40 protein-coding genes, 1 pseudogene and 1 riboswitch (1 of these 42 running past the window's edge) are annotated in these 57,671 nt (G+C 38.8%); of the genes and pseudogenes, 13 read left to right on the top strand and 28 right to left on the bottom strand.

The window, feature by feature from the left end; translation table 11 throughout:
- From N3I35_15260 to N3I35_15230, 7 genes and pseudogenes are all read right to left on the bottom strand, one after another.
- A protein-coding gene (locus N3I35_15260) for an SDR family NAD(P)-dependent oxidoreductase (protein MCX8131437.1) crosses the window boundary here: on the bottom strand, positions 1-3,611 show its 5' portion. It extends 12,064 nt beyond the left edge of the window; the window shows 3,611 of its 15,675 coding nt (coding positions 1-3,611); it begins with the start codon at positions 3,609-3,611; its stop codon lies beyond the left edge, outside the window.
- A 57-nt stretch (positions 3,612-3,668) separates the two neighbouring features.
- Positions 3,669-4,406, bottom strand: coding sequence for an SDR family oxidoreductase (locus N3I35_15255; GenBank protein ID MCX8131436.1), 738 nt, complete (start codon positions 4,404-4,406; stop codon positions 3,669-3,671).
- A gap of 15 nt (positions 4,407-4,421) precedes the next feature.
- The gene (locus N3I35_15250) at positions 4,422-5,771 is read right to left on the bottom strand and encodes a long-chain fatty acid--CoA ligase (protein ID MCX8131435.1); all 1,350 of its coding nucleotides are present in this window, start codon (positions 5,769-5,771) and stop codon (positions 4,422-4,424) included.
- Positions 5,772-5,776: 5 nt separating this feature from the next.
- A complete protein-coding gene (locus tag N3I35_15245; protein MCX8131434.1) occupies positions 5,777-6,046 on the bottom strand; it encodes an acyl carrier protein in 270 nt (89 codons plus the stop codon).
- Positions 6,047-6,073: 27 nt separating this feature from the next.
- A complete protein-coding gene (locus N3I35_15240) occupies positions 6,074-7,063 on the bottom strand; it encodes a D-fructose-6-phosphate amidotransferase (protein MCX8131433.1) in 990 nt (329 codons plus the stop codon).
- An 18-nt stretch (positions 7,064-7,081) separates the two neighbouring features.
- Positions 7,082-10,379 (bottom strand): annotated as a pseudogene (fabD, locus tag N3I35_15235) (ACP S-malonyltransferase).
- Between the two features lie 369 nt (positions 10,380-10,748).
- On the bottom strand, positions 10,749-11,255 hold the full coding sequence (locus N3I35_15230) for an antitermination protein NusG (GenBank protein ID MCX8131432.1): 507 nt from the start codon (positions 11,253-11,255) through the stop codon (positions 10,749-10,751).
- Between the two features lie 990 nt (positions 11,256-12,245).
- Here N3I35_15230 and N3I35_15225 point away from each other — a divergent pair.
- Positions 12,246-13,535 (top strand): Spi family protease inhibitor, encoded by a 1,290-nt coding sequence (locus N3I35_15225; GenBank protein ID MCX8131431.1) that lies wholly within the window; start codon positions 12,246-12,248, stop codon positions 13,533-13,535.
- A gap of 118 nt (positions 13,536-13,653) precedes the next feature.
- Complete coding sequence (locus tag N3I35_15220; protein MCX8131430.1) at positions 13,654-14,226, top strand: hypothetical protein; 573 nt, start codon at positions 13,654-13,656, stop codon at positions 14,224-14,226.
- 380 nt (positions 14,227-14,606) lie between these two features.
- Here the strand turns inward: N3I35_15220 and N3I35_15215 are convergent, their stop codons facing one another.
- Together N3I35_15215 and corA are read right to left on the bottom strand one after the other, a co-directional pair.
- The gene (locus N3I35_15215; GenBank protein ID MCX8131429.1) at positions 14,607-15,407 is read right to left on the bottom strand and encodes an FRG domain-containing protein; all 801 of its coding nucleotides are present in this window, start codon (positions 15,405-15,407) and stop codon (positions 14,607-14,609) included.
- Positions 15,408-15,925: 518 nt separating this feature from the next.
- A complete protein-coding gene (gene corA, locus N3I35_15210; protein ID MCX8131428.1) occupies positions 15,926-16,885 on the bottom strand; it encodes a magnesium/cobalt transporter CorA in 960 nt (319 codons plus the stop codon).
- 246 nt (positions 16,886-17,131) lie between these two features.
- On the opposite strand from corA, the gene N3I35_15205 reads away from it, so the two are divergent.
- From N3I35_15205 to N3I35_15190, 4 genes are all read left to right on the top strand, one after another.
- Complete coding sequence (locus N3I35_15205; protein ID MCX8131427.1) at positions 17,132-18,949, top strand: B12-binding domain-containing radical SAM protein; 1,818 nt, start codon at positions 17,132-17,134, stop codon at positions 18,947-18,949.
- A 17-nt stretch (positions 18,950-18,966) separates the two neighbouring features.
- A complete protein-coding gene (locus tag N3I35_15200; GenBank protein MCX8131426.1) occupies positions 18,967-20,082 on the top strand; it encodes a hypothetical protein in 1,116 nt (371 codons plus the stop codon).
- A gap of 49 nt (positions 20,083-20,131) precedes the next feature.
- Positions 20,132-21,892 (top strand): radical SAM protein, encoded by a 1,761-nt coding sequence (locus N3I35_15195; GenBank protein MCX8131425.1) that lies wholly within the window; start codon positions 20,132-20,134, stop codon positions 21,890-21,892.
- A gap of 61 nt (positions 21,893-21,953) precedes the next feature.
- Positions 21,954-23,717, top strand: coding sequence for a B12-binding domain-containing radical SAM protein (locus tag N3I35_15190; protein ID MCX8131424.1), 1,764 nt, complete (start codon positions 21,954-21,956; stop codon positions 23,715-23,717).
- Between the two features lie 68 nt (positions 23,718-23,785).
- Here N3I35_15190 and N3I35_15185 read toward each other — a convergent pair whose 3' ends face one another.
- Genes N3I35_15185 through N3I35_15170 form a run of 4 tightly spaced genes read right to left on the bottom strand, consistent with a single transcriptional unit; the run spans position 23,786 to position 29,548 of the window.
- Complete coding sequence (locus tag N3I35_15185) at positions 23,786-24,097, bottom strand: Nif11-like leader peptide family natural product precursor (GenBank protein MCX8131423.1); 312 nt, start codon at positions 24,095-24,097, stop codon at positions 23,786-23,788.
- Between the two features lie 46 nt (positions 24,098-24,143).
- Complete coding sequence (locus N3I35_15180; protein ID MCX8131422.1) at positions 24,144-25,904, bottom strand: B12-binding domain-containing radical SAM protein; 1,761 nt, start codon at positions 25,902-25,904, stop codon at positions 24,144-24,146.
- Between the two features lie 52 nt (positions 25,905-25,956).
- Entirely contained in the window at positions 25,957-27,717 is a 1,761-nt protein-coding gene (locus N3I35_15175; protein ID MCX8131421.1) for a B12-binding domain-containing radical SAM protein, read from the bottom strand.
- Between the two features lie 40 nt (positions 27,718-27,757).
- A complete protein-coding gene (locus tag N3I35_15170; protein ID MCX8131420.1) occupies positions 27,758-29,548 on the bottom strand; it encodes a B12-binding domain-containing radical SAM protein in 1,791 nt (596 codons plus the stop codon).
- A 291-nt stretch (positions 29,549-29,839) separates the two neighbouring features.
- On the opposite strand from N3I35_15170, the gene N3I35_15165 reads away from it, so the two are divergent.
- Positions 29,840-30,001 (top strand): hypothetical protein, encoded by a 162-nt coding sequence (locus N3I35_15165; protein MCX8131419.1) that lies wholly within the window; start codon positions 29,840-29,842, stop codon positions 29,999-30,001.
- Positions 30,002-30,022: 21 nt separating this feature from the next.
- Here the strand turns inward: N3I35_15165 and N3I35_15160 are convergent, their stop codons facing one another.
- From N3I35_15160 to N3I35_15140, 5 genes are all read right to left on the bottom strand, one after another.
- Positions 30,023-30,517, bottom strand: a complete 495-nt coding sequence (locus tag N3I35_15160) for a C39 family peptidase (GenBank protein MCX8131418.1) — start codon at positions 30,515-30,517, stop codon at positions 30,023-30,025.
- A gap of 30 nt (positions 30,518-30,547) precedes the next feature.
- Positions 30,548-31,018, bottom strand: coding sequence for a hypothetical protein (locus N3I35_15155; GenBank protein MCX8131417.1), 471 nt, complete (start codon positions 31,016-31,018; stop codon positions 30,548-30,550).
- A 386-nt stretch (positions 31,019-31,404) separates the two neighbouring features.
- Positions 31,405-32,403: a GGGtGRT protein gene (locus tag N3I35_15150; protein MCX8131416.1), complete on the bottom strand. Its 999-nt coding sequence runs from the start codon at positions 32,401-32,403 to the stop codon at positions 31,405-31,407.
- Positions 32,404-32,424: 21 nt separating this feature from the next.
- On the bottom strand, positions 32,425-33,117 hold the full coding sequence (locus tag N3I35_15145) for an iron-sulfur cluster assembly scaffold protein (GenBank protein MCX8131415.1): 693 nt from the start codon (positions 33,115-33,117) through the stop codon (positions 32,425-32,427).
- 90 nt (positions 33,118-33,207) lie between these two features.
- A riboswitch (Fluoride riboswitch) is annotated at positions 33,208-33,268 on the bottom strand.
- Positions 33,269-33,380: 112 nt separating this feature from the next.
- Positions 33,381-33,956, bottom strand: a complete 576-nt coding sequence (locus N3I35_15140) for a TetR/AcrR family transcriptional regulator C-terminal domain-containing protein (GenBank protein ID MCX8131414.1) — start codon at positions 33,954-33,956, stop codon at positions 33,381-33,383.
- Positions 33,957-34,169: 213 nt separating this feature from the next.
- On the opposite strand from N3I35_15140, the gene N3I35_15135 reads away from it, so the two are divergent.
- The gene (locus tag N3I35_15135; GenBank protein MCX8131413.1) at positions 34,170-37,232 is read left to right on the top strand and encodes an MMPL family transporter; all 3,063 of its coding nucleotides are present in this window, start codon (positions 34,170-34,172) and stop codon (positions 37,230-37,232) included.
- Between the two features lie 215 nt (positions 37,233-37,447).
- On the opposite strand, the gene N3I35_15130 is transcribed toward N3I35_15135, so the two are convergent.
- From N3I35_15130 to N3I35_15120, 3 genes are all read right to left on the bottom strand, one after another.
- Positions 37,448-43,273, bottom strand: coding sequence for a hypothetical protein (locus N3I35_15130; GenBank protein ID MCX8131412.1), 5,826 nt, complete (start codon positions 43,271-43,273; stop codon positions 37,448-37,450).
- A gap of 223 nt (positions 43,274-43,496) precedes the next feature.
- The gene (locus tag N3I35_15125; protein ID MCX8131411.1) at positions 43,497-44,201 is read right to left on the bottom strand and encodes a DUF4386 domain-containing protein; all 705 of its coding nucleotides are present in this window, start codon (positions 44,199-44,201) and stop codon (positions 43,497-43,499) included.
- A 30-nt stretch (positions 44,202-44,231) separates the two neighbouring features.
- Complete coding sequence (locus N3I35_15120) at positions 44,232-45,131, bottom strand: helix-turn-helix domain-containing protein (protein MCX8131410.1); 900 nt, start codon at positions 45,129-45,131, stop codon at positions 44,232-44,234.
- A 362-nt stretch (positions 45,132-45,493) separates the two neighbouring features.
- On the opposite strand from N3I35_15120, the gene N3I35_15115 reads away from it, so the two are divergent.
- The 4 genes from N3I35_15115 to N3I35_15100 all read left to right on the top strand — a co-directional run bounded on the left by N3I35_15115 (position 45,494) and on the right by N3I35_15100 (position 48,124).
- A complete protein-coding gene (locus N3I35_15115; GenBank protein MCX8131409.1) occupies positions 45,494-45,814 on the top strand; it encodes a PadR family transcriptional regulator in 321 nt (106 codons plus the stop codon).
- Positions 45,815-45,839: 25 nt separating this feature from the next.
- Entirely contained in the window at positions 45,840-47,195 is a 1,356-nt protein-coding gene (locus N3I35_15110) for a permease prefix domain 1-containing protein (GenBank protein ID MCX8131408.1), read from the top strand.
- Between the two features lie 193 nt (positions 47,196-47,388).
- Positions 47,389-47,901, top strand: a complete 513-nt coding sequence (locus N3I35_15105) for a DUF2975 domain-containing protein (protein MCX8131407.1) — start codon at positions 47,389-47,391, stop codon at positions 47,899-47,901.
- Between the two features lie 10 nt (positions 47,902-47,911).
- A complete protein-coding gene (locus N3I35_15100; protein MCX8131406.1) occupies positions 47,912-48,124 on the top strand; it encodes a helix-turn-helix transcriptional regulator in 213 nt (70 codons plus the stop codon).
- Between the two features lie 85 nt (positions 48,125-48,209).
- Here the strand turns inward: N3I35_15100 and N3I35_15095 are convergent, their stop codons facing one another.
- Together N3I35_15095 and N3I35_15090 are read right to left on the bottom strand one after the other, a co-directional pair.
- Entirely contained in the window at positions 48,210-49,535 is a 1,326-nt protein-coding gene (locus tag N3I35_15095) for a condensation domain-containing protein (protein MCX8131405.1), read from the bottom strand.
- Between the two features lie 449 nt (positions 49,536-49,984).
- Positions 49,985-50,590 carry an NAD(P)H-dependent oxidoreductase gene (locus N3I35_15090; protein MCX8131404.1) on the bottom strand — a complete coding sequence of 202 codons (606 nt, stop codon included), beginning with the start codon at positions 50,588-50,590 and terminating at the stop codon, positions 49,985-49,987.
- 490 nt (positions 50,591-51,080) lie between these two features.
- On the opposite strand from N3I35_15090, the gene N3I35_15085 reads away from it, so the two are divergent.
- Positions 51,081-53,582, top strand: coding sequence for a DUF4962 domain-containing protein (locus N3I35_15085; GenBank protein MCX8131403.1), 2,502 nt, complete (start codon positions 51,081-51,083; stop codon positions 53,580-53,582).
- 174 nt (positions 53,583-53,756) lie between these two features.
- Here the strand turns inward: N3I35_15085 and N3I35_15080 are convergent, their stop codons facing one another.
- The 5 genes from N3I35_15080 to N3I35_15060 form a co-directional block, all read right to left on the bottom strand.
- Positions 53,757-54,878 carry a metallophosphoesterase gene (locus N3I35_15080; protein ID MCX8131402.1) on the bottom strand — a complete coding sequence of 374 codons (1,122 nt, stop codon included), beginning with the start codon at positions 54,876-54,878 and terminating at the stop codon, positions 53,757-53,759.
- Positions 54,879-55,530: 652 nt separating this feature from the next.
- The gene (locus N3I35_15075) at positions 55,531-56,286 is read right to left on the bottom strand and encodes an ABC transporter permease (protein MCX8131401.1); all 756 of its coding nucleotides are present in this window, start codon (positions 56,284-56,286) and stop codon (positions 55,531-55,533) included.
- On the bottom strand, positions 56,283-57,044 hold the full coding sequence (locus tag N3I35_15070) for an ATP-binding cassette domain-containing protein (protein MCX8131400.1): 762 nt from the start codon (positions 57,042-57,044) through the stop codon (positions 56,283-56,285). The genes N3I35_15075 and N3I35_15070 overlap by 4 nt, the downstream gene beginning before the upstream one ends.
- Positions 57,045-57,059: 15 nt before the next feature.
- Positions 57,060-57,410, bottom strand: coding sequence for a DUF1048 domain-containing protein (locus N3I35_15065; protein MCX8131399.1), 351 nt, complete (start codon positions 57,408-57,410; stop codon positions 57,060-57,062).
- Positions 57,411-57,419: 9 nt separating this feature from the next.
- The coding region (locus N3I35_15060; protein ID MCX8131398.1) for a DUF1048 domain-containing protein at positions 57,420-57,671 on the bottom strand (252 nt) is incomplete at its 5' end.

Raw genomic sequence — 57,671 nt, 5'->3', positions numbered from 1 at the left:
ACCAAACGGACTTTCCAGTTTGAATACTCCTTAGTCATGGAGCCTATCAAACCGTGAATACTGGCATGAGTGGGATTTACCGCATCGCTTCCGGATATAGGCTGAGACTGGGTGGTAATTACGGTCCAAAGTAAGTCTTTTGTACCATAACCTGATTGAAGGAGGGCTTTAACCATTCTGAAAATCTGGACAACCCCTCTTTTCTGATCTTTCACCACCATATCATCGGCTATAGATTTCAAAGGCTTAAAAGGAGCCACCCAAATAATATGACGTATATTGCCGAGGGATTCCAGTTTATTCAGGATCACCCCGATGGTGTCATTTGATAGTATCTTCAAAGATTGAACATTTGAATAGTATTGTCTTATAGCTTTGAGGTTTTCAGCCGTCCCCCCCACAACAACGACATTATCGTCTTGAGGAAAAACTGTAGAATTTTTCACGACAGGAACTACGTCCCAGGCAGGAACCAACAGATTGCAGTTATTGGCCTGAAGAATTTGCTCCCGCAAGACCGTGCTAGAATCTGTGAAGTTTTTGTTTTCCTTTACTGACTTGACAATGAATTGTTTTATGTCTATAGAAAGTTCACCCTGATCGTTAAAAATCTTGATCTTATACTGGTTTACCGCCGGGTTTTCCAGAACAGCGTGAACAAAGATTGTTGAAGTTAGAGGTTTTACAATTTCTATTTCCTCAAAATGGAACGGCACAATAAGCGACGGTGTACTTTCACTGGTCAGTATATGAGCCATAGCTGTCTGGACTACACCATCCATCAATGCAGGATGTAACAAATAATCTGAAAAGTCCCTTTCCAAATCTGATGGAAGTTTTATCTTTGAGAAAGCCTCATTTTCCTTAAAAAAGAACTCCCTGATAACCTGGAAGCTAGCCTTTTGAGTGATACCAATTTTAGCAAACAACTGATAAAACTCCGGTATTGTCAGGGTTTTATTAAGTCCGGCCTTTAGTTTTGCCAAATCTGCTGAATATGTTTCTTTTGAAGTTAAAAAGCCTTCCCGGCAATCTATAGTTCCTTGAGAAAATAATGAACCTCCTTTTTCAGGAGGTTTCTTAATTTCGAAATGTATACAGTCCTCTTTGGAGGAAAGCTCAAGCTCGACGTTCTCCAGTTCATCGCCAACGGTTATCGGACTGACAAACCATACATCTTTTATATTTCTAACCTTCCCTTTACCCCATAAAGTAGCCCCAACACCTGCCATCTCCAAATGACATACTCCCGGTAGTACATAACGGTTATTAACAAGGTGGTCCTTAAGGAAGTATTCCTTTTTTGAAAATACTTTTTTGAAACAACCTTTTTCACATGTTGAAATGTTGGAATCTAATAAAGGATGAAGATATTCAATACTTTGCAGCATTTCTTTTTCATAGAGTACTTCACTGTCTGTAAGCCAGGACTTTTCCTTTAAAAACGGATAGGTAGGAAGAGGTAATTTTAGAAATTCTTCATCTGCTTCCATCAAGTTATTATCCAATCCGCCTTTTACCCATAAGGAGGCGATTTCCTCTGCTTTCAATGAATTTATTATTAACGGAATTTTTTCACTGTTGTTTTCTGATTTACCAGATTCAGAAGCCTCTCCAAGAAAGACATTTTTATTATCAATTATGCCACTGATAAAATTCTGAAGGTTTTTCTGAAGCTCTGTTATAGAAGCGGCTATAATTGCCATCCGGTAACGGAAACATTCCCGCCCGGCCTGCAATGTCCTTGCTATATTATGCAAGCTGTATTGTTCTGTAAGGGAAGAATAGCCCTGTACTTCGGCAATATATATATTCAGTTTTTTTGCATAGTCCAGCAATTGCTCTTGTGTCTGAGCCGACAAAGTAATAATCTCATGGTCAGTTCTGCAGTTGATTTGACATAACCGGTGGCTATTATCATAAGATTCCAGGATTACATGTGCATTGGACCCACCGGCTCCAAAGGAACTAACTGCAGCTAAACGGCAATTTGCGCCTTCTGCAGCCCATTTCTGATTATTCCGTATAACATAAAAGGGAGAGTTATCGAAGTCGATTTTGCTGTTTAGCTCCTTAGAATGTATACTTGCAGGTAAAGTTCCATATCTCATGCTAAGTAATACCTTGATTAGTCCTGCCACTCCTGCTGCTGCCTCCAAGTGGCCTATATTGGATTTTACCGAACCAATGCCGCAAAAATGTTTTTTATTAGTATGTTCTTGGAAAGCCATCGTAAGTCCCCTGATTTCAATGGGGTCGCCCAGAGCCGTTCCGGTTCCGTGACATTCGATATAGCTTAATTCCTCAGGATGTATCTGTGCCCTGTCAATAGCGGTAAGTATCAGATTACGGTGGGATTCCGGATTTGGCACTGTATAGCCGGTAGTTTTACCGCCATGATTTGTGGCTGAACCCCGGATTAATCCATAAACATAGTCTCCATCCTCAACTGCTTTGTCTAGCGGCTTAAGCAAAATAACTCCCAAGCCCTCTCCCGGAACATAACCATTTCCACCTTCCCCGAAACTACGGCATTTACCGTCGGTAGAAAGAAAGTGCGACTGACTCAAATAAATATATTTGCTGGGGTGCAGGCTGAGATTAACACCTCCTGCCAATGCCATTTCACAATCACCTGATAAAATAGACTGACATGCCTGATGAATAGCCACCAGAGAGGATGAACACGCAGTATCAATGGCTAAACTGGGACCTGTAAGGTTTAAGAAATAAGACACCCGGTTCGGAATACTCCAGTATAAAGATCCAGGGCCTTTATGCTGTCCCTTTAAATATCCTTCTTCATGAGCGATCAATGAAAACTCATTCCAGGTAACTCCTGCATAAACACCGATATTATTAGTCTTTCTATACCTGGTTTTACCATAACCTGCATCCTCCATTGCCTCCCAGCAGCAAGTCAGAAACAGCTTCTGTTGTAAATCCATTAATTCTGCTTCCAGAGGGGAGATGGAAAAAAACAATGGGTCAAATTTATCCACATCATCAATAAACCCGCCCCATTTGCTATAAGATTTATTTTCTTTATTTTTTTCCTCGGAATAGACAGTATCATATCTCCATCTGTCTTCAGGTATTTCCTCAACGCAATCCCTGTTTCCGACCAGATTTCTCCAGTACTCAAGCTGGTCGCCGGCCTTGGGAAACTTTCCGCTGATTCCGATAATTGCTATATCATATCCTCTTTTTTTTGCAGAGTCATCAGCTTTTAGTACCTTAGCAACCTTTTGTGCTTTATCCGACTTATTAACAATACGATCATCCGGATTTTTGATATCGTTTTGAGTCAGGTAAGCCTCTACTCCTGCCACATTTTCATCAACTGCCTCAGGCTCAATTTTTCTTTCATCTAACTTCTTGACTATTGATTGACGCTCTTGGGTGGCAAGAAAATTACTAAGTCTGTTAATATTAGGATACTCAAACAATAATGTTGAAGACAGGTTTTTATACTCTTGGCGCAATATAGCCAAGATTTCTTCACTTATTATTGAGGTCACTCCAAGGCTGAAAAATGCTGCATCTGAACCAACTGCACACTTTTCAATACCTAGTTTTTCCCCGATAATTTCTCTTAAATATTCTTTCATGCGCTCCACTGGCATAACCTTCCTTTTATAAAAGATAATCTATGGCATTACAATAGTTTAACAGGTCAAACCACCATCGACCACAAATGTATGACCGGTTATAAATTTAGCTTCAGATGATAATAAAAACCTTACCACCCCTACTATATCTTCTACATCACCTAAGCGACCCAAAGGTGTTCTTCTGATAATTTGAGCTTTCTTTGTTTCTGTCATTTCCTTTGTCATATCGGTATCTAAAAAGCCCGGTGCTATTGAGTTGATCCGTATTCCTTTGCTTCCCAATTCCCGTGCAAGACTCCGTGTAAAACCATCCAGGGCCGCTTTAGAAGCACCATAAACAGATGTTCCCTTAAAGCCTCTCAAACCTACTATGGAGCTTATGTTTATTACTACACCTTCATTTTTCAGAAGCATTACACGGGATACGTATCTGGTTAAGTTAATAACGGAGCCCAGATTCAAGCTAAGTATTTCGTCAATATTATCCTCGTTAGTAAGGGGAAGCAATTGTTCAAGACTTGCACCCGCATTATTTACAAGCCCTGCTATTCCCCCGTATTTTTTATAAAGGTTGGATACAAAGACTTTCAAGGAATTATAATCCTTCGCATCTATAGGCTCCCAGTAAAAATTATCTTTATGTTCTTCATTTTCTTTTAGCTGCTTAATGAAATCAGTTTCACTCCGACTGAATGCAGCAACAATAAAGTTATGGTTTAAAAGGCTTTGAACAATAGCTTTACCCAATCCACGGCTTCCCCCGCTTACTATAACTACCCTACCATTATTCATATTTGGCCCCCATTCTTAAATACATCTCATTTTCTTAAATCTCTCGCTTACCAGTTCTTTATCGGATATGGTTATTATTGTGGGTATCTTATAAGGTAAAAGACGTATTTTACAATATTCAATGATCCGTTTTTTTAAGTCCTTTATTTCTTCCGGCTGTTCAAGAACAACAGCAGCTGTTACGATTTGCCCGGTAATCGGGCTCCTTTTTCCTGTTACCAGAACATCTTTTATATTGGGAATTTCCAGCAAAACACTTTCCACTTCTGCCGGATAGACCTTTTCTCCTCCAACATTGATAATTTCGCTTTTTCTACCTAATATACGGATATATTCTCCATCAACTTCAACTTCATCGCCTGTATTGTACCAACCGTTTTCATCAAAGGGGGATGGGGCATTAAGATAGCCTAGCATTGCCGAGCTGGCTTTTATCCAAAGCGTATTATCAACAATTTTTGTTTCTATACCCTTACCTCCCACCTTCAGCCAATTAGAATGGTTATCCTTTGATTTCGTTGAAAATATACCCAACTCAGTTAAGCCATAGGTTTGCTTTAGCGTTACCAATGGAAACAATCTGTTCACTGAATTAAGAGTAGACTGTGGCATTGGCTCTGTGCCGTAAGTTATGATTTTTAGCGAGGATATGTCATAACTCTCATAGGACCTTGCCATCAGTAACATATTTAGAAAGGTTGGAGTTGTAGGCAGCAGCTCGACCCTTTGATTTTGTATTACTTCGCAGACTGCTTGGGGAGTTCTGCCTTCAGAGGTTATGATTGTTCCGCCGTTGAACATTATGGAGAAAAGCGTATTTATCCCTCCAATATGATCCAGCTTCAAAAAGATCAGTGTACGGAACGGTTTTCGTTTAGATATCTGATATTTCTCAATAAGCTTTGACGTGTTTAGTACTGCCGCTTTGCTTTTTCCGGAAGTTCCGGATGTAAAAATAATTATGCCCGATTCCCTTTCCCTTCTTAAGACATCCAATAAAGGTGAATCGGAAATCTCAGCTGCTATAGTGAATTCCCAATTATCTTCCGTGTCAAATTGAAAACATTTGTTAACCTTTGCAACTGAAAGCATCTCATCTAGTTTATCCTGTGATTCTCTTCCAATGGGAACAATTATGTTTTTATTTAAAACCAGAGCTAGAAACAAAAAGATAATGTTAGGCGAATAATCCCCTATTAAGGCCACACATTCCCCTTCGGCTACCCCCAGACGTTTCAGTTTGCTTCTCCATGTATTTATGTTCGAGATAAGATCGGAATAGCTATAAATCCTGTCTTTAAAAACCAGAAATTCATCCTTTTCCACTTCTCCGAGTTTCTCCAATATCCAGCTATTTTCACTCATTTTCTTTAACTCCTCACAATTTTTCCATCCAAACAGGCCTGATAAACTTCAATTAAGCTTTTAACCGTACGAACACTGGAAATCAAAGCTCCCTGCGAAAATGGGTCTGCATCCAGTTCAATTTCCAAATGGGCGATTAGCTGGGCAATATCAAGTGATGAAAAGCCCAGATCCTCAATCAGTCTCTGTTCATCTTTGATTTCCGTAACTTTATAAGGTTTTTGTTCTAATATTTCCTGAATGACATTCTTGATTATCTTTTCTGTTTGTTCCATTTAAATTACCTCACTCAAATTTTTATTTTAGTTTTTATTCAGATTGTTGATTATTCGCTTAATATCCGGAATAAAATCCTGGGAAGAAGTAGGCAGGGCTAACAGTTTTTTAGCATTTGCTATAGCCAGGAGCGTTTTATTTCTTTGCAGGTATATTTCTATCTGGCATGATAAAATTGCAACAGAAATAATCTGTAATGAATCCCCGTGATAGTTCGGATCACACTCTTTGATTGTACCTTTGATATATACTTCCAAAGTTTCACCGGCAAAACAATTTCCGTAATAAAATGTTTCCCTTTCAAGTACTGACAGGTATTGCAAAACATTGGACGGAAAACCTGGCTTCAACTGTTGAGAAAGCATAATATATTCTGCCCAGTCCATTATTCTGGTAAATTTGGCAAAAACCATAGCATGCCCTGGAGCTGCATCCTGGTCACTGGCTACATAATACACAATTGGATCCAGCGTCTTAAGATTTCCAGGTTCAAAACCAAAGCCAGAACTGCGGATATTTTTACTTCTGGGTATTGCTTCCGGAGCTCTTGATACCTTGGGTAAGACAGCAATGCATTCCGGCTTGGGAATAGAAACCTTTCGTGCAAACCCTCCTGTTTCACCAACATCGACAATAATTAAACTGTTAGCTCTCATGGAAGGATACTTTTCCAGATCCCATCGGGCAGTATCTGATGCGATTTCCCCCTGTTTGCCCAATACATATAAAGATTCTAAAATTGTTTCCCCAAAACGGGCTACATCTACACCTACCGATATATTGTCCCAAAGTTTGTAAGTCGAAAGCAGCAAATTCTTGGGGACTTTAAGGTGAGTCATAAAATATGCAGGATAAAGAGTCAGCCCTTGATTATCTTTTATTTCATCCGGGCAAATCCCTGTATTAAGTGTAAGATGATGGCTATGTGCATTTCCAAACAACAAAAGAAGCGCATATTCATTTAACGTCCCTAAACCAACATGACTCATAGTTAATTCAATATTCTCAATTAACATTCTATGCCTCCTTAATCGTTAACTTATTAGGGATTTAATGCGTCGTGTGAGAAGTTCCGCAGTCTCTGTCATGAGTTTTTCACCAATCTCATCAACGTGCCGGTTTCTCCAATTCTCTAAGGAAGTTCCTTTTAACCATTGATTTAGTGCACCCAACGCCGGACCGCAGTGCACTTGGTAATCCACTTGACATTCGGGATTACCGTCCAGGGCTAACAGAGTGGAATACCTGAAATACCATTTAAAGATTAATGCCATCTTGTGCTTGGGATTTTTTTCTGCTCTCTCCAGCTCAAGTGGGGACAAATGCCCTTTGATTTCTTCAAAAACTTCCTTAAAACTACGTTTGAAATATTTTTCCTGAATTAGCGTTTTGCTCTTCTCATCTATTTCATCCAGTGAATTATAAAACCTGTACATGTCATAGAGTTTATTTGCCCTGGCGGGGAAAAACACCCCTTTTTTTAGTACCTGAACCCTGGCCCCTATTTCAAACATGTCACCTGCCGGAGAATATTCGGTATCCTGAATATTCATTTGCTGCAGCATATCTTTTACTATGTCACTTGTGCCTGCCTCTACAGTACAATGATTTATAGATCCGGTTGCAATGAAATCGGCACCCATAATAAAAGCTGCCGCTGCCGCTTCCGGAGTGCCAATTCCACCGGCAGCGCCAATTCGGATCTTTTTGCAGTACTTGTATTTGTTCATCATTTCATCCCTAAGCCTTAGCATGGCTGGCATCAGGGTATAAGCCACACCACCATCGGTATGACCACCGGAATCTGCCTCTATGCATAAATCCTCCGCTACAGGTATTTCTCTTAGCAGCTCAGCCTGTTCTTCACTGATTTTGTTTTCCTGAACCAGCTTAAGAATAATCCGCTCAGGTGCCGGACTTAAAAATGCTTCTGCAACCTCAGGCCTTGATACCTTTGCAATTATTCTGCTGTTTCCGTGTATAGTCCCGTCCGGATTACGTTTTAAACCTTGGCTCCGTAATCTTACCAATCCGGGAGTTATGCTCATATATGCTGCAGCTTCAATATTCCTGACACAGCACCTGATGAAAAGATCAATAGCCTGATCTTCTGATTCAGGCTTGTTAGGATTATAGATTAGATTCATACCATACGGCTGATCACTTGTTAATTCCTTCTGAATCTTCAGGATTGCATTCTCTACCTGCTGCAGCTTGAGTCCTCCCGTACCGAAAAAGCCCAGCATCCCTGCTTTACCAAGTCTTACTACCATATCTGCAGAAGATATTCCCCTGTACATGGCACCTGCTATATATGCGTACTTGAGATTGTAATCTTTCCTAAATCCGTCATTACCTAAAGATGAAGCTGTTATCTTTAAAAAGTTAATCTCCATGAAACCTTTTACCATTTTAAAATGCCCAAGCATTCATACATCAGGCATTTTCACCCTTCACCTATTCATTATCATTGATCACCAGCGGTTCAGACTGCTGTCGTATTTTATCCACCAGTTTGGTTAGTACATTGCCTGGTCCTACCTCTTCAAACACTACGCTACCCCGTCCCAGTAAATACCTAATGCTTTCGGTCCATTTTACCGGACAAACTATTTGTTCAACCAGATTAGCTTTCAGCTGGCTGGTCTTATAAGGCCTTGCACGAACATTAGAAATAACCGGGATTTCCAATTTGCTAAATGTAAACTCGTCAATAAATTTTTCAAATTTTTCTTTCGCCTCTGACATATATCTGGAATGAAATGCGCCACTCACGTTCAGAGGTATATACATTGCATCTGCAGCTTTAAATAAATGTGCAGCTTTTACTACTTCATCCTTTGGTCCTGACAGTACAATCTGAGTCGGACTATTGTAATTTGCAATATCAATAGTGTCAAAACCATTTTCTCTCAAGATCCCTTCCACTTTGTCATCGCTTAAGCCTATAACTGCAGCCATGCCTCCTCCACTTGCCCTGCTCATTAGTTCCCCTCTCTTTTGAACCAACTTCAGCCCGGTTTCAAAGTCAAAAGCACCTGCGGCAAACAATGCACTGTATTCACCCAAACTATGCCCAGCTAAATAATCCGGCTTTGTTCCTGTATCCTTGATCTTCTTCAGATAACTGAGAGCATTTACTGTATATAGTGCAGGCTGTGTATACTGGGTTTTTCCTAAAAAATTATGTGGATCCTGCAAACAAAGCTCTTTTATTGAATAGCCAAGTATTTCATCAGCCTTCTTAGCTATTTCCGGGAACTCATCAAAAAGTTTATCTCCCATTCCTTTTATTTGTGACCCTTGACCCGGGAAAACATATACTATTTCCTGTCTTTTCCTGTTAACCTCGCTATGATTATTAACTAAAGAATTTACGTTTAAAGACTCTGTTATTTTTGCCAGATTTTTTAGCTCCCTATTAAAAGGCGTTATAATTGCAAAGCTTTCTGATTGAGACTTTTCCTTAAGATTATGCTTCACAACATTGGCTAATGTACCTCCAGGCCCCAGATCCAAATAAACTAACTTCCCATCCATTTCCCTCTCCAGCTCCCTGACAGCTTCACGGAACTTAATCGGCCTCCTTGTAACCTCCCACAAATAGTCACCTTCTACAGATGCCAGGCGATCACCATATAAACAGGAAATAAAAGGAATTTGAGGATTCTTATAACGTTTGGCAGTCAGATAACTTATAAAGCTATCTGCTGCAGGGTTTATTAATGAAGAATGGAAGGCATAGTTAACTGGTAATGTTAGGTATGAGATTTCTCTTCCTTTTAGGTATTCCTCAATTTGCTTTAGTTGCTCCGTTCTACCCGAAACTACAAAGTGTGATTCATGGTTTGAGAAGGCTAATTCACTGTTTTTGTTAATTAACGGCAGTTCGTAAAACAGATTAACGTCATGAATAATAGCAAGCATACCTCCCCCGGAGCAATAAGTTTCAATGGCTTGTGCATGCCTTATGACAGCTTCCATTGCTTCTTCAACCCCTAAAACACCAGCTACAGCAGCTGCTGCATACTCTCCTAAACTGGTACCCATGACAAAATCAGCTTCTATTCTGCTTTCTAGTAATTTTTGTGCCATAGCATATTCCACCATAAAAATTGCCGGATGGGTATATTTAAGCTGTATAAATGGTTCGCCTATACGCTTTTCCTCACTGTATAGCTGATCAATAACAGAAATGCCGCCGATTTGTTTTGCAATATCATTTAATCTTATCATCCACTTTCGGAAAACTTGATCCTGGACAAAAAGTTCTTTTCCCATTTGATAGTACTGAGAACCTTGTCCTGAAAACATAAATACAATGGATTTCATACTTAATATCACCCTTTTCAAAATCAATACGTTAATTACAGGATATTTATTGTTAACTAAATAAACACTTTTGTTTTTTCTTAATAAAGTCGTTAAATATTCTTTTCTTAAGAATTTGAAAATTAATACTGTAAAAATGCAAATATATATCTATGATTATTTTTACTTGATAAACTTGCATTAAGCAGCTTTATACTATTTCTCCCCCCCTCATATTAATGAATAGTCTAAACTAATTAGGATATAAACAGTTTCCTATATTAATAATTAAAAGAATCATCTCGCAGAGATGATTCTTTTAATTTAAAATTATTCAAAACAAATTATTTTATAACCACTCGGCTGTAAAAGCCTGAAATAATTTAAGAATTACTCGAGATTTAGCCACTTTCCTTCTAAATCAACCCTTTTTACTTCACCGCCTATTGTTATTCGTACAGTAACGCGTCGGTTTCTTTTAGAGAACCTTTCAATAATCCCTTCCAGACCAACCAATGGTCCACTGACTATACTAACCCTTTCACCGATTTTTTTTATTTCACTCTTTTCTACAATATCCCCATTGCACATCAATTTACTTATCAAATCAGCTTCCTCTGAAGTTATTTGAGATATTTTTTTATCAGTTTTCATTAATTGAGCTTCTATTCTGTTAACACGAAGCCATAAATCAAGTTCTTCAATGCGCTCATTGGTAGTTGTTACAAATAAATACCCTCTGAACAAAGGCTCGATTATATCAATAATCTGACCCTTTTTACGCCAACTGAGTCTGCGTTTAGGAAAAATGATTTCCAAGTCCCGGAATATTATCTGGATTAACTGCTGATTTTTTTCTTCCTGACTTGGTCTTGTTCTAAGTATATACCAACACAAATGAATCCCCTTTCTACAAAAAGGCATAATTACTTAATAGAAATATATCTGCTTAAATTGATATTTCTGATTTTGGTTTACTATAATAATAATTTCCTTAATTTGAGCGCCCCCGCATCAAACAAGATAAATTATTTTGTAATTTGAATCACTTTAGGTTGTACACTTTTAATTCATTGTTAATAGAACTGATATCCATCTGCATAATTTGTATCTGGAATAAAGGAATATTGTCTTATTTTAGTTGCTAGTGATAATAATCCCCGTAAGTAAAATCCCACTATTTGTTACAATCTTACCATATATTTACATATTATTCAAGTATAAATTCCTTTAATTCCCAATATTTTTCAAAACAAGGATGTGAGCTTCCTCACCATTGCACGACATACTGCCTTTTCTTCTGTCCTGATAGAAAAGAGGCCAGCAAGATAAATACTAAAACTATATGGAAGGAAATATAAAAAAAGTAGGGTAAACTACAATTCACCCTACTTTTTTACTTCTGTTGAAAAATGAATTCCAATGGTTTTCTGTCGCTCGATACAGACATAAGGAAGGGCAATTAAAATTAAGGAATACATGATGAACTAAAACCCTATTTATTAAGACTAAAAAGGGAGTTTACAAGGCTGATAACTCGTCAGGTTATGTAGTTCAGAAGTGTATATTCGATGCGAATTTACATACTGTTATCCCAATTTATAGAATGTAGTCTTTTTTATTAACCAAACCCATTCTAGAACAATGTAATTCCCAATTTTTCCACCCTTCTACTCAAATGGAATATCAGATAAACTACAATAAGTATGTTAGATACCACAAATACAAAGTTGTGAAATTATGGTAATATTAATAGATAGGTATAGAATATTGAAAAAATTCAATGACATATTACTTTGAACAATAGAAATTGTAAATTTTCTATATTGATTATAGGATTAATTAAGTATAAAATATAAAAAATACCAATATATGGAGGAAAGCATTATGTTATTAAGAAAACTTGGAACACTTGTTTTATCCCTTGTTTTATTATCTCAAACTATAGCAAGTGCTGCTCCTACCAGTCTAAAGAAAGACGAAACGGAAGCTGCTTTAAATTTTGATGTTAACAATACTGGTGCATCAAAAGCTGCTGTCTATTTTATGCTCAATGATATTGTATACAACAATGAAAGTGGTTGGGATAATAGCTGCAAAATCAGCTCGGTAACTCCTCTTTATGGTTTAGATGAAGATGTTACCACATATGTTTTCAATATTTCAAAAGGGAGCCAACCAAAAGGATATATTGTGGTAGCTGCAAATACTGAAATGAATCCTGTTGTAGAGTTCTCATATAGTGCAAAATCTCCGATCGAAAATTTGGAGGCTTACACAAATGGTAATTCAAAGCAGAAAAAATTGCATTACCTTGGAAACTTAAATTATTTTTCAGAATATGAAAATAACGATTTAGTGAGTGACTATGGAGAAAAACAATCAAAAGACAAAGTAAAGAAATTCTTCAATGTTAACAAAAGTGACAAGGCTAATAATAAGCAAATATGGGGAAACATATTAAAAGCTAATGATTCAGTGTTAAAAGATTTTTTTGTTGGTGATAATGGAAACGGTGAAGTTATTTCAGACCCCGCCATATATTTACAAAATACATGGAACAGTGCTGCTACATATTTTAAAGATTCCTCCAATACAAAACTACTTGATTACGTTGGAAACTGGCTGCAAAAAGATTATGAAACATCCGATGGTGTTGGTAAAACTACTGGTTCCGGAGTTAACAACTGTACATTAAGTTCATTATCAAATATATTTATCTATTTCTCTGCCAATGGCTGGACTAAAGTACCATTGGATAAATCTGCAATATATAGCAAAGTACGCGCGGAGGCTGTCAGTCTTGGATATACGCCTAGCGGCGGTTTGGGCGTAACTAAAAACAATAATCTTGTAACTAACAGTTGGAAAGCTTTTGGTTATACAAACGGGAGTGGATCTACCAGCTACACATGGAGTTTCAGTTCGATCCGTAGTGAGATTGATAATAATAAACCGGTTTTATTTTCATTAGCAAGTGGTCAGTATTATAATCATACCGTTGCAGTTAGAGGCTATACTAAGTATAAAACACTTTACCAGGGAACTATTGCATCATATACTCACGATTTCTATGTAGTACATGATAATTGGAACAGTGGGGATCGGTATATATACGCAACAACATCGACTTTAGTAGGAGCTGCAACATATATAACTCCTGCTACTCCCAAGTAATTACTGTTATTCTGAAAATAGAACAATTTAAAACAACATTTATTATCTTCAATTAATTTATTAGCAGTGGTAAATATAGAATAATTACTTTAATATCAAAATTTAGCGAGGTGTATTAATGAGTAAATACCTTTTACTTGGTATGTTGTTTTTGTTTTCAATATTGAATGGGTGTGCAAGCACAACTCAACCTAAAGATATCAATGATTATAAAAACATGATCATAGAGAAATTCAAAGCAAAGGAATTTAAGGATTTTATATTAAGCGAACCGCCTGTTTTGGGCGGCAAAAACAATATCTATTGCACCTTCTCAGACAATGATAATAATAATTTCTTTTTAGTTTCTACAGTTAATGTAGGTAAATATATACTTATAAATAAAAGTACTCCCATAGATAATAACGTAGACAGTTTGAAAAAAAATTACAATAAACTAATAAAGTCTATTACAGATAACGCTGGTGGAGAAGTAGTTTTGAAGGATATTGCTGTATATAAGTGCGAGTCAAATGTTGAACACTTTAATAGTAACAAGGTTGGATTTTTGTATTTAAGTAAAACATCTGATAAGGATGGAGATATGGATAAACTTAAGGCATCCGGTAATTATTCCTATGATATCAAGGTATTATTTAATCCAGATAATGATGAACACTATTATATAATAAGTGGTATCAAATTTTTATAAAATTCTTTACATAAGTCTGAAAATCAGTACGTCCTTGCAAAATACATTCGTAAGCTATAGTTTAGCATATAACTAAAAAGATATTTTGCGACTCATAGTCTTAGATTAATATTCGTTAGTTTTGTTGATTCTTCTGAGTAAAACTAGTATAATTTTTATACATTAAGAAATGGGAGTTATTATTTGCGTAACTCCCATTCTTATGAAAATTCCTGACTCAACACAATATCAATTGTATTGCATTAAGTCCTTTGAATCAGTTAATTCAGGCATATGACACAACACAATTTCTTAGCGTACATTTTTTGCAAAAATCTGATGATAATCTAATTATAACTCCGAACTACCTGCATATTGGTAATAAGCTTGCTGTGTAGAATTCAACTTAGGGGTCTATAATGCCTGGCAAGCCAGGTACACAAACCATCAAGGCCAGGAAAAAGAACCCTCTCATTAATATTCGCCTGGTCTAATTTATCTCTAATCTCTAATTTTATTTCCTTAGGGATTATTAGTCTTTTATAGTAGTCAGGATAATTTACTAATATCTCATCATGAATTATAGTCGGGTTGGATACTACAGAGTGTAATCCAAACTGATTAATAATCCTGTCATCTAATGACGGAGGCTCAAAAAACAGCAAAAAAGGATTATCGGATAAAGTGTCAAAATCACCTAAATTTGAGCATTTTTCCGAAAGCATTTCTGTTGTAAATGCGTACGCGTTTTCCCTTTTTAGAATAGTTCTCAGTTTGCCTGGGATTACCTCATGCATTCTTTCTATATTTATACACCATATAACACCGTCTTTATCAAAACTATCCGTATCAAAAGTTGCAAAGTGCATAGCTACAAAAGGTGAGTATGTCCAGTCCAAAAGCCTTGTAGGCAATCCATGGTGCTGAGCAATGGCAAGCACCTTCCAAATATTCTTTTCACTCTCCGCCCCTAATCTTGCATACTTAATGAAATTCCTCAATATACTGTTTTCTAAACCACAATTGTCCTTACAATTTCTTTCTAATGAAGTTTTGAGCTCATAGCCTTTATCACTTATCCCCCTGAATACAAAACTTGTCCTATATCTATTTATGTCCGATCTGTAAGAATTCTCATAGACCTTTTCAATAAGTTCTTCCCAAGAGTGAATAGTGATATCATTATAGCTTCGCTCTTTCATCAGTTCCCCTCCCTTTTTCTATATCAAAATGCTCATTGATTTACGTTTTTGGTGATATGCTCCAGCAAATATATACCTGGTATCATTTTTCATTACAACTGAAAAGTATGATATTGAAATCAAAATAATACCACCTAAATTATACTATTATATTTTCTTCCAATCCACAATTTATGGAATTTTTCTTTGTCAAAATCGTCGACACCGCTATCAAGGTCATCTCCGCCATCAAAACCCTTGTAAATTATGTCTCTTTTGCCCGTAAATCCAAGCTGATCTGCAGTTTTGACAGTTAGCAGCGCTTTCTTATGTCCAGTATTGATAAACTTTGACTCTTCACGTTTATGGTACCTAGATAAATTTTTGTAAGCAGCTGCCTTGCAATTAACATCATAAACACTCCATTTTGTGAATCTTTAATAGAATTAATTTCTAAAAGCTCCCCGTACTCCTCGTAATTTAGAGGCTGCCTATTGACTTTTGATAAGGAATACAACATTTTATACAGCCTAAATACACTATTTATAAATGTTCAACCAGCCTTTTATTTTAAACCACAGAAACATTCCAACACCAATTATCGCCATGATTCCAAGTACTAGAAAATATCCATATTTCCAACTCAATTCGGGCATATACTCAAAATTCATTCCATAGATTCCCACTACAAAGGTCAATGGTATAAAAATTGATGTTATTATAGTAAGGATTGTCATGATCCTGTTCATCCGATGCGAGTTTATTGACAAGTAGCTGTCACGCATATCAGCGGTCATCTCCCGGTTGGATTCCACTATATCCGAAAGCTTGAGAAGATGGTCATATATATCATTAAAGTATTGCTTACTGTCCCTGAACTCCTGTAAGTGTTCAGAATTTATTATCCTGTATAAAAGTTCTTTCATTGAATTAATAATTCTTCTAAGCTTCAGAAGGTCTTCGCGCAAGCCAAAAACCTTGTTAATTATACTTTCGTTTAAATTTCCGCCTGCCCTGATTGTAATACTCCCCAGTTTATCTTCTATTTGGTAAACTGCCGGAAAGTACTGATCAACAATCTTATCAAAAATAAGATAAGTGACATAGAGATGTCCTTCAGCCCATATATTTTTGTTTGATATCAATTTCTCACGTACAGCCTTTATTTGCATAATCTCAACCTTATGAAAGGACACGATATAATTCTTCCCAACAAACAGATTTAAATCAGAAGCTGTTAGGCTTTTTATATTTAGTGCATTAAGAACAAAGAAATTATATGTATCATAGTAGTCTACCTTGGGACGCTCATAATAATGTAAACAGTCTTCTATTGATAAATGATGAAAACCAAAGTGCTCGCTTAATAATGATTTATAACTTTCATCACACTCTGTAATATCCACCCAATACCAGTTAATGTCCGATTCAGTCAAGCGCTCAATAGGAACATCTATAAGAAGCTCTAAATCCTCTGTCAAGGCAATTGTATTAATCAATTTCTTATCCTCCGCAAATCTTTTCATTCATCAATACCTATTATATTACTTTATTAAGAAAGCACAAAGAGCTTTGTAATATTCAGATTGATTTATTGCTTCAAAGCAACTTAAGCCGCGTTTTTAGCTTCAGAATTGCCAAAAATGATAAACTTACTTCTTGCAAAGATATAATCAGTAAGCTTTACGAATATATTGTAATAGGCAACGCCAAATTGCCAATATCTCACAAGAGGAGCATGCACGTTGGTTGAAGGAATATCTAAAAGCTTAGACGGGAGTAAGCCTGAAGACAGCATAAGAGGTAAGATCATGTTTATATATATGCAGCGTCTTGGTACAGGTAATCTCTATCAACTTACAGAACCACTGGGATTAAAGGCACTTGCTGCTTTTGTAGAAGACAAAGGGTATAATGCCAAAGTTTTTTCAGGCCCAGCTCACATAGCTCTCTCTGTTGTTGATCAGGAAATATCTGAATATGGCCTGGATGTTGTTGGGCTTTATTGTGATTATGAAAACTGCTCGGTAGTTGAAAGCTTCTGCCGGACAGTAAAAAACAAATGGGGCACAAAAGTGTTTATAGGAGGCCCGCAGGCAGTAGCCCTGGGAGACAGTTTTCTAAAAAACTCCTGTTGTGATGTACTAATACGTGGAGAAGGAGAATATCCGGTTTATGAGTTACTGGAGTTCTTTCTTCATGGCTGCGGTTCCCTTGAAACCATTGCTGGAGTCTCCTATCTTGATAAGGACAATCACCTTATCAGTTTAAAGCCACGCCCCCCTATAAATGACCTTGATGGATTACCTTTCAGAAAACCAGGAAAGGATTGGACCTCTTATAAAAACAGAAAAAGTTTTACTCTGCTGACCGGGCGCGGCTGCCCCTTCAACTGCGCTTTCTGCTATGAAGGAAGCGTCCCTGGAAAAGTACGCCTGCGGAGTGTGGACAATGTAATTAGCGAGCTCCGCTGCGCCCTGGAACATAACCCTGGTATTAGGTACATATGGTTTGCAGATGACACCTTCACCCTCGACCCTAAGCGTATTGAAGCCTTTAGCAGAGAATTTGCAAATTTACGAAGGGAATACGATTTCGTCTGGTTTTGTGAGTGCCACCCAAGTACTTTCATAAGATGGCCCGACATGCTATCTGCAATGCTAGAATCAGGTCTTGTCAGAATGCAGATAGGAATAGAATCCGGATCTCCCCGTGTTATTGAACTATACAGAAAGCAAGCCACATTAGAGCAAATAGAAGATGTAGTCCAGCAATGCTGGAAAAAGGGCTTGCCACAGCTAGCAGGGAACATTATCATCGGCGGCGCTCTGGAAACCCGGCAGACCTTTGATGAAACAAAAAAATTTGTAGCAAGGCTTCTTGATATAGGACCAGGCATGGTGGATATTACCTCTACATTTTTCCTCCCTTTGCCTAATACGGCCCTAACGTGCAATCCATCCGCCTTTGGCTTAAACATTATAGATATAGACTCCCTTACCTCATCGGGTGATATTGCAGTTGCTGAAACCAGAGATCTCTCCCGTGAGGAAATAACCTCCATGAGGATGGAATTCACAAACCACATCCTTACTAAAATGCTAAACCTCCAGGAAGAAGGGCATATCTCTGAAGCCCGTATATTGGAGGATTTCCGCCTGAAACATAAATATGGGATTGAGAGCAATTGGTACAAAATGGTCTACTCTCCGGACAATATTCTAAAAAACTACTATACATTAATGGAACAGGGCTCTATTGTGAATTCTAAACTAATACCCGGCAGTGAAATATGGAATCATTGTCCCATTCGTACTTTCAGATTATGGGAATACTGTGATTTTGATAGCGGCAATCCTATAATAGCCAGACAGAAATTATCATGGCTTGAATTTGAACTTATTCTGTCGTGTACGGGAACAACAACACTGAACAAAATCTGTATGTGCTTATATTCCAATTTTAAAAACGATTTTTCCTGTTACGAAGACTTCTGTACTGCTGTACTGGGAATTATGAGCCGGTTCGAAGGTCGTCGTTGGCTAGGGTACACAGAATATTAGGCTTTATGGGGGTTGTGATGGAAAACAACGTATTCGTCAAAGAAAAGAATGTCCAAGTTATTTTAGATGAAGTAGAGAAAAGACTAAAGGAATTTCCGGATTTGAAGTTTATACGCCTAACAGGCGACGACTTTGCCCGCGATGCTGTGAAGGCTTCACAAATCAGCCGAGGAATGGCAGATTTGAAAAACACACGGGATTTTGTATGGGGATGCCGGTGTAAACCTTTCGTTTTAGCGGACATACCTGAATTGGCTGAAGAACTTGCAGACTGCGGCCTTGTGCGAATCGAACTGGAAATTAACACGCAGTCAGATAATAATGATTTTACATACGCTTCCGTCCTCTGTTCCAAAGGTGTCATACCACAGGTTGTGGGTCATATGGTATTAGATTGGTTACCACAGAGTATTGAAAATATTGAAAGTGTGCTAGAACGTGTAAGAGGGTTGATTACTGCATCACCTGGAAGCTTCGAACCCGGGCCTAGCCCGCTTCTTCGCATTTACAGTGCTTCTGATTTACCATTTTCTACAGAAGATAACTTGTCTTCAGACAGTGTGATCCTGCTGGAGAACTATGAAAGTACTCCCTGGAAATTAAAAGACATCAGAAAAGATTGGCCTATTATAGTGCAGCAAAAATACTACTCTCAGATTATCTCCTGTATGTGCAGTCTGGAAGCCAAACGCAAAATCCCTCACAAAAAAATACTTTCTCATTTCACACTATATGAAAACTATGGAATAGATTCCTTATGGCATAGCACAATATTTAAGAAGTATAAGGTGCTGTTCAACTATTTCAACCTTTTATCGCGTGGTGCTGCCAGACGCTCAATTGATATAGCACCGGATGAATTGGAAACATGGAGACCTCAGCGCACAATAGATATGTGGGCTTCTGTAGATTATGAAAAGGGCTATCCCCGTATCGGTAGTCAGGTTCTTTCCCCTCTTGAATACGAACTGTTTTTGCATTCTACAGGCAAATTAACCCTTCAACAGGTGCTGGATGTAATCTTTTCGCGCTTTGGCAGCAGATTTGAAGGATATGGGGAGTTTTACACGACTGCCATGTCAATACTCAGGTCATTTGAAGACAGGTATTGGCTGGCATATACAGCTATATAAGCTGTATTTACATGTTTACTTTAAACTTATATATGTGGGGTAATTTTATATGACATACGATATTTTACTTATAAATACCCACCGGGAAAATTGGGGCTCTGTACCGGAAGATATCAGCATCGGCCAAAATCTCCTTACTGTTTTCCTGAAGGAAAAAGGCTATAGTGCGGCACTGTTCCGGGGATTCGCCCATGAAGCCATGGAATGGATCGAAAGGAAAATGGCTGAAGATGGTGCACTGACCGTAGGGTTTTATTGTGATTATGAAAACAGCACGCTGGTTACAGAGATATCCAGGTACATCAAGGAAAAATGGGGTATACCCGTTTTTGTAGGTGGTCCCCAGGCCGTTGGACTGAACCAGAGTTTTCTGGAGAAGTCGGGTTGTGATGCAATTATCCGTGGAGATGGCGAATTCCCGCTCCTTGAACTGCTGGATCTCTATATAAAGGGTGAAAAAAGCCGGGCAGAGCTAGACGGCATATCATACCTTGACGAAAGTGGAGAGATGGTCTGCCGTCCCGACAGAAAGCCAATTGAAGATCTTGACAGCCTGCCGTGGCCTGACTTCAGGTTGGAAAAAGGACATGAATCCTGGTCTATCCTTCCTGTCATGACTGGACGTGGCTGCCCCTATCACTGCGCATTCTGCTATGAAGGAAACAATACCAGGAGAGTCCGTTTCCGAAGCGTACAGAATGTTCTTGACGAAATTACCTGCCATTTTGGACGACACCCGAATTGCAAGTATATATTTTTTATTGATGATACATTCACTCTGGACCCAAAGCGTGTGGAGCAATTCTGCACAGGGCTTAAACGACTGAGACAAAAGAAGGATTTCGTATGGTTTTGCGAAGGCCATGTCCAAACCTTGTACAAATGGCCCGAGATGCTGAAACAAATGGCAGATGCAGGTCTCGTGAAGCTGTTTCTTGGCATTGAGTCAGGTTCTGACGAGGTGCTTTCTCTGTATAAAAAGCAAACCACAGCAGAAATGATGGAATTTGTGGTACGTGAAAGTGTAAAAGCCGGGATACCTCAAATAACTGGCAATATAATTGTGGGCGGCCCGCTTGAAAGCCCGGAAACCCTTGAAGCCGGGGCAAATCTGGTTACAAGACTTATGGAGCTGGCGCCAGGCAGGTTTGAATCCCTGGGTTTCTTCCTCATGCCTTATCCCAACACAGCCATTACGAAAAGACCTCAGGATTTCGGCTTACGTCTGCTGTCAGAACGTGAAACCCAAGGTCTCGAGGATATTCCTCTGACCGAAACGGAGGCATTTACCTGGATGGAACTGTTTAACGCCAGGCATAGGCTTAACAAACACCTCTATAATACAATGATGAAAATGTATACCGGGGGGAAAATACCCCATGATGTAATCATTGGAAACTATCGCCTAGCCTATAGGTACGGGGTCTATTCCCGGTGGTTTATCAATGTATTTATCAAGCATCCGATTTACAACCGCTATTATCAGTTAATGGCTCGTAATGCAGTATGCCGTTCACAGGACATAGCCAAACACGAGCTGTATTCATGGCATCCCCAAAGAGTATTTGAAATTTGGAATACCCTATCACTTGACAGTGGATTTCCACAAATCAATGACTATGTATTTTCTCCTTTGGAATACGAGTTACTTCTTTTATGCAGTGGCAAACTCAGGCTGGGAGAAATACTGGACAGATTATACGCAGGCTTCGGAAGCAGGTTTGAAAGCAGGGATGCCTTTGATGGTACAGTTCTGAAGCTGCTTGAAGGGTTTGAAGAAAAACGATGGCTGGCGTATGCCCGTTTTTGAATGTCAGTGAAGCGGCAGTTGTTTATTTCCTTTAGGGCGGTGAGAGAGGGGGCTGGCTGAAATGGAGCGCATAACCATACTACTTATGTATGTCCAGAGAATGGTCTATAAACGTACCTTCGAATATCTCGATAATTTGGGTCTTATGTCCATTGCTGCTTTTCTGGAGGATAATGGGTACCGGGCCCGTGTATTCACAGGCATAACCACCGATGCAGTAAAGGTATTTGAAGAGGAATCCCGGAAATACCCGATTTTTGCAGTAGGGCTTTACTGCGATTATGACAATCAGAGTGCTGTTGTTTCTATGAGCCTTATACTTAAAGAAAAATATGGGGTGAGAGTATTAGTAGGAGGACCCCAAGCTCTTCATGTAGGTGAAGAGTTTTTAAAAGCTGCAAGATGTGACTTTCTTATTCGAGGAGACGGAGAATATGTCATTCGCGAGCTCTTAGACTGGATGGCCTGGGGTAGAGGAACCCCTGCAAATATAAAGGGTATCGTATACCTTGATGAAGCCGGACTGGAGGTGTCTACTCCCGAACGTCCTCCCATAGATGACCTGGTTGCACTCCCAGCTCCCAGTTCCCAACACCTTCTGCGCCGTCCTCATAAATATAACCTGTCTGTAGCCTCTGCGCGCGGCTGCCCTTTTCGATGTACATTCTGTTTCGAGGGCGGAAATACAAAAAAGCTACGCCTTAGAAGCGTGGAATCAGTAAAAGAGGAAATAATCCGCGGATTGGATGAAAACCCTGAAATAAAATATATCTGGTTTGTAGATGACACTTTTACCATAAGCTATGACAGGATCGCCTTGTTCTGTGAAGTCATGTCAGACCTCCGGAGTTCCAGGGACTTTGTATGGTTCTGTGAAGGACATGCGAGTATATTGTCCAGATGGCCGCAGCTTGTTTCCATGATGAAGGATGCAGGAATGGTAAGAATGCAAATCGGTATGGAGGCCGGATGGCAGTCTGCTCTGGATATGTACGGCAAGCAGACGACAGTGGAACAGATTGAAGAGGTGGTGCACCTATGCTGGGAATGCGACTTGCCCCAGCTGGCCGGTAATTTCATCATAGGAGGAGTACATGAAACAAAAGAAACTCTTGAGTTTACATCAACCTACATTGAAAAGCTTCTCATTGCAACACCGGGATTGCTGGATATCTCCACTACTTTTGTTATTCCCCTTCCGAACACAGCCATATCCAATTACCCACATGATTTTGGCCTGAACATACTGGACCGCAGTTCACTCACTTCGCTGGAGGATTTTCCTGTAACAGAAACCCTTGTATTTTCAAGGGAAGAACTGTGCCACGAAAGGTATAAGTTTGTAAAAATGCTTTCTGATACGATGAAATATCTGCTAAAATCCAACAAGATTCCCCATGGCAGGCTTAAGAAGCATTTTGAGCTTGCACTGCGTTATGGGGTATCCAGCACATGGTATAAATACCTGTATACAAAAGATACTGCAATAAGGCGCTACTATACAATGCTTATCACTACACCGGCAAAAAGGCTGGAAGAAATCCTCCCGTCAGAGCTGAAAAACTGGTATCCATGCAGGGTTTTCGATATAGAGGATAAGGCTGGCTGGTCTAATGGACGACCTGCTTTGTATGAAGCAACTCTTTCACCCATTGAGTACGAACTGCTTTTACTATGCAGCGGAAAAATAAATCTGAACAGTATCCAGCTCCTCATGGAGCAAAGGCATCCAGATGGATTATCAGGAGATCAACTTTGCAATAGCTTAGAGGGTATTCTTAAAACTTTCCAGGAACGCCATTGGGTGCTGTTTATGCCCCCTTGACTGTATATGCATAAAGATGACGCCTGCCGTATAAATATACGGACAGGCATCGCTTTAGAAACTGGGTATCAAGTCGAGGAAGTCTGCACTGCTACAAAAGCATAGTCCACACCCACTATTGTCAACCCGACTGCCTGGTCAATCTGTTTACCGTCATCATTTGACTCCTCCAGAGCATCTTTCAGATCATCTATAGACTCGCATATGACATCTTTAAGCTCGTCTAAAGCCTCTGTAAATTCATCCAAGGTAATATCATAACCGTGTTTTGCCGCAAGATTAAGAAATTCCTCAGTAGTCTTTGCGTTTGCAAAAGCTTTCGCTAATGATTTATCAGAACGTAATTTTTGAATAAGGGCTTTCGCATTATTAATTGACACTTTTTTCACCTCCTTTCACATACAGTAAAGCTCATAAAGTCATATTCTATACTTTGCAAAATACAAGCCAGTACATCTTATCAAACTTACGGAAAGTCTCAATAACACTGCCTTTAAAAGCCTCCATTCCTTCATACCGTTCTCCGAAAGTGCTGTACATATCCTCAAGAACTTCTTCGAAGCGCAGTTTTGCAGAGCACCTTAGAAGCAGCTCAAATTCCAGCGGTGACAGGACATACCCCCCGATTTTCGGAAACCCCTGCTCAAAGTTTACAGCTCTACGTATTTCAACTGTACGCTGAGGCCTCCACCTCATCAATTCATCCTGCGGCACATCCTCAAACCGTACCGCTGCACCTTTTGCAATCATCCTGAAGTACTCATCCAGGAAATGATTTTTTTTGAAGATTTCCGTATACCACATACTGGTGATACCGTATTTCATAGCACTTTTATACTGGGACAGGATGGTTTTGTAAGGAACCAGCCCTTTGTCCGTAATTTCATTCATAACACGGAAAATATGCCTGCTGATGCGGACGCGGTATTTTAAGATATCCTCCAAAGTCATGCCGTTTGCTTCAATCAGCGGATAGTCGTCAAAGGATTTGGCTCCCTGAGGGTCTGATATGGCAAGCTTGAAAGCCTCTGGATTTTCAGCTATTGCTGTACCGGGATAGGGCCGCAGAAATCCTGTAAGTATATCAATCACTCCGGGAGCTTTCCTCAAAAGCCTCTCTGCAAAAGCCTCTGTTTCTCCAATTGTCTTTTCGCATTCCGCAGGGCCGCCGATAATCAGATTGGTTGCAATTTGCGGGACCCCAACTTTTACTGCTTCTTCTATAACAAACTCAATTTCATCAAGCGTTACCTGCTTTCTGTATAAATCCAACACATTCTGGCAGCCTGTTTCAACGCCTATCTGTAAACGGGCAAGCCCCGACTCTGCCATCAGCCGCATCATCCCGGGCCATTTGGCAAGTAAATGTACATGGCCTTCGCAATACCATACAAAATCCCTTCCGCTGCGTAGTATTTTTATGCCCTTGCAAAATGCTTGAACCCTTTCAGTACTCAAAGTAAACGTATCATCCGAAACAATGATATAATTTAGTTCCGGATAAGTATCAAGGTTATGTTTTATTTCCTCCATCACCTTATCCATACTTCTCAGTCGGACCCTCTTTTTATGGTTGCTCTCATAACAGAACGCGCAGGAAAAAGGACATCCACGTCCGGTAAATATACTCCGCCCGTAAGTCCTGCCGGTGTGGAGAGAACGGTGGTATGCCGGCAGGGGCAATGTATCCAGGTCAGAAACAGGTTCATTGTCAGCGTTTGAGACAATACCCGCCGAATCATCCAGCCATGTAATCCCTTTAATATCTTCACGGCTGCCCTCATGCTTTACAATGAAGCCTATAAGCTGTGGCAGGGTATGTTCACCCTCCCCCCTTACAACATAGTCACACCGTGACTTTCTAAAAAAGTCCTCTTTTAGGTCCATAGCCTGAGGGCCTCCCACAACTACAGGAATCCGGTACTTTTCTTTGACAAAAAGGCTTAATTCCTCCACTACCGAACGGTTCTCAAAATCACATGCAAAACCTATAACTGCAATATTCCGGTACGATACTTCCCTTGCCAGTATCTCCGGTACCTCGTGAGCATACCCGTGGAATACCCATGGGTCATACCCTCTTTCTTCAAGTACTGCAGCAAGATAGAAGGCTCCCATGTAGTCGGAACAATCATTGGATGGTCCAGCCATGGCGCGCTTCACATTAAAAAGTAAAACAGATTTCATAATATTGAATTAATCCCCCTGATATTGCTTTATCATGCATCCATAAGAATGTCTACAATGGTGCATAGACCAACCAGTATTTTTTTTCAAAAGACCTCAATATCCGCCTTGCCATATCATCAAACTCCCTACGGGTTTCAATCCTGCCGGAGAATTTATCATATACAATGTCCAATACCTGGCAAAGGCACAGCTTCCCTGTACTGTACAACAACAACTCAAACTCCAGCGGCGAGAGTACATCCCTTCCTATTCTGGGGAATCCCTGCGAAAAATCAACATCATGCCATATCTCCATAGTCCTTTGTGGACGCCACTCTTCAATCCGGTTTTCAGGGATTTCATCAGACCGGCTTACCGCCCCACGGGCCAGCAGTGTATAATAGCCGTGTACAAAAGGAACCTGGCTGTAAATTGCAGTATACCATACAGACACAGCTCCATAGGAGTGAAAACGGAAACAGTTCAGCACCCTTTCATGTGGCACTTTGCCTTGCCTAAACAGCCGCATCATTACACCCACACCATGGGCTATCAATTCTTTTTGCGCCTTTGCGATTTCCTCTCTTGTCATAGCCTCTGTCTCAGTCACAGGATAGTCGGAGAAAGTAGTATTTCCTTTTGGATCAAGAATGCGTATGCCATACTTTCCGGGACAACGTGCAATATCAGTATCAGGGTATGGCATCAACGGGCTGGGGCCTAATTCAATTATGCCCGGCGCAAGCTCAATAAGCCTTTCATAAAAGGCTTTGTTCCTTTCTATGGTCTCACGGCTTTCGAAGGGACCTCCTGTTATAAAAAATCCTACGATTTGATGTACCCCTGCATCAACTGCAGCCTTGATTACATTTTCTATTTGCGGTACCGTGGTTCCTTTGTTATATTTGTCCAGAACACTCTGCACTCCGGATTCAATTCCCATCTGCAGCCTGACCATCCCGGCTTCTACCATATCTGCAAGCATTTCAGGCCATTTGTCCAGGAGCTTTATATGCCCCTCACAGTACCAGATGAAGTCCCTTTTTTGTCTCAAACGTACAAGCCCTTCGCATAGCTTCTTCACACGCTCAGGTGATAATGTAAACGTATCGTCCGCAAAAACAATATAATTTATGTAAGGTTCATTATCCAGTATTGTTTCCACCTCATGCAGTACATGTTCCACGCTTCGCAGCCGTACACTTCTCGAAAGGCTGCCTTCATGGCAGAAAGCACAATTAAAAGGGCATCCTCGGCCTGTCAGTACATGAGCCTTCCTGCGTACAGGCCTGTTTACCCACCTGTGAAGTGCCGGCAAAGGCAGCTCGTCAAGGTTTTGAACTATATTCCCACAAGGCTTTTGTATGAGAGTCCCACTTTCGTCCACATAAACTACACCGCCCAGCTCCCGCCAGTCGCCCCCTTGCTCACAGAGGCAGTCCAGAAAGCGCCACAGTGTAATTTCACCTTCTCCGGCTATAGCAGCGGTGCATTTTGAATTGCTTATATATTCAGCATCCATACCACTTACCTGAGGACCCCCAAAAATTACCGGCAAACCGTAATTGCTGGCAATGAACCGGCTCATCTCCGAAACCTCAGTCCGGTTTTCAAAATCGCAATAAAAGCCTACAGCCAATATTATATTTTCCTTGCTCTGTCTCCCAAGAAAATCCCTTGCCAAGGACGGCTCCCCCTGGTAAACAAGGGCATCATACCCTTTGGTCTCCAAAAAAGCAGCCAGTGCCAGCAGTCCAGGCGATTCCACTTCTAGATTCAATATATCGCTTGTTATCCTGTGTATATTAAATAGCAAGACCCTGCCTTCCATACTTACTCTCCTTTTTGCCCGACCAATCCGTCAGGTGTGATTAGTAGGGTACAAATACCAGCCAGTTCCGTCCTTCAAATTCCTTAAGGATTTTCATAATTATCTCCCTTGCCTCCTTTGAGTTTTCATACCTTCCGGAAAACTTCCGGCAGATTTCATCCACCACTTGCCATAACTTAAGTTTTCCGCTGCAAAGAAGTATCAGTTCATATTCAAGGGGTGACAATACATATCCAAGTATTTCAGGTATATCTCCCCTCCAAGAAATACCGTTCCATAAAGTAAAAACACGTACCGGACGATAGTTGTCAATTTGGCTGGAATCAATGTCCTCCATCCTTTTCGCGGAACTTCCTGCCAAAAGCATATACCGCCTGTGGAGAAAATGTTTTTGAGAATAAATAGCTCTATGCCATATACTGGAAATCCCATAGTCAGCATTCAACCGGTAGTGCCGTATTATATCCCTATGCGGAACCAAACCCCTATCTACCAGTTCACTCATACGTTCCAGCATCCTGTGTGTAAACATTCTCCGTGCCGAAGCTATTTCGCCCAATTCCATTTTTTCAGTAGAAGCTACAGGATAATCTCCTATTGATGTCAAAGCGTCCGGGTCTACAATGTCCATTCCAAACTTTCTGGGGCAGCGCGTCATAGCCGTACCGGGAAAAGGCATGAACAAGGTCAGGGATATGTCCAGCATGCCTGGCGCTAAGCTTAGCAGCTTGTCGATATATGCCCAAGTCTCTTCTATTGTCTCCAGGGTTTCTCCAGCTCCCCCGATAATTATGTTGCCGCAAAGCTGGGGCAAATCCGCTTCCCGGCACAATAGGATTACTTCCTCAATTTGCTCAAGTGTAGTTTGCTTGCGGTATTGCTCTATTACATGCCTGGAACCTGACTCTATTCCTATCTGCATACGGACAAGTCCCGCATCAACCATTTGCCTTATTACCCCGGGTTCTTTGACCAATGTGCTGGGATGACCCTCGCAAAACCATACAAAATCCTTTTTTTCGCGTAAACGGGTCAATTCTGTACAAAACTCCAGAACACGAGACGTATTGAGAGTAAATGTGTCGTCGGAAAACCATACATATCTTGCGTATGGATTTTGGTCAAATAATCGGATTATTTCAGCTGTTACATTTTGAACACTGCGCAGACGTACAGTTTTTGTGTTTCCACCTTCGTAGCAGAAAGCGCAATGAAACGGACAACCGCGACCGGTCAATAAAGAGAAGTTATTTTTTCGTTGGGTAAGAGAATGGGACGGATTTTGAAACGGCAGTGCGTCCAAATCCGTAATTAAGCTTCTGTCCGGGTTTGATTTCAAATCGCCTTTTTCATTAATGTATGTAATGCCGGCTATGCCTTCAATACTGCCTTTGTTGTGTACTATATATTCCAACAACTCCCATAATGTATATTCACCTTCACCACGAGCAACAGCGAAACATCCTGATGAAGTGATAAATTCCTTGCTTAGCGCCACTGCCTGGGGTCCGCCTACAATGACAGGTATACCCCAGTGTTCTTTTACATAGCTGCTGAAACTCTCTACTACCGATTGGTTTTCAAAATCACAGTACAGTCCTACTGCAGAGACAGTCCTTTTTTTTATCTCTCTTTCCAACACCGCAGCTGCTTCTGTTACCGTACCAGAAAAAACCCCTGGATTATATCCCTTTTCCCCTATAAATGCGGCTAAAGCCATCAAACCAAGAGGATCTATATATTCAAAGGAATTTTTGAAAAGGATTCTTTGTATGAAAAAAAGCAAAACATAAGGTTTTCTCTCTACGGGAACTGTCTCGCCATAATTCATGCATACCTCCACTGCCATCCAAATTTCTTTCGTCATCGCCATATTCCCTACTAATATATGCCATCACATTTATGTGGATGCCAATTAATTCACAAGTTAAATGCAGCATAAGTCCGGACTAAGGATCAGACTTCTACAAATAATTTGATGATCTATTAATCAGTATTCGGGAATAGATATTTAAAACGTTAAAAGCGAATCCAAAGGATTTATGGAAGGGAGTTTTTTAAAAGAGAGATAACAGCGGTTTTGTAATGTGCTCTGGAAGCATTGAAAGATTTGCTGGAATATATGAATCATTGGCTGAGCAATTCGGATTATGAAATGGCCGAGCATTTGTTAATTGAAAGTATTAGCCCTAAACCTTCAAAGAAAGGCTATTTGGAGGCAGAATTCTATATTCCTAACATCCTTCCAGAATCAGTTCTCTGGAATTATGAAGGAAACAAGTAATACCCTTATAGATAAATTGAATCAGAGCTTGCCATATATAAAATACCTAATACATTTTTGTGTAAATATCGTTGTGTCCCATAGTTTCTGCGAGTTTTCACGGCTGGCAGGATCATTAATTTGGATTTTCCCATTATTTACTCCCCAAGACAATATAAAGTGTCCGGCTCCTGGTCTAAACCAATCTTTCATGCGGCATACAACAAGTTTACCATTTTTAAGCGAATCTAAAACCGTATTCAGGTCACTTGTCTGGCTGAATTGTAATTTATACTTAGCTGCCGCATGTTGAAAAAACTCGTCCTCTGTACCCTCTAAACCACGGTCATTCATAGAAATGGCGTCCTTTGCACCATCTATAGGCGTGTATTTGGGATTTTGCAAGGTAGCTTGTACCATTGCAAAGCAAGTTACACCACAGCCTGAACTTTTAATATTAGCCTGGGGGTGATTTGCTGATGGATACGGATAACTTGCGTATGGCTCATCATATTGACTATAGTATGTTGGTTTCATTGATTGCACCTCCAATTAAATATCACCAAATTATCCGGGAACTGATCCTTTCTCTGTCTGTCCTGCATTCTCCGCTGCAGTAAACACATTTTGAGTAGACTGTACAACACTGTTTTCCAAGGCCTTCCCATCTGTATTGACAGCCTTAGATAATTTTTTTATCATATTTCTAGATACAACCTGTATGAAACTGTCAGATGAGATTCCGGCGATAAGGCATAGGCTTCCAAAAATAAAAAAGTCGGTATGTCCGCCTTCTAATCTATCAATAATATCGCTAGAAAGCAGGGATAAAAAAAGAGGTACAAGAAAAGAAGCGCCAATTCCCAGTATAACACTGTACAGCAAGCTCACACTGTCAGTCTTGCCATCTCCTCTAATTGCTTTCTGTCTGGCTATCAGGTAATTGATACAACCTCCAAAGGCACCAAACAGAATCATAATAATAACTATAGCCAACATAAAAAGCTCTGGTGACAATATTTCCAATGTTTTATTCATAATATCAGCCTCCATCTTTTTTTAGCAGTAACGATACTATTTGTAATATATAAAGCAGTTTCTCAAAGATCTATTCAGCGCAATTCTACCATTGTCTACCTTAATTGTCAATAAATCTAATTTTATGACTATCTTCGACAAAGACCACATAGCCACCCATGTAAATACCAATTTCGTAAAGAAAAAATAGAAACTCCGTCTACAGCTTTAAAGTGACAGTTAATCAGAATTTTTGTTTTGGGAGAGTGAGCCATTTTGAAAAATCAAAGATTATAATGATTTGTAAGCCTAAACTTTCGTGGACACTAAAAAAGTAAAGCCCAATCCAAAGATATTTTAAACAATTTATCTCCTTGGATTGGGCTTTACATTATTATTTTATTATGTTACTTTATTGATTCCTCAATCGCAACTGCAACTGCAACTGTTGCACCAACCATTGGGTTATTGCCCATACCGATAAGACCCATCATTTCAACGTGTGCAGGAACTGAAGATGAACCTGCAAACTGAGCATCTCCGTGCATTCTGCCCATAGAGTCGGTCAAACCGTAGGAAGCTGGTCCTGCAGCCATGTTGTCCGGATGAAGCGTTCTGCCGGTACCGCCGCCGGAAGCAACCGAGAAGTATCTTTTACCGTTCTCACCGGCCCACTTCTTATATGTTCCTGCAACTAAGTGCTGGAATCTTGTTGGATTGGTTGAGTTACCGGTAATTGAAACGTCAACACTTTCCTTAATCATTATTGCAACACCTTCAAGAACATCATTTGCCCCATAAACTCTAACCTTAGCTTTTTCCCCATTTGAGTAAGCTTTGGTATTAACCACTTTAAGTTCGCCTGTAGCAAAATCATAATCAGTTTCTATATATGTAAAACCGTTGATTCTTGAAATTATATATGCCGCATCTTTTCCGAGACCATTTAGGATAACCTGAAGTGGCTCTTTTCTTACTTTGTTTGCTGTTCTTGCTATGCCTATAGCACCTTCTGCAGCAGCAAAAGATTCATGTCCTGCAAGGAAGCAAAAACATTTTGTTTCTTCTTTTAACAACATTGCACCGAGATTACCATGTCCGATACCTACTTTTCTGGAGTCAGCAACGGAACCAGGAATACAGAAAGCCTGCAATCCTATACCTATAGCTTCAGCCGCTTCAGCTGCATTCTTAACACCCTTCTTTAACGCAACACCACAACCCAGAGTGTAAGCCCATACAGCATTTTCGAAAGCGATAGGCTGCACGTCTCTTACTATTTTATCAACATCTATACCCTTTGAAGTACAGAAATCCTTTACTTCTTCAAGACTTTTAAATCCGTATTCAGCCATACAAGCATTTATTTTATCTATTCTTCTTTCATATCCTTCAAATCTAACCACTTTAATCACCTCTCTTCTAAATTATTCATGTCTTGGATCAATAACTTTTACTGCTTCAGCAAATCTTCCGTAAGTACCAATGTTCTTTTCATAAGCTTCCTTAGGATCAACACCTTTTTTAATGGCATCCATCATTTTTCCGAGGTGTACGAACTTATAACCGATTACTTCATTATCTGCATCAAGTCCGATATTCAATATGTAACCTTCAGCCATTTCCAAGTATCTTACACCCTTCGCCTTAGTTCCGAACATTGTTCCGACCTGTGAACGCAAGCCTTTACCCAGGTCTTCAAGTCCTGCACCTATAGGGAGTCCACCTTCTGAGAAAGCTGACTGTGTTCTTCCATATGCAAGTTGCTTGAATATTTCTCTCATTGCAACGTTTATTGCATCACAAACAAGGTCAGTATTCAATGCTTCAAGGATAGTTTTTCCACTGAGAATTTCTGCAGCCATTGCAGCTGAGTGAGTCATACCGGAGCATCCCAGAGTCTCAACAAGAGCCTCCTCAATTATACCTTCTTTAACATTTAGTGTGAGCTTACAGCATCCCTGCTGTGGTGCACACCAGCCTATACCATGTGATAAGCCGGATATGTCTTTTACCTCTTTTGCTTTTACCCATTTTCCTTCTTCAGGAATTGGGGCTGGCCCATGATTTGGACCTTTTTTGACGCAAATCATTTGTTCAACCTCATGTGAATAGTTCATTTTTAGTACCCCTTTCCATAATAATTTTTTATTCACTAAAATAAGATTTTAGTTAGCACTTTGTTAAACTGATGGCTCCTACTTTGACTGTTCAAAGTAGGAGCCATCAGTATCTACGCATTTGAAGGTGAGCTCCGTCACCATTAGACATTTTAACATAGTATACAATAAAAGTATACCGAAAATTGCTAAAATGTTAAACTTTTTAGCAATTTTTGATAAGCAAATGACAAATCTAAAAAACATAATGTAGAAACAGTAAGTTAGGAGTAAAAAGCTGAAGGACCCTTATAAAGTAGCTTTGAGACTAATTCAGTCATTTCTTCTGTTGATTCGATCATACCATCTATTAACCATTTTTGTACTATACTTAAAGTACCCGTAATGGCGAAGCTTTTCAAGTACTCTGAGGTTCTTGCATCTATATTCAAGTCATTGTGAATATCCGAGATTATTTTTTGCTGTGCTAAAAACATTATTTCTCTATGAAAAGAGGAATCCCCGTTTTCACTAAGTAAAGTTATGAATAAGTCACCATTCTGCGCTATATAGTCGAGTATTTGTTTCAATGAATGTACTGTCTGTATTGTTTGCTTGGAAAAAGCATCTTTACTTATGAATTTTTTCAGTTCTTCAATCACTTCCTGCTCCAACTGCTCAAGCAAATCGTATTGGTCTGTATAGTGTGCATAGAAGGTGCTCCTGTTTATATCGGCGGTTTCACATAGCATTTTAACGGATATCTTTGAGATTGGATTTTCCCGCATCAGCTCCACAAGGCCTTTTTTAAGGAACATTTTTGTGTACTTTACTCTACGGTCTGCTTTCTCATTTTTCATGACTACTCCTTAATAAATATGAATTTTTTATTAATAATCAACACATCTGCCAAATATGTAGTGGAATATACAATATCAAAAAATCTGTTGGTTGTAATGCATCATCATGCATATTATAATTCATTTGTGATATTATCGCAACACATTGTTGTTTATATTTCACTACTGATGTTAACACAGTAAACAGTTTAATAAAAATCCAAGAGAGGAGTAGTGAGTTTGAAAAAAATTATAAAAGCCCGTTGGATAATATTCTCAATATGGGTTATAGCAGCTATTCTGCTTACAGTGATTCAGCCTGATATTAATGCAATACTAAGACATAAAGGTCAGCAAGGCCTTGATGAAAACAGTCCATCGGTAATTGCAAATTCCATATTAAGCAAGATGGATACATCGAAAGGTACCGATAATATTATAGTTTTTTATGATAAAAATAAGATTTCCGATGAAGAAATGAAACAAATCAGTGATGGTGTAAAAGCAATCAGAGCCAGCAGTTCTGAGTTGGGAATTGATAAGATATTTGATCCCTTTAGTATGCCCCAGGCAAAAAATTCTTTAATTTCAAAAGATGGTACAATGCTAATGGTAAGCTTTAAGCTTGATAAGGGATCAAGAGAAATAGATGATATCAAAAAAGTCTTTGATAATAAACTGAGCAACGTACATGTAGAGCACTATCTTACAGGAGAAGACTTTATAGGTAATGATTATCTTAAGGCAGCTCTGTCAGGCGTAGAAAAGAGTGCTGCATTAACAGTTATATTCATTTTGGTAGTACTGATAATTATGTTCAGATCGGTAGTAACCCCTATTGTATCCCTATTGGCAGTAGCGTTTTCCTATCTTTGTTCCATGGGTATCGCAGCTCAATTAATTGATAAAGCCAATTTCCCTGTAACCTCTCTTACACAAGTGCTACTTGTACTTATACTCTTTGGTATAGGAACCGATTACAATATCCTTCTTTTTAACAGGTTTAAGGAAGAACTATCCAACGGCTGCTCTATAGATGATGCTATAGTAAAAACCTATAAAACCGCAGGAAAAACAATCGCCTTTAGTATACTCACTGTATTGATAGCCTTCTTCAGCCTTATTTTCTCTGAATCACCTATATATAAATCCGGTATTGTTGTAGTAATCGGTGTAGCCATTATGTTGCTTGAAATCCTGACCTTGACACCTCTTGCAATGAAGGTTTTGGGCAATAAGCTTTTCTGGCCCTCAAAGAATACATCCGGTCATAAGGAAAGCAAGCTGTGGGATAAAATATCCTCTGCTTCAATAAAGCATCCTGCTATTTCTGTTTTGATCATCGCATTAATTATTGTTCCAACGGTGTATTTTCACCAGCAAAAACTTAACTTTGATACCATTAAAGAACTTGGAGATACACAGCCTTCCTCAAAAGCCTTTAATCTAGTTGCAGAGCATTTCGGCCAAGGTCAGGCGATGCCTGTTAATATTGTTATTGAAAATACCAAAGCACTTGATAATAATGAATCTCTTTCAGTAATTGATAACTTGACTGAAAGACTCAAGAAAATAAATGGAATACATCAGGTATCTTCTGTAACACGGCCCGAGGGTAAGCAAATTGATAATTTTTATATCGGCAGCCAGGTAAATTCAGTCACAAAAGGCATATCAAAGACTCAAGACGGTGTAGGGCAAATATATGACGGACTGAAGTTGGCTCAGGATAAGCTTGGTTCAGCAGACTTTATAAAAGTCAGTGAGATGGTTGATGGTACAGCACAGCTTCAAAATGGTATGGTTGCATTAACTATCGGGTTAAAGCAGATTCAATCGGGTATAGCTGGTGGCTCAAAATATTCACAAAATATAAGCAACGGTATAGCTACCATAGAAACTAATCTCTCAATGATGAGCAACGGAATTAGATCGTTAGCTGATAATTTTGAAAAGATGCAGGCTGGTTACAAATATATGGGTACCCACTACCAGGGTGCTGCGCAGGCCCTTGTCGGTGTAAAAAGCACTCTGTCCCAGATGCAGTCAATGGTAACAGCTTTAGGAAACAATTATACAAACTCTCAAAGCGATCCTAGCTATCTGGGTTTAAAGCAAACCATAGATAAGTTATTAGAATCATTAAGCGGAATTTCGCCAGAAGGTATAAAAGCATTAAATGAAAATTATAATAATGCCACTTCCGGCTTTGGAACAGCAAATAAGAGCTTGTCAGAAATAAGCAGCGGCTTGTCTCAAATGGCTGCAGGGTTAAAAGAACTTAGAAACGGCCTTGGTAAAGCAGCTTCAGGAATAGGCACTATAGTTAATAATATGGATAGCGTAACCGACGGTCTTGGACAGATGAAATCAGGACAGCAGCAGCTTGTATCAGGTCTCAATGGATTTAGTTCCTTCGGTAATAAGTTATCCGATGTAAACAACGGACTAAAGCAAATTTCTGACGGACTTGGAAAGACTAACGGATTTCTTTCTCAACTTAATACAAATAAAACCTTCTATATTCCCAAGGAAGCTTTAAATGATGAAGGCTTTAAGAATTCATTTGATATGTTTATGTCCGGCGACAGGACTATTACAAAGTTGATGATTGTTCTGAATGACGATCCTTATTCAAAGGAGGCTCTAAAAACTGTAAAAGAAATAAACAAGACTTTATCTGGCGGACTTAAAGACACAGTTCTTTCAAACGCAAAATATGGAGTGTCAGGATCAAGCGCAATGACCGGTGATATGAATGATGTATTGAATCGAGATCTTAACAGAATGATAGTAATAGTTCTTATAGGAGTATTCCTTGTACTGCTTCTAGTTATAAGATCCTTCTGGACACCGGTTTTCATAACAGCATCCCTTATGGGGTCGTACTATGCGGCTATGTTTGTGCTAAACTATCTTTTCATAAATCTGATGGGATCAGAGGGTGTTTCTTCATACGTTCCCTTCTTCTCCTTCATTGTAATCGTGGCATTAGGTGTAGACTACAGTATATTCCTGATGATGCGTTACAAAGAATACCCTCACATGTCTCCAAAAGAAGCAATAGTTATGGCTTCCAGACATATAGGAGGCGTAATAACATCAGCAACCATAATACTTGGGGGCACATTCGCAACCCTTATACCTTCCGGTTTAACACTTTTATCGCAATTGGCCATAGCCGTAATTGCAGGATTGATAGTTCTATGCTTTATATTGCTACCCGTTTTCCTTCCGGCTATGATTGCACTTCCTAGTACTATGGCAGTTTTGTTTTCAAAGAATAAGGACATCTAAAAGCAGATGAAGAAAGCGCATTTTATAAAAGCATAAATAAGGGCTGCTGCACAAACTGAAACTTTAGTGTGCAGCAGCTTTTTCAGTGATTTATATTTCTTGAATGATTCTATTTAGTCCGGTATAATGCCGTATTCAAGTTACTTATGCTACTTTTTCCATATAGCCTTCAGGGTAATTGGTAAACGCCGATTTTTACACACCGAACAGGCTAATTAAAGTAGTTTTCCGGTTATTAATTCCTGCATACTTTTTATTGGATTTGAAAAATCAAACCTGCATTCAAGTGTGTCAAATACCTTATTGCCCATAAATTCTACATTTTTCAATCTGATATCAATCTCAGAATTCTTAATCTCCTCAAGTTTACACTCAAACTCTGCATTGTCGACTTTAAGTATATCGGTTGCACCATTTACCCGAATGTATTCCGCTAAAAGACCTCCGCCTGCATGGAAAATTGTATTTGTACCCTTAAGAGAAAGCTTAAGCATTTCAATTGCCTGTAATATTGTTTCTTTTGAAGCTGTTAATATTAATATTTCAGGGTCTAATTCAACGGGTAAAACAGAAATTGCTGATTGAGCCATACTCAAGGCTATCTTTGCCAACTCCAGCGATGCCCTGACACCTTCCTGTGAAACTCTCATTACAACTATTTCTGCATCAATAGCTATTTGTTCTCCTACACGCGACCCGACCTGAACCGGCAAATCCCATTGTTCCCACCAGGGCCTGCGATTTAGCTGTTCAATTTCTCTGCCGAGTTTGCTTTTTCTTTCCTGAAGCTCATTGATATTGTTTTGAATTTTATCAACTTCATATTGAAATCCTTCAACTGTTCTCTTCAGAGCTTCAATGTTTTTGCTGCTTTCTTCAATCTGTGCCAAAACCTCTGACTTTCTGCTATTTATACGGTCATCGATTTGTCTTAATTCTTCCTGACGTTTTGACAATTCAGTATTAATATTTTCAAAGACAGTATTTGCACTGTCCATTAAGGAATTGATTATTGAAACAGCACTATTTCTGATATAGGTACAATACCCTTGTTCTCCCTCAATAAAAGTACCTTTTACTTTGAAAGTAGTCGGGTCGTTAATCATCAAACCTTCAGCCTCAAGCTTGCAATCAAACATTTCAAAAAGTTTTCCGCTAACATCAAAGGAAAATCCGGCGGTGGAGGCATGAATATTTGTTTCCGCTGATACTCCCAGAAGTTCTGCTTTGCCCTCAATAACCATGACAGGATTCATATCCTTAAATTCCATGGTAAATGCTGCTCCTTCATTCTCTTTTAGACCTGTAACTTTCAAAAAAGGTTCAACCCGAACATCTGCAATAGTTCCCCCGATTTTCAGGGAAAGCGGTGAAGTATCTATTTTGATGTTAGCAAAAGCATTAAATCCGCAGTGTGAAATTCCCGCGTTGCCTTCCAGACCTATTCCATATTGGGTTTTTATTATGTCAAGTCTAGCGGACGCCCCCATCCACGTTCCCTCAGCATAAGCATGCTCAGGACTGATGTAGACTGAAGCGCCTTCCAGTCGCAAACTGCCTAAATTGCAATTTACAGAACCAAAGAAATAAAAATTTTCTTTGCTCAGATATCCTTTGAGAGCGCCTTCAATCTGGTATTTTAAGCCTTGATAGAAAAAGTCTTCCGGAAATAGTGCGAGCTGACCCTCAAATTCCAGGATATTATGGATATAGTTGATAAATCCTTTAAAAGGCCGGTGATTTAAGGCAGGAAGATCAAGATGTCCGTATCCTATAAGTTTTACGGCATTATTGGGGTTAGCAGCATTTATTTCATTATTAACTGATATATGTCCAAAAGCCTCAATATCAAAGATATCTTTCAGTTTTGCTGCTATTTTGTACCCTGTGGCAAAACCTTTAGAATTTGAAGTTGTAAGGGCATACATTACGGAAATTTCATTTTCCCCGAAGGCTGCCGGTGTGTACTCGCCAGTTTGCAGCCCCCTAAAAGAAGTCCTGCCTTTCAAGAATATTGCCAGGCCCTGTCCATTAACTTTTTTCAAAGTGTCGGGTGCTGTATTTATCTGATTCAGTATTGCATTTGTCCTTTGCTCCACATCCAGCAATTCAAGCAAGTCCTTGCGTACAGGTCTAAATTCACTGATTTTCTCCTCCAGCACCTGCCTGCTTGCTTCATCTCCAGCATAGCAGATTGTACCGCCTGACACACTTTCAAATTCGTCAGGTGTAGCAACCATCCAAGCCGCCTCTACATCCAATGGTATCACGGAAGCGGGAAGATGTAAGTAACCTATTCTATAATTTAGAGGTATAGTACGTATTAATTCGTTTATATTCAGTCTTTTCATGCTATTCATAAAAGCTGCACATACAGCAAGTAAGCTGAGTTCCAAGCGGTCATTTGTAAACGGCGCAGACCTTGACCAACTTGTTTCACATTTTTTAGTGTAGGAGCTATTTCTTGTGAGGTCATAAATTCCTTTGTCTGTACCGCCTCCATCCAGAAGAGGCCAATTCCCAATCAGGTTTTCCTCTGTTGAAAGCAATCTGAAACTCATGTTTTCTCTTATTTCACTTCCGGTACGTGCTTTATTCCACAGCCGTATATCAGTAATTTCTCCTTCAAAGTAGTACTTCTTGTTCCCGCGGCAGCCTATGAATAACCCGTTGAAGGGTGTGTCTTTCAAAGTATGTCGAATCCCTATATTCTGTTGGGTTGTTTTTTGTTCTATCCCGTTTATATATATTCTTGCCGGCTTGGGCATTTGGCGCGGATCATATACGCAAGCCAAATGAACCCAATGTTCTGATGTAAAGCATTCTGCTGTTGTATCCACATAAAAGCCTGGAATAGGAATGAAACGGACACTATTTGAGCCGCTTTCCCCGCCCAGATGAATTTCAAAGGTTTCCATTCTGCTGCCGGCAGCTAAAACCTCTACCTCTGCACCTTCTCTATATCTCCTGAACCATAATTCTATTGTAAAGGCTTGCAGATATTTCTCCGGATAACTAATTTCCAGGCGGCTTTTCCCATTAAAAGCAAGGGAACTGTTCTCTCCGTTCAGGCCATCAAAAGAAAGCTTGCTGCCTCCGATAAATTGGGGAAGCGTAATAAAGTTTTGGTTTAGTATAAACCGCAGGTCCATATCTGTATTTAATTTTTCAGGTACTATCATGGAATCATGTTTTGTAAAAAAATCCTTTAATTGCAGCAGTATTTTGCCAAAAGCCGATAAATCCAATTTTGGCTTTGGAAATGCTGTATTTGCACGTATTTCTGCACCCGAAAGGTCGGTGTACACAATTCCTAGTTGCTTAAAGAACACAGGAATAGGTATTGGGATAGGTACATCAGTGATCATAGCTACTGTTTTGTAATCAATAATCATGTACACATCATCAAGAATTATTCTTGTGTGAATGAAGTCAGGCGCACAAACCGGCAATTTAACGGGGATTTTGTCTGAGACTTTTTTCAAAACCAAAGCTGCAATAATCTGTGAAATATCGAAGACATCTACACATACTCCCGCTTCCAGCGTAAAGAAGTTGCCTGATAGTATTTCTCCGAAGGCAACTTTTGTAAGTTCAATTCCTACAAGTATGGGACCAAAACCGTTTGTAGCCGGAAAAATAATCTTAAGCGGCTCGTCTCCGTCTTTCACACCGGCTTCAAATGTAATTCCACCATCAATTGTAACTGAAAGATCAAAGGAAAAGCTTTTTGGCATTTCGAACTGCAGGTATTGTCTTAATTTTTCCGGCAGACTGTCAAAGCAATCCCCCAGCATATCAAACTGTCTTAACAACTCATCAGGTATTTTTACCGCCATTGAGTCTGCAAAACCGGTAAATACTCTTTTTATTTCTGCCGTATCAAGGTTTCCCTGACTGTCAAGCAATGAAGGACGAGGCATTGCTTTATCCGGCCACTCGGAATGCTCAAACTGGTGTGCCAGGTACATCGAGATGCTGTTAGGCAGCATATTCGATAAATCCTTCAAACCTGCAAGCTCAAAGAGAGCTTTGAATGGAGTAAGGGGCAATGCCAAGGGTTTTGTGACATCGAAACCACCACTTGCCCTGAAACTTCCGCTTTTTGCGTCCAGACTGAGGACAGGCATTTGGAAGCTTGCTTGTCCAAACTCACCCAAATTGCAATGAATCCAAGTTTTATCATTTTCGGTATTAAGCTTGATTGCCTTAATAGGAGAGGCTTTACCGACAATCGTAGCTGAAACTCCCTCTGTACCGATGCTTAGTTTCATTTTTATGGTAGTTTCTTCCTTGCTAGCTTCGTCCCTTGCATCATATGTATTAAAGAATTCTACTGAAGGGCTTCCATCTTCCTTAATGCCGAATATCTTATTGAGAAGTTGGGGTATCCCCACACCGAATAATACAGAAAGCTGTATTTCCTTGCCAAGGATTAGCTTGAGATCTGTCATATCAATCAATGCTTTACCCAAATCCACCATTCGCTCCTCACCTGTAGAAGGGTCATTTGTAGTTAATGGAGGTATGGCTATTTCCACTGGAGCAGTGATACGGTCTATACCTAACTCAGCACCTTTATTGGATATCTTGAGAGTGGCAGTTGAACCATCCTTGGGCACAAGGGCATACAGCTCTTCCGGCAGCCCTCTGAACCTCAACTTTACTGATGCGGAAATTTCATTTTTCGTCAAGAATATCCCGCCGCCTTTTGTGCTATGATCGGATTCCGGCAAACCCCCGAACATTATATCAAAAAAGATTGCTCCATCCTTTACAGGGGCAGGGATAGGAATAGTCAGATCAGCTTTGTCTGGCCTTAATACTATACCATAGTTCTTTTGGTCGTAGAACAGGCTGACAGCCATGTTTACATTCAAAAGATTTTCACATTGCTCCATACCGGGTACCCCAAACAGACTGTATATTTTGATGCCGCCCTCACCCTCTACTGAAAATGCAAACTTTTTCACGTTTTTCTGCAATATAATCTTCAAGTCTTTGAAAGCTATTTCTCCTATATCCTCCAGGATATATCTGAAGTATCCCCCATTTTTTGCAGCTCCCGACAGAGTGAGTTTTTCAGTCTTTTTTTCGTAAACAGCATCAAGGGTAAAAGGTTCTCCCAAAAGCACAATCACTGTATTTCCGCTGACTGACCAGGTTTTATCCGCATTCAGCCGCAGCTTTAGCCCTATGGACGTAATATACAAGTCATTTTCTGCCAGTATAACATCCCCCTCGCCAATCACATCAAAGACCAGCATAATGCTTTTGCCAGGCTCGCGTTTTAGAAGTAATTCTCCTCTTATTTGAGCATTGAAGGGATGCCCGGTACCAATATCCCACTCCCAACATGTCAGAGAAGATGTCCCTTTTACAGTAAATCCACTTTTAGATGAAACAGTAAAACTCATATTATCAAGAATTATTTCAGGAAGAATTCCTGGCACATCTGCATCAGCTACGAGTATTGATACTGCTTTTCTTAAACTTACTGACGGAATGCTGAAAGAAAGGCTTGCCTCCTTATCTGCTATTTTTCCGCTAATATCGATGGAAAACTTATCTATAGCTGCAATTCCTTTAAGTGTGCCGTTTAGCTTTTTGCTTGCAGTATCATATGACAGACTTATTTTCCTTAAGGACAAATCCAAACCGACCGGAATATATTCGTTAGATAAGGATAATTGGGGAAGTAGGGAATTTAAGCTCTCTGAAAATGATAGTACCTGTCCGCTTTCACCTTCAAAGTCCAAGGTAATGCTTACACCTTTGGTCTGTTCATTTTTTGCGATACTGAGCACTATATTCATATTGCAATTATCAATCTGTACCATGCCAGTGATTTCAAGCACTTTAGTTTTTGTGATGGACTTTAAGGTATTCAATACAATAGACGCCTGAGGAAGTATCAACCCCTCAGTATTAATGCTGATCAGCTCCAGAAGCCCTTTAACAGATATTGTTTTACTTTTATCTAAAGATGGCAAAGCAATTATTGCGTTATTGAACAACTCTTTCATTTCACTTATTTCCATAGCTCGAAGCTCCCTTTACTTTATATTATGTTAACGCGACAGATGCATACACACAATATTCTTACTTACCATTTCACAGCTTGAGCTTAGTGGTATAGTAATACCCATGCTGAACCTTTTTTTACTTTTCTTCGCACATTTGGTAATATGTATATATACATATTACCAAATCTACCAAATTTCGACCGACGTGTCAATGCACCGGCTTCCTTGCCGCGATCCTTCAGGTCACTCCGCATGCATCTGATTTCTTACCTTTTACACCTCTAATCAGCAGCCACAGGATAAATGATACTTCAGCAACAGCCTCGACGACAGAGAATACTGTATCGGTTGCTTCTATATAGCCTGGGAAAAAGAAGAACACAAAGAAATCAATCAGGTAGCAGAAGCATGCGCTTATTAACAGAATTCCCAGAACTTTAGGAATAATATCCGACTTAAAAATAAGCAGTCCGAGTGGAAGAAGCCAGAGTCCCCAGAAAATCATGGTAATCATTCCTCCATGCTTGTGCAAATCAAGAAACACCATTGCCAATGCATGTAACTGAGAAGTCTTAAAGCTTGAGAGATATCCGGCACCATTCAGGAGCAGGACTGAAGCAAGCTGGTTAAGCCTGTTGAGGAAAGCTACCGAGACACCAACAATAATAAGTATTACCATCTGTCTGGCCAAATTGCTGTCCACTGGTTTAAACAACTTGTATAGTGCATTTGCCAGGAACAAGAAGCAGATATGACCTATGAGACAGCTTATGAAGCCTAAACGGAATATCCACTCTGAAGCGAGAATATTATTGACTGTAGACACAACATCACCTGGTACATAAAATGAAGAGTCAACATAGATCATGCTGAAAGTATAAAATAGAGCCATAAACAAATACCACATTCCTGCAATTCTTGCAGCTTTTTTGTTTGAATTCATGTCTCTCCTCCTCGTTAATCAATTGTTTTGTTAATTTCTATACTCAGACGGTAACATCCCGGTTTTATTCTTAAAAAGTTTCGAAAAATGCTGAGGATATTCAAATCCTAATGAATGTGCAATACTATTTACTGGTTCCTGAGTTCCCAGGAGCATGATTTTCGCTTTTTCAATCAAGTAAAAGTGAATGTGCTCTTGAGCGTTTTTACCTGTTTCTTTTTTCAGCAAATCACTTAGATAATTTGGAGAGTAGCACATTACGTTAGCACAATATTTGACACTGGGCAATCCCTGCGTTTTTGGTTTGTCGGAGTCGAAATAAGACTTCAAAAATTTTTCAAACCGGATAACCACATCCTTGTTTACATTTGTACGTGTAACAAATTGCCTACTATAAAAACGTTTGCAGTGATTTAGCAAAAGCTCAAGGTTTGAAATGATCAAATCCTGGCTATATATATCTAAATTCTGACTATACTCATACTTTATTGCTTTTACTATATCGGTGACCGTTCTTCTTTCCTGATTTGACAGGTGAAGTGCCTCATGTGAATCATATGAAAAAAAAGTATACTCATTCATCTTTTTGCTAAGTGCGCTTTTTTTTATCAGATCAGGATGAAAAATAAGAACCCATCCATCCAATTCTGTACTATCGGATGAACTTAACGGCTCTATGGTTTGCCCAGGTGCTAAACACATCAGGGTCCCTTCCTGAAAATCATAGTTCTGACGACCATATTTTATTTTACATTCATGGCCACTTTTTAGGCTGATACTATATAAACTCATTACGATTTTTTGCTGAATTACCGGTATCACTTTTACCTTAGAAGGCTCGAGAAGTGTTATCAGGGGGTGTTTGAGTTTTTCATATCCAACCATCTCATTTATTTGAGATATGGATTCGATTCTCATTATATGGGCCATGTTTCAGCTCCTTAGAAATATTTCTCGTCTGCATTTCTTACCATCCAATTCCATTTTTACTAGTTTAATTATATTACATCATAAATGATAAATAAATAAATATATTACTGACAAATCAATACATTTTACTGATATTAAGATTTTGTAAAATCTATATACAATAATCCAAATCTAATACGTAGAATAAAATTATCGGTAGGTTTAGAAAACATTTGATATTCTGAAGATATGTCTGGAAAACTTTGCAATAATATAAGAGCATAAAAAAAAATCACACTTCTGATTAATTACAGTATTGACATACCTAGAACTTCGAGGTATCATTAATATGCATAGAAGTTCTAGGTATAATGAGGGATGCTATGAATGTATCAAAAGATTTGGTTGCCGCATCGGCAATCCCGTTAATTTTAGCAATTTTGAAGGAAAACGACAGCTATGGTTATTCTATTATCAAAAGAGTTAAGGAGCTCTCCGGTAATGAATTAATCTGGACTGAAGGAATGTTATACCCTGTTTTGCATCGACTTGAAGAACAAGGTTTAATCGAGTCATACTGGAAAGATTCTCAAACTGGCCGCCAACGCAAATATTACAGGATCAATGAAGAAGGCTTGAAAGAACTCGATATTCACAAAAAACAATGGCAAATGATTCATTCAACTTTATTAAAAACGTTGTAAAACAATCAATAGAGGAGGTTTCAATATGTTTGAGTTAGAATCAAATATTCGTGCATGGAGCGATAATTTACGTTCGGGAGGAAACCTTAAAGAAACTGACATTTTAGAACTTGAAAGTCATTTACGCGATGAAATCGAAGACTTAACTAAAGCGGGATTATCAGAGGATGAAGCATTTTTAATAAGTCTGAAACGTTTAGGTAGTATCAACAAGCTGTCTTCAGAATATTCCAAGGTTAATACGGAAAAAATGTGGAAAAATCTATTCTCTGCTTCCATAGACCCAGAAATCAAGAAAAAGACCCGCAAGGATATTTTTTTAGTCATCATTTTTTCAATATTGTCCGGGACTATGGCAAAAATACCTGAACTTTTCGGTTATCATATGTTCTCCCCGGGGTCAGAATTATTTTTTCTTAAAAATCTTGGGTTCTTTATTTTGCCTTTTATCGTTGGTTTCTTCGCAATTAGGCACAATCTTAACCGCAAACTGGTCAGTATAATCATAGGAATTTTTATTATAAGTGCTGTAACAATTAATTTTTATCCGTCATTTGCACCTAAAAATACTGAATTACTGACTGGAATCCATCTACCTATGTTTTTGTGGCTAATTACGGGGGTTGCATATATTGGCGAAAAATGGCGCAGCAGCAAAGGTAGGATGGATTTCATCCGCTTTACCGGAGAATCAGTGATTTATGGCGGACTGACATTAGCTGGAATCGTAGTCCTATCTGGATTTACTCTAGTTTTATTTAGCGCAATTCAAATCGACCTTAGTAAATTTGTCCCCGAGTACTTTTTGGTATACGGTGGATGCGCGGCTGCTATGATAACTGTATTTCTAGTCGAATCAAAAAGAAGCATCGTAGAAAACTTTGCACCTGTTTTGGCCAAAATTTTCAGCCCTCTGTTCCTAATAATCATGACAGCATTTTTATTAAGCATGATAGTTTTAGGAAGAAGTCCATTTATGGATAGAGATTTTTTAATCCAATTTGATTTAATGCTTGTATTAGTTCTCGGCCTTGTTCTTTATGTGATTTCCGCCAGAGATAAACAATCTGCTCCAAATATCTTTGATTATTTGAATCTTTCTCTAATAATCGTTGCGCTGATTATCGATGGCATTGCTTTGTCTGCAATACTTTTTAGACTATCATCATTTGGGATTACTCCGAACAAAGTTGCCGCTCTTGGCGAAAATATCGCATTGTTAGTTAACCTTGGCGGTCTTGCCTTGTTATACATTCGCTATTTTGCAAAGAAAATTGAGTTTTCAATACTTGAGAGATGGCAAACATTTTATCTGTACTTTTATGCAGCCTGGATCGCAGTTGTAGCATTTGTGTTCCCGATTATTTTTAGTTTCAAATAACTCATAAAGACAATCAAAAAGCAATTTAGTTTGTATTCTCTGGATAATAGTATTCAGCCTATTAATTCATCTTTACCTAAATTTCGTATTCAGATAACAATAATAATATATTATACCTCAATAATATTTTATTGACTTTCGATAAATTATGAAATATAATTTATCTATAAATAAATAAATGAGGTGTCCTTTTATGAAACTATTTTCTACAATTTCCTTAAAGATAGCTGCAATTTTTAGTTCAACAATTTTCTTAAAGATAGCAGTTATTTTTATTGGAACTCCAGTTCTTGCCTTATGTATATTGGGTTTGCCTTGGTTAGCTAATAATCCGGTAAACCCGGATTATGCCCATATACTATATCCCATTTTAGTAGGCATATATGCCTCAGCGATACCGTTTTACATTGCATTGTATAAGGCTTTTAGGCTTTTAAGCTATATTGATAAAAACAAAGCTTTCTCACAAATTTCTGTTAAGGCTTTAAAGAATATAAAATACTGTGCAATCACAATCAGTACCTTGTTTGTGGTAATGATGCCATTCGTTTATCTCATAGCAGAGAAAGACGATGCCCCAGGTCTCATAATAGTCGGAATGATCCCTATCTTTGCTTCAATGGTAATCTCAGTATTCGCTGCTGTTCTTCAAAGACTTTTAGAAGAAGCGATTGATATTAAATCAGAAAATGATTTAACGGTGTGAGGTGAATAACATGGCAATTATAATTAATATTGATGTAATGATAGCTAAAAGGAAAATGAGTGTCACAGAACTTTCAGAGAGGGTTGGGATAACAATGGCTAACCTTTCTATATTGAAAAATGGAAAGGCAAAAGCAATTAGGCTTTCAACATTAGAGGCAATTTGCAAAGTATTAGAATGTCAACCAGGTGATATTCTGGAATATAGAAGTGATATGAGTTAAACCGATATTATCCTCATAAAACACATATTAAAAATGCAAGTTGTTATGTAGCTATAAACCGTAAGTCAGTTGACATTCAACTAACTTACGGTATTAAATAGTTTCTAGAAATTTCCCATTTACCGAGTTTAATGTCACAAATTTCCACATGACTATTTTCTAATAGGACATCGATCAACTTGCAAACATCATTATATATTGACTCAATTTGCCCCTCTGAGAATACATTCTGCATAAAAATAAAGTTAAGTAAAAGTTTATCTTCGTGCTCCAACCAGTCAATTATTTCTATTTGCATATTTGTAGTTGTATAGGTTGACGTATACAATTCTTTTATACTAAACTTTATACCATCAAGAGACTCTTGCGGTCGCAAAACATTATAGTTCACAGATATTTGATACAAATTACTATAACCTTTTTCATATATTTTCAAATCCTTAGCGAGCAGGTATTTAGGATATTTGGAGTAAAAAAGACATCTTTTTATATTTCTACAGACCTTATCCGCAAATGTGTAAAAGGTTTGATTTTCATCAATTTTGATCCTTAAAGGCATATCACCTGCAAAGCAGCCAATAATCTTTTTTTCCTTAGCACTCCCCCTGTTAGACATATAGCTGCCTATTAAAATATCATCCCGCTGCAATACAATATATAAATATATAGACAGTACTGAAATAAAAAAAGAAGATAACGATAATCTCTTACTACAGAATTTTTTGATTCTAGCCGTCAATTTTTTATTTAAGCAATACATCCTATTAACTACTTTAATTGCCATTGGAATAGGTTGACAAAACAGTTCGGGATATCCTTTCAAGTACGTATTCCAAAAACACTTATCCCTTAAAAGCCTTTCAGATAACAAATATGTTTTTTCGTCAGTAAGATGTTGTAAATATGAAATCTCATCTTTTGCATCCGACTCCTCTCCATACTTAATTTTTATATACGAGTCAAATATTTGGTTAACCATAATTCCAAAAGACCAACCATCATAGTTCAAATGGTGAATCTTCCCATAGAAAACAGATTGCTTTTTATTCACTTGTAACAAAGCAAAGTAAAAAAGGTCGTTATCAAAACCACTAAATGATTTGCTAAAATCTTTTTCTAGCCATTTATCAAACTCAATTTTGGGGTTATCATAGTTACTAAAATCAAAGAAATCAACAAAAATTTTCTTATATTCACTTACATATTGATATACTTCACCGTCGATTTCTTTATATCGTAATCTGATTCCGTCATTTCGTTTTACAAAGATGTTAATTGCTTCTTGAAAAATATAAAAATCAACAATCCCTTCAAAAATTGCATACCCCCCTATATGTCTGCTGTGGTTATCAGGGTATTGATTTATATTATCTCTAATAAAACTCCATTCCTTTTTCTGAACATCGGACAATTCGTAATAATTTTTATGTTCACGGTCAAACAGGATAAATCCCCCTATCAGATATTATTTCATGACTTTATACTATTAACTCTAAAAAAAAGAACTATTTTAAAATTGAAATTTCACATAATCCACATAATAGTGCAGGCTCTGCATAGAATACCAAATTCTCACGTTGTATTTTACCATTGCTAATATCTTTTATCAATCAATGCTTAATTTATTTTAAAATTTACTAAAGATAATTTTTAAAATGCAAAAAGAGACTATAACGTTAGGGCAATAGTCTCCTTGGGTTTATTAATAATTTTTATGGATCTTGGTTGGGCTTGTATCAGAATTTATACCGGGTAATGGACTGAATATATCTAAGTGCTCCTCCTAAAAACAAAAAAATGAATCCGTATTCAGACTTAAACAATCACTTTTGCATTTAATTAGTGATAGGTTTATCTATTTTAGAAAGTTTTAGCTATTTCTCCTGCTTCTGATACTGCCCTTTGAATTATCGCCTCTATGTCTTCGCCAATAACATCAAGTCTTTCAGCTGTTATAGTTACAAAATCTCTGATTCCCATAAATCCAAATACAACTCTTAAGTATTTATCATCCATTAAGAAGGATTTCAACGGCTCATGCGAAAAATCACCACCACGAGTAATAATATTAATAGCCTTTTTACCTTGTAATAGACCTACTGCACCATGTTCTGTATATTTAAAGGTAATTCCAGATACAGTCACATAATCAATATAATTCTTTAACATTGCCGGAATGCTTAAATTCCACATTGGTTCAGCAATTATGTATTTATCCGATTCCGCAAATTGATAGGCATATTTCAAAACAGGGTTATTCCGGCTTTCTTCTGTTTTAGGAATCATTATACTATTTACCTCATTTTCAGTAGGTAATTTAATGTCCTCTTTGCATAAATCAAGGGTTATCACCTCATCATTAGGGTTAGCCCTTCTATATTCCTGAACAAAATGATCAGAAATCCTAAAAGTTCTTGATTTTTCTGGGCTGGTGGTATTCGCTTTAATGTAAAGTACTTTACTCATGTCATTCTACTCCTTTAAATTAATATAAATTATAGCTTCATAATGAAATAAGATATTATCAACCATTTCTTTACAATAAATTATTATAACATAAAATTTTATGACATTGATTCTATTACATAACTTTACAACTTTGGTATTGATATTTACTATTAAAAACTAACTCAGGAATAAATACAAATTATATTCATCAAGCATGCCTCAATACTACATTAACTTAAGTAAATATGCCGACTTAACATTATTCATCATCACCAAAGCCCCAGACTGTTCCACCTTTCTTTTGTGAAAAAGCAATCATCCCCCCATACATATGCTAGAACCGAACTCGTCCATGCAAATTACCCGTACAAGCTACTAATAGTTTTGCCTTTATTTTATATAAGTCAACTTTTTTTTGATACTCTTGTCACATATTAATGGAGATTGTATACAAATATTGCTATAATATACCTATTGTATATTGTAAATATCAAGAGGTGTAATAGCAATGAAAAGAAAACTTGTGTGTCTTTTGTCAACAGCAGTAATAGTTTCAATCCTATCAACCGGCTTTTCAGTGTATAGTGTTGACAATAGTATGTATACAACCTACAGCGGGTTTAAGACCTCAGAAGTGCCGGTACTGCCAGAAAAAGAAGTTCACCCGTCACTTTGGTTCAACAGCAGTGATATAGAAAAGATGAGAAGTAAGAAAGATGCAGATTCTTATGCCAAACAGCTTTGGGATACCGTCTTTAGTTCACCCGAACTGTCAATGCCCTTTCCTAGCGAAGTTAAGAGCAGTGACTCCGGAGAAAAAATTCGAAAATATTATGGTGATATATCAAGAATAGCAAAATATAATGCTTTTGCATGGCTCATGACAAAGCAAGTAAAGTATCGCACTAAAGCAATAAATGCATTGAAGAAAGCTTATACGGGACCCATTTACTCTATGCCTCCACAGCAAAGAGGTCCTGTAGATGAGTTGCGTAGGGGACCCTGGCTTCAGAACTTTTGTGACGCCTATGACTGGATGTATAATGACTTATCCCCGGAAGAAAATACAAATATTCGAGCTAAACTTAAGAAGGAAGCCTCTGTCATATATGATAACCTAGAGGTTTGGGCCCCAAGGCCTCATAATCATCTTTCAAAGCCAGCCTGGGGATTGGGTTCTGCCGCACTTACACTCTCTAGTGAACCTGAAGCTAAGGAGTGGTTGAGAAAATCCCTTTATGAAGTTAACCGGAACACAAGCTATTTTTTCAGCTCCGACGGAGTATACAGGGAAGGCTCGCACTATTTTATGTTCTCACTGGTTAATATGGTTCCTTTCCTGTGGAACTATAAAAATGTATCCGGGGTAGATAATTTCAAGATATATAAACCTGCTTTCGAGTGGGCATTAATAATCCGTAACGGACGCGGATGGATGCCCAACATAGAAGGCTCATGGCTAAAACCGGCCCCCCTTCATATGGTAGCTGCAGCTTATATGAAGGATTCTACTCCATTAAATTCTTCAGCTAAATTGGGCAATCTACTTCAATGGTCGTATTTTAAAACTGATATTTCACTGTGGGATGACAATCTTAAAAAAGATTCAAAAAAAGATATGCAATTCCCCGAAAAGAAAAAACCTGATACTAATGACAAAAAGAATCCTCCTGAAAAGGATAAAAGCTATGAAAAAGATAAAAGCAAAATGCCACCTATAAATTCAAAAGGTTTACTAAATGTCGATTACACCGGTTCAGGCTCAGATCATACTTGGCTCCTTGACGAGTATATGCTTTATCGCCCGGAAATAAAGCAAATTGCTCCAAACTGCAGTGCTACTGTATTCCTGGATGAAGGCGGTCAGACGATCTTCAGGAACAAATGGGCATATAAGGATCCAAAAAGCCGTTATTTGCTTTTCCATGGTGTAGCAGAAAGCGACAACCAATACAACTATGATCACCTAAGTTTCACAATACACGCGCAAGACCAGCTAATGGCAAGTGATGCCGGGTATACACGCCAGGATTTTTCCGATCCCATTAGGGAAACCTGGTATATGCAGGGAGAAGCTCATAATACAGTCTTGGCTGACGGAAAAGCTCCTCAAGATATAAACATAAACCAAACCCCACTGTCAAAATATAATATAGATACAAGCTTTTTTGATTTTCAACAAAAAGAAGCCGTCTATCAAAACGGTAATAAAATAGCACGATCCGTAGCCTTTCCTGAACAGGATTACTTTGTCATTTCAGATTACTTATCGGGGAACTCCAATTCTAAATATGATTTATTGTTACATGGAGGCCGAGGAAAAATGTCTGGGGAGGGGGACTTCCGCCTTTGGACCTACGATACCGACAGGTACGGAAGTGCATCAAAACTCGCCTCGTGGGTTCTTACTTCTTCAAAAGCCAATTATACAGATAAATCCGGGGAAGTCTGCTATATTAAAGGTGATTACGGTTCATTCGGCTACCTGGATGTATCCTGCAGAACAAACAAAGCCATGTTCATGCAAATTCTCATCCCCCTTGGGGTAGAAGAAAAAGTCCCTTCAATGGAGAACTTGAGTAGTAATGATTACATTGGAGCAGCCATAACAAAGAATAATATACGTGACATTTACCTGCAGCAGCAGGATTCCAATGAAATAAGTGCAAAAGGCTTATCAACAGATGCCAGATTTATTTATTTCAGAGGCAATGAAAAAACACCCAAATGGATGTTCAAGGAAGGAACAAAGCTTTCATATAACAATACCATCATGGCTGTCTCTTCAAAACCGGTATGTCTTGCCTTTGACTTTAGCAGCGCAAATAAATATGAAGGAGAAATAACAGGTATCACATCTGCGGTAGAAATAAAAATTAAAAATCTCTCAGGTAAAAATGTATCAAAGTTAACACTGAATGGTAAAAGCCTGAAGTTTAGTGAAAGTTCAGGCTACTGTATATTTGATGTAAGTGAGCCCGGGAAAGTCAGCATTGAATTTATAAAATAGATTAGAAAAGAGACGGATCTTTGACACTAAAAGTATGACAAATTCCGTCTCTCTCTTGTCTTACGACAATTGGCAAAACAGCCTCTTGTGTCTTCTTTTAAAGGATTTGAGTATATTAAGGTTTACTATAAATATAATAATCAAATCAGATTTAATTTGATTCTATCCCCTAAACTATCTTCTCACATCCACTATGACATATTCCGAATGGCATTGGGTTCGAATCGGATATCCCCAGCCAGCAATCCCAGATGAAACAATGATCTGATACTTGTCAATCTTTTTATGTCCATAACTTAACTCTCCAACTCCTGTAATGCCATTAAACAGTCCCTCAGGCCAAATCTGTCCTCCATGAGTATGTCCGGATAATTGCAAATCTATACCAGCCCTACTGTTCTCCTGAAGTTTACTAGGTTGATGGTCCAACAGCAATAGAAAGTTATTGGCATCAACATTTTTTATTAACTCTTCGCATGTTTTTCGCGTATGTTCAGAAGAAAAGCCTTTATCCTTCCTACCTATGACGGTAAACTCATTATTTATATGATATATTTCATCCTCAAGTACATGTATTCCATTACTTATTAATTCATTTTCCAACTGGTGTGCATCAAAATTCCGGGCAGAACCATACCTGCTCTTATCATGATTTCCATAGACATAGAAAGTGCCATAGCTGCTTTTTATATTACCTAGTATATACGCAGCATTTTTCATCTGTGAAAAGGTAGTTCTTTGATCGACAATGTCTCCGCACAAAACTACTAAGTCAGGCTTTTTTGCTTCAAGGTCATTACAGTATTTCTTAAGCTTTTCTTCATTCATAGTCGTACCAAAATGAAGATCTGCAATCATTGCAATTCTATAGCCATCTTGACGGATCAACTTTCCCGTGTGTATGGTATAGTCGGTCTCCACTACATTTTTCATGTTGTAATAGCCATATCCAATAATCAATCCGGTGATAATGACTGGCACCAGTCCGCTACGAAAAATTTTGTTCCATGTGTTAATATTTATACCCATGAATTTATGCAAAGCAGTACATATAAAGTTAAGTACCTCCATAAGCAAAGCTATTCCGACTATATGAAGTACAATCAAAGCACCATACCCAAATAGATTGACAGACCACAAACTTAAGCAAACTGCAATAAGGGCTGCTACCACTTTTACTTTCTTAAGAATACGTTCTACTCTCCAAAAATTTGCAATACGCAGGAGATAAAAAAATAAGTAGATTCCTACGGGTATCATCATAAGAAAAGGAACTATTATGAATCTAAATAGCATCGTATTTCCTCCAAAATGTAAAACGCAATATGCCTATAATAACTTTAAGTACTTAATTACGATTACTGACAAGTGTATTGGCTTAAGAAGTAAAATATGCGTAGTATATCTTCATTACTTCAATGCTATATTATGAAAATATATAAGTCAAGCTTATGACAGAAGTACACTAAACACGTTCAGCAAGTTTAAGTAAGATTTTAGCTGCTATGTGGAATAAATAAGTGTACATATTATTCTACCTTATTCTACGGAAATTGAGAAACTCATTGAAAAGGGCTTAAATACTAGCTTTCCAGTATTTTTTTCAAAACAACTTGCATTCACTGCAAGATTCTGCATTATTTATTCTATGCTATAGAAATATCAATCACTTCGGGGTATATATTATGGAAGGTATACTGGGTAATGGACAAATTAACCCTGAAACAGGAACATACTGGACTTGAGATAATTTATTATGTCTATTTCTTATAAATTCTCTGAATATACGTATCTGATTATGCAAACGATTGAATTCTTACATGCTGCGTTTTTCCTAATGTTTACGAATTAATATTAGCAAATATCAAATGTCTATAGAACTTTGCTTTAATTTATGTTTAGAATATTAAGTGACTGATATGAAAGAAACGGCTTGCGTCTCATATTTTCATATCCTGCGTCGATACGCCTTCATCGCGAATAGGTAAGCAACAACCATGATACCGACACACCACGCGAGGGCTATCCAGATATCGTTTCCGACGGGTTCGGAGTTCAACAGCGAGCGAATCGACTCAACGATTGACGTTACAGGCTGATTCTCCGCAAAAACACGGACGACTTTGGGCATCGTTTCGGTCGGCACAAAAGCTGAACTGAGAAAGGGCAGGAAGAGCAACGGATATGAGAATGAGGACGCACCCTCCATTGATTTTGCCGTGAGCCCTGGAATGACCGCGATCCATGTCAGCGCAAGAGTGTATAGTGTGAGTATTCCCGCTGCCGCGAGCCAGTTAAGTATTCCCGCACTTGAACGGAAGCCCATAATAAGCGCAACGAGGATAATAATAACCACGGTAAGCATGTTGGACACAAGAGAAGTCAGCACATGACTCCACAGCACCGACGAGCGGCTGATAGGCATGGAATTGAACCGCGAGAAAAGCCCTTTCTGCATATCCATAAACAGCCGGAAGGCGGTGTAGGCTATGCCTGACGCAATAGCCATCAACAGTATGCCCGGCAGTTGGTAATTAATATAATTCACATCAGAGCCCATACTCATTTTTACCGCGCCGCCGAACACATAGACAAACATCAACATCATCGCAATCGGTGTTAGCGCGACCGTGATAATCGTGTCCGGGCTGCGCAATATGTGCTTCATTAAGCGCCCGGTGAGTACACCTGTATTGTTTTTCATTTTGTTTGACCTCCTTTACCGATGATCGCGAGGAAAATCTCCTCGAGTGTCGGTTGTTTTTCGATATATTGTTTTTTTGCAGGCGGGAACAGCTTTTTAAGTTCTTCAAGCGTCCCGTTAGCGATAATTTTGCCCTCGTTAAGGATCGCGATTTTGTCGGCAAGCTGTTCCGCTTCATCCAGATACTGCGTTGTGAGCAAAATCGTCACGCCGCTGCCGGCAAGCTCCTTAACGGTTTTCCAGACCTCAAGCCGCCCCTCCGGGTCAAGTCCGGTTGTCGGCTCGTCGAGAAAAATAAGCTGCGGCTTTCCTATAAGGCTCATCGCTATATCCAGCCTGCGTTTCATGCCTCCGGAATACGTACCTGCCCTTTTGTTTGCCGCGTCAGTAAGCCCAAAGCGCTTGAGCAGGTCGTCGGTAACTTGTGCTGGATTTGCAATGCTGCGTAGTTTAGCAATCAGCAGGAGATTTTCCTGCCCGGTCAATATCTCGTCCACAGCGGCGAACTGCCCGGTCAGGCTGATATTTTCGCGTACCTTTCCCGGCTGACGCGAAACGTCAAAGCCGCAGACGCTCGCGGTTCCTCCATCAGATTTCAGAAGTGTCGAAAGGATGTTGACCACCGTGGTTTTGCCCGCGCCGTTAGAGCCGAGCAGCGCGAAAATCTCACCTCTCTTCACTTCAAAATTGATGCCCTTTAAAACTTCTGTGCCCTTGAAAGACTTTTGCAGCCCTTTCACTTCAATTGCTTTTTCCATCCCGATATCCCACCTTTACTTTGTTTTATCCGTAACCTTTTTTATGGCCTTGTAAACTTCTTGGTCAACAGATTCTTGATAGATGTCAGCGTAAGTTTTTGAATCTTTGATTAGTTCGTCGCAGAAGGCCGCTACGTCACTGCCTGTCACTTCGAGCACGCCTTTCCCCAAGGCCGCGCCCTCTTCAAAAAGATCGACAATCCCCGAGAGTAAACCTATTTCGTCGGTTAGCTCAACAGGACCTACCTTAAAGAGATATTTTTGAATCTCATTATAAACAATCTGATAATCTTTTGGGAGCGTTTTGACACGCGCCACATGCGCCCGCCACATTTTTTTGCCTTCGATGATATCTTTTATGCTCATTTCATCCTCCTATTTACCTAATTTTTTAGCGATATTATTGTTGAGCTCTTTGCGCCATTTGTCGCGATAAGACTTTGCCCCTTCTTCACCCGCCAGTGCTATACAGAAGCCTTTGATATCATCACCCAAAACCTCTTGGACACTCTGACCGTTTGCCGCCGTTTCTTCGAGCATACCAAGCGCACTGTCAAGAATTGGCATGAGGTTGCGACCGGTTAAATCTGAGTGAGGCAAAAGGTTGGTTTTAATTTTTTCCCATGC

The organism is Clostridia bacterium, from assembly GCA_026414765.1.
Classification (GTDB): Bacteria; Bacillota; Clostridia; order Acetivibrionales; family DSM-27016; genus SKW86.
The sequence above is the reverse complement of the archived record's forward strand: the minus strand, read 5'-3'. Positions and strand labels throughout refer to the sequence as shown.

Excerpts from the sequence above, each read along its gene's own strand:
- N3I35_15090 (MCX8131404.1), bottom strand. The coding sequence starts at position 50,590 with ATGAGTAAAGTACTTTACATTAAAGCGAATACCACCAGCCCAGAAAAA.
- N3I35_15145 (MCX8131415.1), bottom strand. The coding sequence starts at position 33,117 with ATGAACTATTCACATGAGGTTGAACAAATGATTTGCGTCAAAAAAGGT.
- N3I35_15240 (MCX8131433.1), bottom strand. The coding sequence starts at position 7,063 with ATGTTAATTGAGAATATTGAATTAACTATGAGTCATGTTGGTTTAGGG.
- N3I35_15075 (MCX8131401.1), bottom strand. The coding sequence starts at position 56,286 with ATGAAAAACAATACAGGTGTACTCACCGGGCGCTTAATGAAGCACATA.
- N3I35_15200 (MCX8131426.1), top strand. The coding sequence starts at position 18,967 with ATGGAAAACAACGTATTCGTCAAAGAAAAGAATGTCCAAGTTATTTTA.
- N3I35_15170 (MCX8131420.1), bottom strand. The coding sequence starts at position 29,548 with ATGAATTATGGCGAGACAGTTCCCGTAGAGAGAAAACCTTATGTTTTG.
- N3I35_15100 (MCX8131406.1), top strand. The coding sequence starts at position 47,912 with ATGGCAATTATAATTAATATTGATGTAATGATAGCTAAAAGGAAAATG.
- N3I35_15250 (MCX8131435.1), bottom strand. The coding sequence starts at position 5,771 with ATGAGTGAAAATAGCTGGATATTGGAGAAACTCGGAGAAGTGGAAAAG.
- N3I35_15255 (MCX8131436.1), bottom strand. The coding sequence starts at position 4,406 with ATGAATAATGGTAGGGTAGTTATAGTAAGCGGGGGAAGCCGTGGATTG.
- N3I35_15110 (MCX8131408.1), top strand. The coding sequence starts at position 45,840 with ATGTTTGAGTTAGAATCAAATATTCGTGCATGGAGCGATAATTTACGT.
- N3I35_15180 (MCX8131422.1), bottom strand. The coding sequence starts at position 25,904 with ATGAAATCTGTTTTACTTTTTAATGTGAAGCGCGCCATGGCTGGACCA.
- N3I35_15160 (MCX8131418.1), bottom strand. The coding sequence starts at position 30,517 with ATGAAACCAACATACTATAGTCAATATGATGAGCCATACGCAAGTTAT.
- N3I35_15215 (MCX8131429.1), bottom strand. The coding sequence starts at position 15,407 with ATGAAAGAGCGAAGCTATAATGATATCACTATTCACTCTTGGGAAGAA.
- N3I35_15105 (MCX8131407.1), top strand. The coding sequence starts at position 47,389 with ATGAAACTATTTTCTACAATTTCCTTAAAGATAGCTGCAATTTTTAGT.
- N3I35_15220 (MCX8131430.1), top strand. The coding sequence starts at position 13,654 with ATGAGTAAATACCTTTTACTTGGTATGTTGTTTTTGTTTTCAATATTG.
- N3I35_15115 (MCX8131409.1), top strand. The coding sequence starts at position 45,494 with ATGAATGTATCAAAAGATTTGGTTGCCGCATCGGCAATCCCGTTAATT.
- N3I35_15245 (MCX8131434.1), bottom strand. The coding sequence starts at position 6,046 with ATGGAACAAACAGAAAAGATAATCAAGAATGTCATTCAGGAAATATTA.
- N3I35_15155 (MCX8131417.1), bottom strand. The coding sequence starts at position 31,018 with ATGAATAAAACATTGGAAATATTGTCACCAGAGCTTTTTATGTTGGCT.
- N3I35_15175 (MCX8131421.1), bottom strand. The coding sequence starts at position 27,717 with ATGGAAGGCAGGGTCTTGCTATTTAATATACACAGGATAACAAGCGAT.
- N3I35_15070 (MCX8131400.1), bottom strand. The coding sequence starts at position 57,044 with ATGGAAAAAGCAATTGAAGTGAAAGGGCTGCAAAAGTCTTTCAAGGGC.
- N3I35_15125 (MCX8131411.1), bottom strand. The coding sequence starts at position 44,201 with ATGAATTCAAACAAAAAAGCTGCAAGAATTGCAGGAATGTGGTATTTG.
- N3I35_15195 (MCX8131425.1), top strand. The coding sequence starts at position 20,132 with ATGACATACGATATTTTACTTATAAATACCCACCGGGAAAATTGGGGC.
- N3I35_15120 (MCX8131410.1), bottom strand. The coding sequence starts at position 45,131 with ATGGCCCATATAATGAGAATCGAATCCATATCTCAAATAAATGAGATG.
- N3I35_15085 (MCX8131403.1), top strand. The coding sequence starts at position 51,081 with ATGAAAAGAAAACTTGTGTGTCTTTTGTCAACAGCAGTAATAGTTTCA.
- N3I35_15130 (MCX8131412.1), bottom strand. The coding sequence starts at position 43,273 with ATGGAAATAAGTGAAATGAAAGAGTTGTTCAATAACGCAATAATTGCT.
- N3I35_15225 (MCX8131431.1), top strand. The coding sequence starts at position 12,246 with ATGTTATTAAGAAAACTTGGAACACTTGTTTTATCCCTTGTTTTATTA.
- N3I35_15165 (MCX8131419.1), top strand. The coding sequence starts at position 29,840 with ATGAATCATTGGCTGAGCAATTCGGATTATGAAATGGCCGAGCATTTG.
- N3I35_15065 (MCX8131399.1), bottom strand. The coding sequence starts at position 57,410 with ATGAGCATAAAAGATATCATCGAAGGCAAAAAAATGTGGCGGGCGCAT.
- N3I35_15140 (MCX8131414.1), bottom strand. The coding sequence starts at position 33,956 with ATGAAAAATGAGAAAGCAGACCGTAGAGTAAAGTACACAAAAATGTTC.
- N3I35_15080 (MCX8131402.1), bottom strand. The coding sequence starts at position 54,878 with ATGCTATTTAGATTCATAATAGTTCCTTTTCTTATGATGATACCCGTA.
- N3I35_15190 (MCX8131424.1), top strand. The coding sequence starts at position 21,954 with ATGGAGCGCATAACCATACTACTTATGTATGTCCAGAGAATGGTCTAT.